A 57,671-nucleotide genomic window follows, 5' to 3' on the forward strand; every position below is an offset into this window, starting at 1 on the left:
AAATTACTTGTTCCAGTATCAGACGTTCTTTATATAAGGGCTCTCCTGAGACCGCAGTCTGAAATTGATAAAGGAAACTCAATTGTTCAAATCCATAATCTCTAAGCTCTGCATTCTGCTTACATTCCAGGAGACTAGCCCTAGTACTTGACGTAAATGCTTCCAGTCTTTTTAATCTTAGAATTAATAAATCCAAATAATCTAAAGGATAACCTGTTCTCTCGGCTATATTAGGCAATGATTCCCCACTAATCCAAAGACGAAAGATTCGTCTCCATGGTTCCTTCGGATCGGTTATTTGTGGCCGCTTGATGATTTTTTGCGCAGGCAATAGTAAGTCTTTCGCCAAATCCTCTACCACTGCAGAAGGATTGGCGAACTGATTTTTTAGTTTCCATTGAATAATCTCGGCATAGGTCGAATTTGTAAGCAAGTCTGCATTGCAACAAAAACAATGAACAAGATCTGGAATGATAGTTTCATTAATATATTTAAGTGCAAGTGGACTTCTTGGCCCACCCCACTCCTCAAGTAGTACGGCAGTTAGGCTTTCTGCCAAGCTGGACAAATCATTTTGGGTCCAACCCCAATTTCTTAGCTCTGTCACGATTCATCACCTTCATTTTGACTATGTTTATTATTTTGGTTTTCCCTCGCCTTTAACCCCATTTTCCATCCTATTTCCAGCGCTTTGATGTTTTGCTCAGTGGTACCTTTTGGAGCTCGATGCTTAACTGACTGTAAAACATTATCCATTGATAGGTAACCACTTATTGAAGCCACAACTCCTAGGGCCAGTACATTAGCGCTTTGTTCAGAGCCAAAATGAGCTCGGACAGCCTTAGTTATAGGTAACGAATAAAAGTTTTTACTTCTCGGCTTGACCTCTGTTACTTGAGTATCATCGACAATCAGAATAGCCTCTTCGTCTAGATGTAAGCCATATTTTTTGTAGGCTTCCTGACTAAGGGTTAGGACGAAGTCCGGTCTCTCAACTTTAGGGTAATAAATGTCCTCATCCCCGATAATAACTTCAGCCCGGCTAGCACCTCCCCGCGCTTCAGGACCATAGCTTTGACTCTGAGCAACATTTTGTCCAGCATAAATTCCCGCCTCAGCTAACATTATTGCAGCTAAAATCAGTCCCTGTCCGCCTGTTCCGGTCAACAAAAACTTTTGCATTGCCATCAGCGACTGACCTCCTTTAGCTTCTGTCGTAATTTGTCATATTCTTTTGTATACTCAGGTGCCTCACTGCGGAAAATTTCACCAATCTCAAAGTCATCCTCATGTCCAATTCGTTGCCCGGCTTTGTAAGCATGCTCTTTTTGCCACAGCAGCATATCCGCCGGGGTTTTGAACTTATTTCGCCTACCATAGGATACAGGACACTGGGAAATTGCCTCTACCAGAGAAAACCCCGGATTATTGTAGGCATCTATTACGAGTTTAGTAAGGAGTTGATTATGAAAGGCAGTGGCTCTAGCCCCATATGTAGCTCCAGCTGCTTTAGCCAACTCTAGTACCTGGAAAGGTCTCTCAAGGTTACCGAAGGGAGAAGTCGTTCCTCGTTTGTCATGGGGGGTTAGTGGCGAAGTCTGCCCACCGGTCATACCATATATACTATTATTAATCACTATTGCTGTCAGATCAATATTGCGTCTAGAGGCATGAATCAAATGATTTCCACCAATAGCGGTCGAATCACCATCTCCCATGATAACAAAAACATCCAATTCAGGGCGAGCCGCTTTAATTCCAGTGGCAAAGGGCAGTGCTCTACCGTGTGTCGTATGGATTGTATTAAAGTCTAAATAACCCGGCATTCGAGAAGAACAGCCAATTCCAGAGACAAAGATCACCTTGTTTTGATCAAGCTGCAGCGTTTTAATAGCTCGCACAATTGCAGCTGTGATTGTCCCTATTCCACACCCAGGGCACCAAATATGAGGTAAGGTATCAGTTCTAAAATACTGTGCAATATCATTAAACATTACATACCCCCCCAATCTTATCAAGAACTTCTTTGGGAGTTATTAATTCTCCATCTATGCGATTTAACCGTTCCACAGCTTTATTGCCAAAGATTCTTTCGATTTCGCCAGCTAACTGTCCGGTATTCATTTCTACCACGAGAAATTTGCGACCAACATACTTCTCTAATTGCTTTTGCGGAAAAGGCCAAATCGTTATTGGGCGAAAGAGCCCCACTTTCAAACCACGTCCACGAGCTATATGAAGGGCCTCCATAGCTGAACGAGCACTACATCCATAAGCTATTAAAATCAAGTCCGCATCTTCTAGTTGCACTTCCTCAACCATTTGAATCCGATCTAAGTATGGATTTAGTTTTTGCGTTAAGCGTTGCATAAAAGATTTGGTCACTTCCGGATTTCCGGTTGGCAAGCCTTTCTGATTATGTGTCAATCCAGTTACATGGTAACGATAACCATCACCGAAGTTAGCCATTGCCGGGATCATGCTGTCATCGTTTTCATACGGCAGATACTCTCCCGGTGGTACATCAGGCTTTTTACGATTTACGATTGTCAACTGATCAGGTAAAACTACCTTTTCTCGCAAATGACCGATTACTTCGTCCATCAGCAAAATTACTGGGATCCGATATTCCTCTGCCAAATTAAAGGCAATTACTGTTAACACATAACACTCTTGTACAGTGGAAGGGGTTATGGCAATTATCGGATGATCTCCATGAGTACCCCATCGAGCCTGCATAACATCAGCTTGGGCGGGTGAAGTTGGTAATCCCGTACTTGGTCCTCCTCTTTGTACATTGACCACGACACATGGAACTTCCGTAGCTACAGCATAACCTAAATTTTCCTGCATCAATGAAAAACCTGGTCCACTCGTCGCTGTGAGCGCTTTAAGTCCAGTCAAGGACGCTCCAATAATTGCTGCCATACTTCCAATTTCATCTTCCATTTGGATAAAGTTCCCACCAACTAAGGGCAACCTTTCAGCCATCTTTTCAGCTATTTCTGTAGAGGGTGTAATGGGATATCCGGCATAGAAAAGAACCCCCGCTGCCAGAGCTCCTTCCGCAACAGCCTCATTTCCTTGCATTAGCTTTGGATTACTCATCTTTAGTCACCTCAATATTGATAGCAAAGTCTGGACAGAGTTTTTCACAAATCGTACATGCTATGCATTGGTCTGGCCTGACAACCACAACCCTTCCTAGTTCATCACTTTCCAGAACTTTTTTCGGACAAAAGGCTATACATATTCCGCATTTCTTGCACCAATCCTCATTAACAATTACCCTAGTATCATGAATTGCTGTAACCAATGTCTTCCCATCTCCCTAATATCCAAAGTCATTTTGTGAAAGAAGGACAAGTACGTTGTTTTTCACTGCTTTAACTATGAAGAAACAACGCACTTGTCCCCAGGTCCCAGGGTTTAGGCGATTACTCTTAACTCATTTGTTCGCCAGATGTCTTAATTTTCCTTCCATCAATCCAAAATCTTTTGAAGATTCGCTAATTTACTAGAGATATTTCCTGTTTATTAACAACTCCTACACTTTATATTATGAATCAAATGCAAAAATAGGCTCAACAGCCCAAATAACTGTTAAACCTATTCCTAGTAGTTTCGACTCTCGTCGGGTCTTCTCTTCTTACCTGACTGAATCAAAGGTTCTTTTGCGGTAACTTAAATTCATTTGGCACTTTTCCAAAAATGATAAGATACTTTTTTCCTCACTTAATTTTTTTTCAGGGGTCATATTTCCTCTCCCTAATCTATCACATAATCCAAGTAGTGCAACTTCATCAATGGAAATCTCGGAAGCCATTCTTGGAATATCAGCAAATGGCAAACTCTTCGTAACAAAGAGTATCTGCATGTGCCATCTAACCATTTTGGAAACCTTATTGATAAATTCCTCATCCTTCGTGAACTCTTTAAGGAATTTTACTGCAAGCCCCTCTCCCAATTTGTCGTGGTCATATGACGTAATTCTCCCCTTCGTCATCTTCGTTGCTGATGCCTTTCCCAAATCATGAAGTAACGCTGACCACATAAGAACCTTTGGGTCTTGGCTGAGCTGTTTTCTTTCCCCAGCATTATCCAGGACTAACATTGTATGATTCCACACACTCCCTTCAGGATGATGTTTAGGCGACTGAGGTACTTTCTTTAAGTCGCTCAGTAACGTGAAGGGGTATTCTATAAATAATTCCGTGTTGCTTAATTCATTTATATAGGCTGATGGTTTAAGGTCATTCATTAAATGGTCATCAATTTCAGGAAATATTTTCATTTTAGTTACTCCAGTTTAACGATTCTTTTAATCTATGCTTTCCAACTTTATTAATTTAATGCTTATATTCAACATCCTTTTTAACTTGTCCACTAAACCCAAACCAGTTTGTCATTATATACTCTTGCTAATTTAAGCATATATTTTCTCTTCACATATACAATAACTAATAAGCACTATCACCTAAAATGGAGGTGACTAATATTACGAATAAATCTATGAGTATCCTAGCAACATTTAATTCATTTTCAATTGATTACACCGAAAAGTTGTCCTTTATCTCCACGTTGAAAGAACTAACATATAGGAAGAAAGTCCTCTTCACTTGCATAGGCTCCGACCGGGCAACCGGTGACTGTTTGGGGCCACTGGTTGGAACAAATCTAAAGCGACTGGGTTATACGGTATTAGGAACACTTGACGATCCTCTTCACGCCCAAAATTTAATTAAAGATCTAGAAAGAGCAATGGCAATAAATAACCCTGATATTGTCGTTGCCATCGATGCCTGTCTTGGTAAACATAATGAAATCGGTAAAATATCCTTATCCAACTCCCCTTTATCCCCAGGAGCAGCTTTAAACAAGAATTTACCAACTGTAGGTGATATCTCGATCCTCGGAATTGTCAATATGGGAGGCTTCCTCGAGCTTCAGGTTCTACAATGCACTCGTCTTCATACAGTAATGAAGCTAGCCACTGACATGACACATTTAATCTGGCGTGCGGTACCTGTTCCCCAGGAGAAACAAGTTCGAACAATCACTCGCAATCAATGCTCCTAAAAATTCGGGGTAGGATTAATGACCTTTTGAATAAAAAGTTCAACAAGCACCGGATCAAACTGGGTTCCCGCGTTTTTCTTCAACTCTTCGATGGCCACTTTATTCGATAAAGCATCTCTATAGCTTCTCGAACTTGTCATAGCATCATAGGCATCAGCAATGGCTATGATCCTTGGCTGAAGAGGCAGCTCCTCTCCTTTTAACCCCTTTGGATAACCTAATCCATCCCACCTTTCATGGTGGGCTAAGACGTATTCCGCAATTTCAGCCATCCCATTGGCTGTGCTTAAAATTCGATAACCGATTTCAGGATGACGTTTAACTTCTTCCCATTCGTCAAAGCTTAGTTTTTCCGGCTTGTTAAGGATATTTTCGTCAATTGCAATTTTGCCAATATCATGGAGCAAACCCACATTTTTTAACTCTTGAACTTCTCCATCTAATAGGCAAAGCGCTTCCCCCATCTTTTGACAAAGCTCTGAAACCCGGTAGGAATGCTGTTCTTCCCTAGTATTTTTTTCATGAAGAGTTCTAATAATTGTCTGAATGGTTTTTCCACGAATACTCGGCCCTTCAAACAGCTTTTTCTTGTACATATAATCTTCGGCTCTTTTTAATATCTCTAGAATATCTCTTTCTTCACTATTTTTAGTTTCATAACCAAAAGATATTGATATTTCGACAGTACCAACACGTTTCTTTTTGGCTAATTCATTTACCCGTTTAAGGATTTTCTCCGTTTCCACAGTATCCGTGTTTGGCAGCAGAAGGACAAACTCATCTCCACCCAATTTAGCAATGATATCTCCTTTTCTGCAGCCTTCAATTAGAACCTCTGCAACATGTTTAAGAAGTTCATCCCCGTAAGCATGACCAAAGGAATCATTAATTAATTTAAGTCCATTGACATCCCCCATTACAAGGGTCAATGGATAATTACCAGGAACATCAAGACGTTTTAGCTCTTCTTCAAAAAAGCGCCGGTTATATAAGCCGGTTAATTGGTCATGCAGACTTAAATAAACAATTTTCTCTTCTGCAAACTTTCTATCGGTAATATCTTGAATGATCCCAATTAACCGACATGCCTTATGATTCTCATCCAACTCAAATTTGCCCAGTTCATGCACCCAACGTTCTTCTCCATCGTTAATTCTGATAATTTTATAGACAAAATCAAAACCTTGATGAGCTCTAGCAGCCTGTAAAAAATAGTTTGAAAGCTTGGAACGCCATTCGGGATGAACAATCTTCATCCAACTTTCCTCCGTGTGGGGATAGGCCTCGTCAATCCCAAAAACCTCATGAAGCTCAGGCGAACAAAGCCAATCTCTTTTTTTGATATCTGCAACGTAACTTCCTAAATGTGCTACTCTTTGCGATTCGTGTAATAAAGAATTCTGCTGTTCCAGAACACTATTAAGCATGTCTAACTGACAAGTACGCATTTTCACCGTATCTTCAAGCCCATTATTTAAATTCCGAATCTCTTCCTCAATAATCTCTCGCTTGACAATCTCCTCCTCGAGCAAGGCATTGCTCTCTTCCAACTCACTATTTAGCTCCTCCAACTGGGCAGTTCTTTGCTGAACACGATTTTCCAGCTCAGTATTCAAGGTTCTAATCTCGGCCTCCACTTGTTTCCGTGCTATAAGAGCCTCAGTCAATTCGCTTGTTTTTTGTTTAACCATTCTTTGTAGAGTCCTGTTCCAAAGGAATAACAACATGGCAACTACTAGGACTGTTCCTCCGATGGATATAATGATTTTGAATAGTGGATGTTCATACAGATTCAAATTCTTTGATCCAAACCACTGTTCATCAATCGCTTTATATTCACTCTCAGAAATCTTAGCAAATCCTTTATTAATTGTCCTCAACATTTCCTTGTTATCCTTTTTAACGGCTCTATAAAAATTACTAGTATATAGGGAAGAATGCGTGTAATTGAAATCATCCTGAATCCCCATTTTATACAAGTAATAAAGTGCAGGGGGTTTTCCCATCACAAACACTACAAGTTTGTGATCTTTTGCTGCCTGTACAACAGCTTCAGCAGTATCATATTCTTCAATATCGGTTATCCCGTTATCTCTCAAAACATTGATACAGTTATCCCCTTTTTTTGCTCCTACAGTAAAACCTTTTAAGGAGTTGACATTAGTAATTCCAGAAATACTATTCTGAAAGAATATCGGAACTACAATAGTAGCATATGCTTCTGCATAATCAAGAATTGTAGTTCTCTCCTCTCGATAGGAGATAGTGTCAATAACATCAAACTTCCCTTGAGCCATGCTTTCTAGAGCTTTGCTCCAAGTCATACCGGTTATGTTTACTTGAATCCCTGTCTTCAGTTCAAAAAGCTTCCATTGATCAAGAGTAATTCCTTGTAACTCTCCATGACCATCTCTAAATGCATAAGGGGGATAGTTGTCATCCATTACCACACTAATACTTTTTATATCGGAAGCGGCTACCGGCTGAATAAGAGATAGGAAAATCAGTACAAATACCAGCCCCATAATCAAAAAAATATTTAGTCGTGCATTTTTCATTAGTTTTACTCTTCCCTTATCGAAGTAACGCAACGTAACGAGTACCGCACAAATATTCCAACGCGATTATAACGTAATTATATATATTACGACACGAAACGATTTATTTCTCTATTATTCTTTATGTATTTACGAAATCCTTTTTTGATTGAATTTTTTTAGTGCTAATTTTTCAGAACTCCTTAACACACTAACTTTTGGAAAAGTATTTTAACTGCTTGAAAGGGTTGACTTGATAAAGGAGTTAGGGATATCATTCTATCAAATAACTAGGAAAAGATTTCTTTATAGGACAAACTCATTGATAAGGAGCTGAGGCTCATGTTTGATATTTTTAGTGAACTCGTTGAAAAAAGGATTCAAGAGGCAATGAGAAATGGAGAATTTGATAACCTCCCTTCTCAAGGCAAACCAATCGATCTTACTTACTGGGCCAGTCTTCCGGAAGAAATACGTGCTGGTTATATGTTATTAAAAAACGGGGGGTTCTTACCTGAAGAAGCACAACTATTAAAGGACATAGATGAGTTGAGTGAGCAACTTAACCAGCGTGTCAGTCAAGAAACAACAAAAACTATAGCTAAAAGACTCGAAGAGGCCCGCTTAAAATATAACTTATTAGTGGAACTAAGAAAACGAAGTAAACTGTACTAACCTTTCTAGAGATAATCCATAAAAAAACAGCAGAAACCTTTCGGAATTTACTGAAAGGTTTCTGCTGTTTTTTTATCCCCAACCTCATTCCAGGTATGTACTAGATTGGAAGTATATGGTAAAATTATCCTATACATATAAAGAAGGGGTTGTATCATATGGCTAAACATTCTAAAATCGCTAATAACACTGTTAATAACACAAAATCAGCAAGGGTAATATGTGTTGCCTCCCAAAAAGGCGGGGTTGGCAAAACAGCAACTGTGACAAACATGGCCGTAGGGTTAGTTAGTCTCGGATATAAGACAGCAATTATAGACATGGATGCTCAAGGTCATATCGCGCTTTCTTTTGGAATTAAAAAGATTAACTTGAAAAAAACGATTTATGAGGTCTTAATTGGTGAAGCTAAAATGAAAGATATTAAACATACCGCTTTTGGCGTAGATCTCTATCTTTCAAACAATTCTCTATCTGATCTGGGACCCAAAGTAATTGGTCAGCAAAATTCCAAACAATTTCCCAATCCCAAATTCCTTTTAAAAAATGCCATTGGTCAAATTAAAAACAATTATGATTACATCTTAATTGATACTTCTCCCAGCAATGATATGCCCACCATAAATTCCTTATTAGCTTCCACGGACATAATCATACCGGTTCTGCCCGAGGGGCTGTCAATTGATGGGATTCACGAAACAATCAATTTAGTCAAGACCATTCAGGAACAAGGAGCTAAGGTCAATATATTAGGAGTTTTACCTACTATGGTTCAAGACCATACCAACCTCCATCATGTGATGCTCCAAGATTTACGAAAACGTTTTGCCGAAACTCCAGACATTAAAGTTTTTGAGACAGTTATCAAGCGAGCAATACGGCATGGCTTAGCGCAAACTCACGGCCAACCGGATATTAATAAAGCACCAGAATATCTCTCTTTCGTAAAAGAGGCATTTGCTATAGCTTAAATAATAGTTTGCTATCTTAACCATGATAGGACAGGCACTGTTGTTTTTTCTGTGAAACTACAACAAGAGCCTGTCCTATCATTTTATTAAGCTTGAGAATTGCTTTCCCTAAGGCCACCTTGGCATTTTTCGCTATCTTACACATCGAAGCATCCGTGTAACCCATAGAACTGAATTCTGCTAAAGCAGATTCTAGAATTCTCTGCTTGACCTCATCCTTCAAATATTGCATTATAGAACCTCCGTTCATTATTGATTATAGCATATTTAAAATAAATCAGAATCACTAATATATGTAAATGGGGGCGTGTTGAAACTTTAGTTTCTCACGCCCCTTAATAAGTTTCGAATAGGGAAGGCTAAACTGGCTGACCGTCTATCCCAAGACGACAGCCAGTTTTCTCATGTTATGGGCAATACAATGTAATCCCCACTCCAGCTTGACCTTTTCCAATCCTTTAAGGATAAATCGTCGCACACCAAAATTGCCTTTGATATCTCCAAAGACACTTTCCACCTCTATAGGTCTTAAACTGCGCATTTTTAGCCCGTATTCGCTCGTCAGATTAGCCCGTGCCTCTGCTTTTAGTTCATTGCCTTTAGGGTTAATGTAGATCTGCTTCTTGAAATCCGGATTATTACTTTGTTTGATACAACGTTTGAGGTATGGACAATCTTGACAATCATCACTTTGATAGACTCGAATGGTACTTCGGTAACCCCTCTTGCTTTTCTGAGTTTTTATGTACTTGAATCTTAGAACTCTCCTAAACCCGCACGTGTATTCATCCTTCTGTTTATCATATAGCCAATTTTGAACCAGGGTCGGATCAGGTTTCCCCTTGGCTGTTGCTTCCTTATGAAAAGTATTATATTTGACATAGTTCCCAAGGTTCTCTTGAGCTAGATATTCGTAATTCTCTTCACTGCCATACCCCGCATCGGCAACGATGTTGGCCGGAAGCTTACCCCCTAGGTTTTTCTTCAACTCTTCCAGGTGTTCTTTCAGGCAACTGGTATCGCCCGCCGATTGATGGATGGAGTATCCTACGACAAATTGATTTTCTGTTCCTATTTGGACATTGTAACCTGGCTTCAGTTGCCCGTTTTTCATGGCATCCTCTTTCATACGCATGAAGGTTGCGTCTGTATCCGTTTTTGAGTAACTATTGCGCTCTGCCAGCAGTTCCTCTTGTTTTTCGTATTTCTTCATACGAGGTAAGTAATCTTTCAGCAAGACTCTTTTAACTTTAATAAATTTCTTTTCCTTTGGGTTTTGGGTTAATCGTTCGTCGATCTTTTTAACCGCTTCTTCTATAGCCTGGGAGTCAATCGGTTTTTCTTCTCCTAGTTCTTCTAGGTTCCGGTCCCCATACTCTTCATTTTCTTTCTGATTGGCCAAATCCACAAATTCAAAGAGTTCTCGGCACTTTTCCCGCAACTTTTCTTTGTAGCGCTTGGTCGATTTTCCCCAGACCCAGCTGTACTTATTAGCATTAGCTTCTATTTTTGTCCCGTCTAAGAAGTAATTTTCCAGCTTGATATAGCCTTGTTTATGTAAAAGTTCAACAACCTCACTAAAAATCTCAACCAACACATCTTTCATACGTTCGCCCCGGAAGCTGTTGATGGTTTTAAAATCCGGACTATTTCCTCCGCACAACCACATATACATGATGTTTTCGCGGGCTGCCTTTTCTATGCGGCGGCTAGAAAACGTTTTATCGGCATAGGCATAAACGATCAGTTTGGTCATCATGACGGGATGATAACTCGAACGTCCACCTCCAGGATATTTAGCTAAAAGAGGTTCTAGATTCATTTGATCGAGAGCAGAGTTTACCACTCTGACCATATGATTGGGAGGAATAAGACATTCCAAATCTATTGGTAAGCTCAGTTGATTCTGATTGTACTCTTTGAAAACAACTTGGTTATGTACTTTCTTACCCGGTTTTGACAAGGGAAAACACCTGCCTCATTCGTACTTTCCTTGTCTTAATTATACCATTTTTCTTTCAAATACGCGGAAAAACCGCCGAAATCTAATGATTTCTAGCGGTTTCTCTCGGCTGTGTTTTCACACAGCCCCATTAATAAAATCATCTAGTAATTAAGGTTCTTGATCCTAGAACATGTGCACGCTAGCAGAACTATTTAAGCACTGACGCCACAGTAGGGATCATCTCTGGTACTACGTAAGCTTGCAGACCGATCATTATCGAAACTATAACAAGGAATATGAGAGAATGTTTAACTGTGAAACGGAAGAGATCCGATTCCTTCCCGACTAGGGACGTGGCTGCAGCCGCAACGGCAATAGATTGTGGCGAGATCATTTTTCCAACAACACCACCTGAGCTATTTGCCGCAACGGTTAGTACAGGATTAACCCCAATTTGTTCAGCTGTAACTTGTTGAAGCTTTCCGAACAAGGCGTTGGCCGAAGTATCGGAGCCTGTCAGGAATACACCCACCCATCCTAGAACCGGAGAAAGGAATGGGAATGCTTTTCCGGTTGAAGCAAACATAAGTCCAAGGGTAAAGGAAAGTCCTGAGTAATTTGCTAAATAAGCAAAACCAAGCACAGATCCCATAGTAATAATTGGATATACGAGCTGCTTGAGGGTTTTACCAAAAACTGAAACCGCTTTTGCAGGAGATACACCTAAAATAAACATGGAAATGATGGCTGTTATGAGAATTGCCGTACCGCCGGCTGCAAAGAAGTCCCACTTATAGGATGCAGCATAAACAGTGGACTTCGTCACAATTGGGGAAACTTTATAAACCAAACCATCAAGACCAGGCCAATGGGGTATATTAACAAACCATTGTAAGTCCTTAGTAACCCAATTCTTAAAACTTGGAGTTCCCCAAACTGCCACCATAACCGTTAAGATTACGAAGGGGGACCAAGCTTTGATAACTTCACCTGTGCTGTAATGGGTTGTATTAACCACAGCCTTTTTCTCACTTGGAAAACGCCAAACCGTTTTAGGTTTCCAGAACTTCAAGAACACAGTTGTCGCTAATAAAGAAGTCAATGAAGAAATAATATCCGGTAAATAAGCTCCCAAGTAGTTTGCAGACCACCATTGGGCAACGGCAAAGGATACGCCTGTTACTAAAATAGCAGGAAGAACTTCTTTGGCTGCTTTCCAGCCTGCCATAAGTATAATCAGATAAAGGGGAATCAATACGGATAAAAATGGCAGTTGTCGTCCTACAGCTTGAGAAATAACGAAGTCACCTAAACCCGTTACACTTCCGGCAGCAATAATCGGACTTCCAATTGCACCAAAAGCAACTGGTGCAGTATTGGCAATCAGGCATAATCCGGCTGCATATAAAGGCTCAAAACCTAAACCAATTAAAATAGCGCCAGAAATTGCAACCGGAGCACCAAAACCGGCAGCCCCTTCTAAGAAAGCGCCAAAGGAAAATGCTACCAATAAGGCCTGGATACGACGATCATCTGAAATTGTAGCGATAGAACTTTTAATAATATCAAAATGTCCGGATTCAACCGTTAAGTTATACAAAAATACGGCTGCAATAACAATCCAAGCAATTGGGAATAACCCATTAACAATTCCTAAGAAACTTGCTGAAAGAGCAGTTCCTACTGGCATTTTATAGACAAGTACCACATCAACTAGGGTTATTGCTAAGGTTAATACGCCTGCAATATAGCCCTTCATCCGTTTGACAGCGAGTGCCCAAAATAAGAAAAAAATCGGAATTGAAACTACAAGTGCAGTAAGCCCTATGCTATTGTTCAACGCTGCATAATTTTGACTCCAAGGCATTTACATTCATCTCTTTTCTTTACTAAATAAAATATTCTAAAAATTCAGAAAACCTTTTTACACCTTCCTTTCTTGAGAATTCGCAAAACCATATTTTATATTTGCAATTCAGATTGTACAAAATAAATACATTCTTCAGCATTAATCGAACAAAAAAAACAGGATTCTTTGACTGAACAGCCAAAAATCCTGTTTAAAAGGATTCCTATAATTTTAAATGTTGCCGTAGTGATTTTACATAAGTCCTACTCACAGGAATTTCCGAGCCGTCTTTCATCGTCAAATTGCATGTGTTATTAAACCAAGGAATTACGGCCTCAACCTTATTCAAATTTGCCACATAACTTTTATGAACTCTTAAAAAGGACTCACCCAAAATACTTTCTAATTCATTTAAAGTATAGCTTGTCAAGTAACTCCGCTTCTCAAGAAATACTCGAACAGACCGTTCTTCTATCGTTGCGTAAAGAACGTCTTGGAACGGAATTAGGTATATCTTCTCATTCTCTTCAACCTTGAGTTTCGACATACCATTATTAGGATGGAGAATCGAGTAGATTCTATCTAGTTTATCCATAAATTCATTAGGGATTGTTCCTTCTTCAGCTTCTTTAACATTGGTTTGTTTCTCAAGACGAGTTTTTAGTCGTTGAACAGTGTCAGCTAGCCGTTCCTCTTTAAATGGCTTTAGTATATAATCTGCTGCGTTTAAATCAAAGGCTTGAACTGCATAATTGTTGTACGCTGTTGCAAAAACGAAAGCAGGTCTTAGCGAATATTCAACATTTCTGGAAATATTTATAGCTGTATCTATACCAGATCCATCCGGCATTTCTATATCCAAAAAAACAACATCCGGCTTCAATTCACTTACTTTTTTCAGTACTTCCTCATTTGTGGAGACTTCTCCGATTATATCTATTTCCGGAATTTTACCTAACAAATAGATTAACTCATCTCTTGCCGGTTGTTCATCATCTGCTACGATGACTCTCATTTATCCCACTCCTAAGCTATTTCAAAATGAGGCTTTTCTGGAATTCTTAAAGTTACCACAGTTCCTCGTCCAAAAACACTTGAAATCATAAAATCTGCTTGTCCATGGTAAGCATATTTTAATCTTTGCTCAACATTTTTAAGTCCTATACCCAACCCTTTACTTTGAACCGTTTCCCCGGAGTGTAAAAGTTTCAGTTTTTCGTCTGGTATTCCTACTCCGTTGTCCGTGATTTTAAGAAGCAAAAATCCTTTTTCTTGTTCAGCCGATACTATAATCTGCCCCCCTGAGTTCAGTGGATATATTCCATGTTTAATGGCATTTTCTATTAGCGGTTGAAGCGTCAACCCTGGAAGCTGCCAGTTTAGCACCTCTTCAGAAATTTCTTCAATAACATTTAAGCGATCTGAAAAACGCGCTTGCTCAATGGCTAAATAGGCACGTATGTGATCACATTCTTCTCGCAATGAAACAAAACGATCGCCACTTTGCAAATTTTTTCTAAAAAAGTCCCCTAGTTCTAATAATAGATCTCTTGCTCTTCTGGGATTTGTTCGGCAAAAAGAAACAATCGTATTAATAGCATTAAAAAGAAAATGCGGATTGATTTGAGCCTGCAGAGCCTTTAGTTCTGCCTTACTAACTAAACTAGCCCTAGTTTCCAAAGCAGCCAGTTCTAATTGAGTCGAAAATAGTTGTCCTAACCCTGCAGCGAATTCACGGTCAACTTTCGTTAAACTCCGTTTCCCCTGCCTATATATTTTAAGTGTCCCTACTACAGTTTTCTCAAAGCGTAAAGGTACAATTAAGGCGGATCCTAAACAACAGGAATTATCTGAGCAGCCAATTTCTTCTTTGTTCACTGCTAACTTTATCTCCCCGGTGCTAATTGCCTCGATGGTCGCCTTTGTTTGGAGCTCTAATCCAGCTGTGTGATGATCTGACCCTTTACCTACATGAGCTAAAACTCTCTGATCGCTTGTAATGGCTACTGCAGCAAAATCGGCACGTTTGAAAATTATTTCGCACACTTTTTCCGCGGTCTCTTCATTCAAGCCCAGGCGTAAGATAGGCAATGTTAGATTAGCAATATATAAAGCCTTTTGTGCCTGCAGAGCACCAATTCGCTCTTCTTCCAGAATCGAGTTTTGAGCGATTCCATAAAAAATTGCAATTCCTATTCCATTCATAATTATCATGGGGGGGCCCATAGTTTTAACAACGTCCCAACCATCTGGGGCTGGTAAGGTTGCCAAGATCATTAACATCTCTAATATCTCTGATCCAAAACCGATTAAGACAGTCTGTCTCCAACTTAAAAGTTTGCTTGAAGAATTTTTTGCCATAAGTCCAGCTATTAAGCCATTAATAATGGTCGCGATAGCACAGCTTAACGACGTAGCCCCGCCTAAAAAATATCGATGGGTTCCTGCAATAATACCTGAACCTAAGCCAATAACCGGACCACCCAAAAGTCCTCCGGCAACTACTCCCACAACTCTGGAATTTGCTAAAGCACCTTTCGTTGGCAGACTCATATAGGTTCCTACTATCCCAATAATTCCGAATATTAGAATAAGAATGATTCTTTCTCGTGTATTGATCATCCCGCGCATAGTTTTCTTAAATAAAGGAGTAAGACTTAATAGATAAGCAATAGTTACTAAAAAGCTCGTGTCTAGTGCCATCTGCTTAAATAGAGTAATATTCATGTCTAGAGCTCCTCAATTTAATAATTCTACTAACCAATAGAAGTAAACAGTAATTTACTTTAATCTTATAGAAAAATAATTATATTTCAAGCTTATAACCTAAGTAAAATAAGGAAATTTTAATGTTGTTAATTTCTTATTGTTTTCTTTTTTTAGTATTTTGTGTAAACGTTATATTTTTCTCGTTATTTGACTTTTCTTATTTGTATTTATTATTTAACTTTGCATTAATTAGGTTTATAAATTTTGTCCCAGGATGTTAATGTGAAAAAAATAACAAAAAAACAAGCGGCGATCTACAAAAGCGTAGATCACCGCAACTTAGACATTAGAACTTAACAATTAGTTGATAGCGTCATTCATTGGCTATGTCTTAACTAACAACTTTTTAGGTCAGAGATATACAATGGGCTGGGCAGCCTTCAACAGCTTCTTTGCAAGATTCTTCGAACTCAGCGGGGACAGGGTTAGTATATGCAACTGCTAAACCATCATCCTCCATTTTAAAAACCTCGGGGCAGAATGCAGGGCAAGATTCGCATCCTATGCATTCATCTTTGTTAACTTCAGCAATCATAATACTTACCTCCTTAAAATAATCCTTCAAAACCATCCATTTCCAATAAGAGTTTATCACAAGAAGCATTCGATAGAAAGTGTATTATTTAACAGGCAGCCTAGTGTATGAGCCCTCACAGAAGCGGATCTCCTGAATGCACAATCAATCTTAGTATTGCTCTATATATCTTACCAGTCTATTAAGTGGTTGATTGACTTAAGCGCTTAATCTTTGTACGCAACAGTACTAATGCAATGGTTATCCCTGTTAAAACCAAACCAAAAACACTGACAATACTATAGGCTAAAAATGCGGCTGAAATATTATACATCTCTAGGCCCGCTTGGGTCTTATAGACAACCGCGAAAAAAAGCGAACGAATACCCGGAATATAAGCCACTTGATAAATAATATGTCCTGCAAGGACTAAAGGAGTTAAGGCGAAAATGAGTTTGACGCGCAAGGATGCCGACTTTGTTTTAAACGGTTTAGCTATTATCCATGCAACAATTCCACCAATGAATCCCGATCCCCAATAAAATAATGTAAACCAAGCCTTCCAGGCATCGGAAAATTCCTTTGTTTGAAACGCTCCAAAGTAGTTTAGCGGTACTAAAATCCCCAGCATTACCCCGATAAAGACTACAAATCCTTGGTTAACGCGAACTAAATGCCATACTTCGCGGCCTACAAATCTCAAATTCACTTGAACAGAACCATTTGGACAATTCCTCACACAATTAAAGCATAATTTGCAATCTAAATTATTATCTAAATAAGGTAGGTGTTGGGACATTGGGCACCCGGAAACACTTTTAGTCCCTACATAACACTCAAATGTTGTACACTTATTCAAGCAAACTGAAGTATCCGCTCGAACCTCTAACATTGCACCTACCGAAGCAGTTCCGATGAACCCTCCCAAAGGACAAAAGTGTCTGCACCATGTATGGCGTGGAAAAAGAATTGCTGTAAAGATCGCACAAGCTTGGATTGATATTAATAAAATTGCTGTATAACCAGGATTAAAACGCATGTCAGTAATAACTTCAACCCAAAAGATTGTGAGAAACAAAATGCTGAATATGAGGTAATCATACTTTATGATCACCTGAGGTATCGGGTGGTTCTTATGAATTCTTCTCTGCACAAAATCCATAATAGTCGAAAAGGGACAAACCGTACACCATAATCTACCTAAAAAGGGAGAAATCAGAGCCAAGGCCGGCCACCATAACCCCCAGACCAAAGCAAAGACTTTTGTGGAGACCGCAACTTCAGGCCTAAATAGCAATAGTAAGACCAACGCTATAAACATAGTTGCCACTGATCTCCTTAGCCAACCAATAAGACTCCCTTTCATAAGCAATCCCTTTAATGTTGGCCATCCTAAAAGATTAATCGTATGCCCATTTTGTTCAGCAGTTGGCCCGAAAAAAATTTGCTCTAACCCAATAACATCTTGTTCGGCAATATGAAAAGCTCTTTCAATAACTTGAATTAATTCAGAGACATTACCTTGCTGGTAATGGTGGGACAACAGCAGTTGAGTCGCTTCCTGACTGAGAATAGGAACATTTCTCTGATTTTTATTAGCAAGTTTCTCTAGAAACCCTTGGGCTAATATTGGAATATCACGTTTGCGTTTCCGTAGAGGAGTGATTTCGTAGGTGTGGACAAAGCACTTTCTTAACTCAGAAATTATAACTCTGTCTAAATCATCGGGTTCCGAGTTCAGACTGCCAATAACAATGCATTTGTTTTTATGGAAGTTGATGGCTTGAGCGAGTTTAAGCTGGGTATGGGGTGAAAGGAGATTTATTTCCCTTATGAATAAGGTTCCACCTTCTGCAATATCAAAAAGGTTTGAATTATAAATGGAAGAAGGATTCTCCTGACTGTCAGACTCAAGGATTAAATCTCTCCACTGTTGATCAAAGCGTCGTCCATCCACTACTACGAATGGGGCCTCTGTCAAAGCCTGGCGCTGATGAATGTACCAAGCCATCATCTGGCGACCGGTTCCTCGTTCACCTGTCAGGAGTATATGTCCTTTGGCTTGGGAGAATTCATCTAACTTTCTTTCTATCTCTGCCGTTGTACGGGGACTTCCCCAAAGTCCATAAAATTTATCTTTATATTGGGTGAGCTGCAAAGCAGAGCGCAGTACTTCTTTATACTTTGCTTCAGACAAGATAAGGTTTGCCTCATTTAAGTTTTGAGTTAATTTGCCTATAAACCTTTGATACAACCATGGCCAGCGCAAAAGCATACGGGCAAAACCCTCTGCATCCAACGTTAGAACTGAACATTCTTCTTGACAAAGAATTGTTGTGGCCGCAGGCTTTCCATCAAGCAACGAAAATTCTCCAAAGCTACCTCCTGGCTCAATGGATCTGACTCTCCTCACACGTTGTCCTTCTTTTCTGATCATAACATCGACTTTTCCCTTAATCAGAATGTAAAAAGCATGTTCTGCTTGACCCTGTTTTATAATCTCAGCGCCAGTTCCATAATTTTCCCATTGAAAGTCAAAAGCGAGTTCTGCTAACTCAGTTGATGATAAATCTGAAAGCAGCTCAATTTTTGATAGACTATAAGCTTTATCATCAATCATAGGCCCTCCATTATTATTCTTTCTTCTCTTAACCCAAACTCTATCAAGGATGGTTATTAGCTGTTAAATTATCTGATAACCTTATTTTTTTAATCACCCTAAGAATACTTAGAATATTTAAGATATTCTTTTAAAAACTATAGCTTAAGAGATAATTCCTGGCAAGTCACACTTTTTCCCAATCATACACAAAAACCCCTACCATTGATAGGTAAGGATTTCTGTTTTCTCACATTCTTTATGATTAATGAAATAAAATAAATTAGTATTTAATAAATTTCGACCCTAAAGCACCACAAATCGGACATTTTTCAGGAACAACCTTCTCAATGTTCCCGCAAATTGGACAAAGATAATAATATACTTCTTCTTCCTGATCCAAATTGTCTTTTGCTTCTTGATAAAGTCTAGCGTGAACCTCTTCCGCTTTTAGAGCATATGTAAAAGTTCTTATTGCAGCTTGATTACCCTCTTCTTGGGCCACTTTCAAAAACTCCGGATACATGCTTTGGTATTCATGATTTTCACCAGCCACTGCATCATTTAGATTTTCAGCCGTTTCCTTAATTTTTTCTGCAACCTCGAAATGCTTTTGAGCATGTATCGCTTCAGCATCTGAAGCAGCCTTAAAAAGCTTCGCCGCGTTCTTTTTACCTTCTGCTTCTGCTTTCTTTGCGTAGGCAAGATACTTGCGATTAGCCTGTGATTCTCCAGCAAAAGCCTCCATCAAATTGTCTAAAGTTTTACCGTTCATAAAGTTTCCCTCCTAAATTGGTTTTAATTAAGTCAGTATGCGCAATTTTTAGGGCTTCTTAATAATTAAGGATACCCACTGACTGCTTTAAGTTTAATACCTATAATATACCATAACTACTAACTAATACATAATTGGTGCATTTAGTCTTAATTGTATGTTAAAAGTTGCCATGTTATAGTTATTCTAGTTACTAAGTGCTTATCTTTGATAATAAATGTGGGGTGTTCGGATGAAAAACGTAGGCCTTGTACTTGAAGGCGGAGGCATGAGAGGGCTATACACCTGCGGTGTATTAGAGTACTTTATGGAAAACAATTTATATTTTCCTTATGTAATAGGTGTATCAGCAGGAGCTTGTAATGCTGCCTCATATATTTCTCGGCAACAGAAAAGGAATGAAAAGGTTATCATTGGCTTCGTTAAGGACTGGAGGTACATGAGTCTAAGAAATCTATTTCTAAGTAAATCTTACTTTGGTATGGATTTTATTTTTGATGAGATTCCCAATAAGCATGTTCCGTTTGACTTTAAAGCCTTTTATGAATATCCAGGTGATTTTTTAGTGGGGGCAACTGATTGTCAAACTGGTAAGCCAATATATCTTAATAAAGATGATTTAGGCGATCAATTCCAGGCTTTAAGAGCGTCTGCTTCTCTGCCAATGATATCCCCTATCATCAACTATAAGGGACTTGAACTCTTAGATGGTGGAATTTCCGATTCCATTCCTCTCCAAAAATCCATTGCAGACGGCAACCTCAAGAATATAGTTGTTTTAACCAGAAATAAAGGTTATAAAAAGCAGCCCGGAAGATTTAATGCTCTGCTCAAACTAAAATATAGAAATTACCCTCAATTAATCGAAACCATGTTAAACCGGTATAAGAATTACAATGAAACCTTAAATTATATTGATCACCTTGAAAACATAGGACAAGTTATTGTCATAAGGCCATCAAAAGTATTAGAAGTTGACCGCTTAGAAAAAGATCCTCAAAAACTTCAAAGACTACTTCAACAAGGGTATGAAGATACTAAACGCTCTTATGAACGTATTATTGAATTTGTCCGGCAATAGACTCCCCGACAGAAGTAGGTATTAATTAAAAAAACACCCTCGGAAATACTCGGACTTCGCAAGGGTGTCTAATATAATTGGTAAAAGATTCTCTCGATTATTTTTCCGTTCTTGCTCTTTGGTCTTTTTTGGTCTGGCCTAAACGTTCAATCTTAGGCTCATAATCCTGTTTTTTCAGTTCTTGAAAATGTTCATCCATCTCAGGGAATTTATCTGCTAAAGCCTCTCTTCTTGATTCATTCTTATGTGTCATGTTTTGTTACCTCCTTTTAATTCAACTTAAAATACCTTTACAGTATTTCCTTAATTACAGGAATGATGTTGGATTATTTTTGAAATCTTGATGCATAATTTAAAGCTCAACAAGCCATAATACGATCATAAGGGTACGTAATGGTTGAGCCAAGATTCATATATGTTTTTCACCGGGTGTATATGGGTCGGCCAAAGATTATATTCAGGTGGTAAAACGCTTGTATATAGTCGGAGGGAAGATCTTTTGGGGTAGGAAAAGGGCTTTATGTCAGTCTTTTTTGATTGTTTTAAGGTTCTCACTTATTCTAGCGGGTCGAGCTAAGATTTTACCGGGTTTTGAGTTTCTTACTCAGTCATATGTCACATGACATATGCATGTGTAAGGATTCGGTTATATTCAGCCGAGAGGTTGTCTATAGCTGAGTAGATATCTTGTAAGGTCGAACGAATCATGAGTATGGGTGGTAACCTGCTTGATTATGGTCGGAAGATCCTAGTTAGGTAATCAGCGATCTATACTGGTGTCAGGTAGATCATTACGTGCTCTTATATATTTGACATTTACAGCCGCTACCAAGTAGTTTTTATCTTTTTTTCAGCTTTTGCTAAAAATCAAGTGATCATCTTTTAGATTATAATTATTTAAAAACAGGTTCTTTCTTATCAGAGTAAGAAAGAACCTGTTTTCATGCAGCTTTGATCAGCATTATCGTGTAGGGAGAATTTCCAGCCAGTAATTATCCGGATCATTAATGAAGTATATACCCATTTCTCGGTTCTCATAACAGATACAACCCATTTTCTTATGATGCTCATACGCTGCTTCAAAATCGTCGACTCTAAAAGCAATGTGAAATTCATTTTCTCCTAAGTTATAGGCTTCAGTTCGATCTCTCAGCCAAGTCAATTCCAGGCTATGCTGTGTAGCACCATCTCCTAAATAAACTAGGATAAACTCTCCCTCAGCCTGGACATGCCTCATAACCTCAATTAAGCCTAGCGCTTCCTTATAAAAATCAAGACTCTTTTCAAGGTTCAAAACATTAATGTTGTTATGCTCAAATCTAAATTTCATTATTATTTTCCCTCCCTCATTTTAACAACTATTGGATTATCATATTTAGAAAATACTACTGCTAGTTAATAATAGAGTTTATAATTATTGTATAATTAGATCGGGGTGATAACAATGACTAATTCAATGAGAATCAAATATTTGTATCACAGTGGTTTTTTAGTAGAAACAAATACAAATCTACTCATATTTGATTATTACCAAGGTTCGGTCGATAGTCTATTAAAAGAAAGTCCTAATAAGAATATTTTCATCTTTTCCTCACATAGTCATCCTGACCATTACAATCCTATAATACTAGAATGGCATAAATGCAGACCCAACATTCAATATATCTTCAGCAATGACATCAATGTCCCATCACAACAAAATATAAATATAAATTTCATAGCACCCTACCAAGCTCTTAAAATAGGCAACTTAAGTATCAAGGCTTATAATTCAACGGACCTAGGTGTTGCCTTCCTTGTCCAAGATGAGGAAATACGATACTTTCATGCCGGAGATTTAAACTGGTGGTATTGGATTGATACCCCTGAGGAAATGATGAAAGCTGAAAAGAACTTTAAAGAAGAAATCCAAAAAATCAAGGGGGAAGCGATTGATGTGGCTTTTTTTCCAGTTGATCCAAGACTTGAACTAAACTATAGTGCAGGAGCTGAGTACTTCATTCAAGAACTCACCCCCCGAATTTTTATCCCAATGCACTTTGCCGACAGCCCTGACATTGTCACAAAGTTTGAAACCAAGATGAAGGATAGTCCCAGTAGGATTATAAAGTTCTCTCAAAAAGGTCAAGAGTTAATACTCTAGTCACTATTTATATGGGAGGCATTTCCGAATAGAATAACCGCCGGCTAAGCTGGCGGTTATTACTAAGGATTTTATGTTATTTCTAGTCAAATAGAATTAAAGCCATAACCTCTAAATCAACTGTCCCAGTATTTTCAATTGAATGTTTTTCTCCGTTTTTCGTAATAATTACATCACCAGGTTTAACCGACTTCTGCTCTCCGTTGTCATCGACCATACCTTCACCACTTAGAACAACATAAGTTTCAAAATCGCCTACGTGCTCATGAAGACCGATGGAGGTTCCAGGTTTCAACACATTTTTAGCAAATAGCCGACCTTTACCTTTAAACTCATCTTTTTCCGTTTCAAGAAAGTGTGTCATTTGAATCTCGCCTTTGCCCCCGCGGAAGTTAGATACTGAATCTGTTCTTAACTCTTCTAAATGTTTAATCATATCAGTACTCCTTCATAGTTAAATTAATTAAGATTATAGCATAAATTGTGAACGTAGGTTAAATATCTTGATTCTCTCAAAAGATAAACTTATGCCTGTTTGTCTTTCACTAAATGTCCATGGTATACTTTTTCCAAGTTTGGGATTTATATTAATTAAAAGGAGTGTGCTATGAATAAGAATTCATTAGGGAAATATGCTCAACTTATTGTTAAAACCGGTTTAAACCTCCAAGAAAATCAAACTCTTGTTATTTCTGCTCCTATTGAATGTGCACTCTTTACACGAATAGTCGCAGAAAAAGCTTACCAAGAAGGCGCACGAGATGTTGTCATCCAATGGCGAGATGAATTATTTTCAAAGATCCGCTATCTCCATGCTCCAGAAGAGATTTTTGAGGAATTTCCAGAGTGGCAAAAGGAATTTTACCTTTCTTATGTACACCAAGGAGCCGCTTTCTTAAGTATAGCCGCTTCAGACCCTGAGTTGATGAAGGACGTCAACCCCAAAAGAATAACCAAGGCTCAAAAAGCAAGCAACATTGCCCTCAAGGATTATCGAGATCGGCTTATGAGCAACCAAAACACCTGGTGCGTTGTTTCAATACCAACAGCAGCTTGGGCCGCGAAGGTCTTTCCACACCTTTCTGCAGAAGAGTCGATAGAAAAACTATGGGAGGTTATTTTTCAAACGGTACGAGTCGATACTGAGAACCCAATTCTCTCTTGGCAAGAACATACTACTAACCTTAAAGCAAGAATGGACTTTTTGAATTCTCTGACCTTAAGATCACTCCGTTACACAAATTCTTTAGGAACTAATCTAACAATCGAGCTCCCTGAAGACCATATCTGGCTCGGCGGTTCTGAGTATACCCCGGAAGGTATAGAGTTTATAGCTAACATGCCTACAGAAGAGGTATTTACCTTACCTAAAAAAACAGGTGTGAATGGCAAAGTCGTCAGTTCATTGCCTCTAAACTATAATGGAAATCTCATAGAGAACTTTTCAATGACATTTAAGAATGGCAAAATTGTAGATTTTAGTGCGGAAAAAGGTTATGAAACACTAAAGTCAATTATTGAGACAGATGAGGGCTCTCATTTTCTCGGCGAGGTTGCTTTAGTCCCCTTTGATTCTCCTATTTCAAATTCAAAAATCTTGTTCTATAATACCCTTTTCGATGAAAATGCTTCCTGCCATTTGGCTTTAGGAAAAGCTTATCCTGTTTGTATGAAAAACAGCGAAAAACTAACTCCGGAAGACTTTACAACACTAGAAATCAACGAATCCCTAGTGCACGTAGACTTTATGATTGGAACCAGGGATCTGGAAATCTTAGGAACGACTTACGACGGTAAAGAAGTTTCCATCTTCAAAAACGGTAATTTTGCCCAGTAAGTTAATGTCTATGCTAAAAAATCCCTTAACGACTCACGTTCTTGCCCAAGGAGATATTATTCACTGGGACGGAAGTTATCCCCACTTTTGCCAAAACACTACAGATGTCCCTGCGAAAGTTATGTTGCTCTGACTCCTCCGGCCATGCTCCCGCTTTCCAAAACAGAATAAGAATATACTAACTAGTCATTTCAATTGAAACAAATGGTAATGTTCTTAAAACATTAAACGGGGATAATTAAAGAAGCTAACCTTTTAGTTAGCTTCTTTTTGTGCCTGCAACTCAGAAGATGCTAGAAACTTTACTACCCATTTATCGATATTTTTCCTAAACGTTGAATCTGTCTGATTCGTCTTTCCAATCTGCGAGGAAATAATAGATCTTCATTATTAAAAACCAGTACCTTCCAGCCATCCGAATTAAATTTATTAAGATCTTTTGGATGCTCTGGATCATCCAGGCAAATCAAGATATCTTCAACTTGGGCCAGAAATGTCTTGCCCATTATTCTTTTATTCCAATACACAGTCCCTTTTGGGAAGATGTTGCTTAGAACATGTCTAAGAGTATCTGCCTGCTTAGGAACTATAGAAGTGCTAGATAATTGAGAAATCTTGGAGTGGATGGATGTGAATAATGCAGGGACTTTTATATTTTCATCAGGTTGTAGGCCATTTACAACATCTAAAGGCCTATCAGGCTTACTACAAGGCTCTAGGAAATAATCCTTAGACGGAGACATAGGGTCACTCAGTCCAAAGCGTTCTATCCTGTTTATTGCTTCTAATTTTGTATCTATCTTAACAAGAGCCTCCGAAAACTTCTGGGCATCCGCTTTTGCTCGGGCTTCGACTTGGGCAAGTTTCTCATTGAGCTCTGCAGCTTCCGCTCTCGCTTGGGCTTCAACCTGCACAAGCGCCTCACTAAGTGACGCAGCTGCTGCTTTTGCTTGGGCCTCACCTTGGGCATGAATCTCTATTTGTGCTCGTGCCTCTGCTAGCGCCTGGGCATCCGCCTCCGCTTGTTTTTCGGCCTTGGCCAGCACCTCTGCTAACTTCTCTGCATCCGCTTTCGCTTGAGCTTCGACTTGGATAAATTTCTCTGTGAGTGCTGCTACTTCTGCTCTCGCTTGAGTTTTAACTTGTAGAAGAGTCTCATTGAGTGCCTCAGCTTCCACTCTTGCTTCAGCTTCAACCTGCTCAAGTTTCTCACTAAGTGACGCTGCTGCTGCTTTTGCTTGGGTTTCCCCTTGGGCATGAGTCTCTATTTGTGCTCGTGCCTCCGCTAGCGCCTGGGCATCTGCCTCGGCTTGTTTTTCGGCCTTGGCAAGCACCTCTGCGAACTTCTGTTCATCCTCTTTCGCTTGAGCTTCGACTTGGATAAATTTCTCTGTGAGTGCTGCTGCTTCTGCTTTCGCTTGAGTTTTAACTTGGAGAAGAGTCTCATTGAGTGCCTCAACTTCCGCTCTTGCTTCAGCTTCAACCTGCTCAAGTTTCTCACTAAGTGACGCAGCCGCTTCTTTTGCTTGTTCTTCCCCTTGGGCATAAGTCTCTATTTGTGCTCGTGCCTCCGCTAGCGCCTGAGCATCTACCTCGGCTTGTTTTTCGGCCTTGGCAAGCACCTCTGCGAACTTCTGTTCATCCTCTTTCGCTTGAGCTTCGACTTGGATAAATTTCTCTGTGAGTGCTGCTGCTTCCGCTTTCGCTTGAGTTTTAACTTGGTGAAGAGTCTCATTGAGTGCCTCAGCTTCCGCTTTTGCTTCAACTTCAACTTGCTCAAGTTTCTCACTAAGTGACGCAGCCGCTGCTTTTGCTTGTTCTTCACCTCGGGCATAAGTCTCTATTTGTGCTCGTGCCTCCGCTAGCGCCTGGGCATCTGCCTCCGCTTGTTTTTCGGCCTTGGCCAGCACCTCTGCGAACTTCTCTGCATCCGCTTTCGCTTGAGCTTTAATCTGCACAAGAGTCTCATTGAATGCCTCAGCTTCCGCTCTTGCTTCAGCTTCAACCTGCTCAAGTTTCTCACTAAGTGACGCTGCTGCTGCTTTTGCTTGTTCTTCACCTCGGGCATAAGTCTCTATTTGTGCTCGTGCCTCCGCTAGCGCCTGGGCATCTGCCTCGGCTTGTTTTTCGGCCTTGGCCAGCACCTCTGCGAACTTCTGTTCATCCTCTTTCGCTTGAGCTTCGACTTGGATAAATTTCTCTGTGAGTGCTGCTGCTTCCGCTTTCGCTTGAGTTTTAACTTGGTGAAGAGTCTCATTGAGTGCCTCAGCTTCCGCTTTTGCTTCAACTTCAACTTGCTCAAGTTTCTCACTAAGTGACGCAGCCGCTTCTTTTGCTTGTTCTTCCCCTTGGGCATAAGTCTCTATTTGTGCTCGTGCCTCCGCTAGCGCCTGGGCATCTGCCTCCGCTTGTTTTTCGGCCTTGGCAAGCACCTCTGCGAACTTCTCTGCATCCGCTTTCGCTTGAGCTTCAACTTGGATAAGTCTCTCTGTAAGTGCTGCTACTTCCGCTTTCGCTTGAGTTTTAACTTGGAGAAGAGTCTCATTGAGTGCCTCAGCTTCCGCTCTTGCTTCAGCTTCAACCTGCTCAAGTTTCTCACTAAGTGACGCAGCTGCTGCTTTTGCTTGGGCTTCACCTTGGGCATGAGTCTCTATTTGTGCTCGTACCTCTGCTAGCGCCTGGGCATCCGCCTCCGCTTGTTTTTCGGCCTTGGCAAGCACCTCTGCGAACTTCTGTTCATCCTCTTTCGCTTGAGCTTCGACTTGGATAAGTCTCTCTGTAAGTGCTGCTACTTCCGCTTTCGCTTGAGTTTTAACTTGGAGAAGAGTCTCATTGAGTGCCTCAGCTTCCGCTCTTGCTTCAGCTTCAACCTGCTCAAGTTTCTCACTAAGTGACGCAGCTGTTGCTTTTGCTTGGGCTTCCCCTTGGGCATATGCCTCTATTTGTGCTCGTGCCTCTGCCTGGATCTGGGCATCTGCTTCCGCTTGCTTTTCCAATTTTCTTGCCATAATGTCAGTGTGGGTTATAGAAACAGTGGAATGATCCAAGCGATGAGATTGAATTTGAATATCTTTTGCATGAACTGTTTTGTTAATACTTTCTATTAACTCTTGGTTATGAGTTTCAGTGGCTTTCATTATCCCCTCACGTAACATTCTTTCCATGATGTTGTGAAATTCAGGAAAGTTATTAATAACACGTACATCAGGAAGTTGTTGTTGTAGCAGTTGCTTGACACCATCCTCTATCAATTCGGATGGGAGGGTTGGAGTATTCTTTAATAATAATATAAGCTTTATAACGATCTGACATCCTCTTTGAAATTCTTCTTCTGAATCCACCCCTTTTAATATACAGACGGTAAAGATCCTCTCAATGATTTGATTAATCCACTTTCTAATTCGGGGATCATTATGAAAGTAAGTCTCCAAAATCATCCACCTCCAGTTAATACCTTGTAAATAACCTATGCTTGTCAATTCAGAATAAGTACTGTGAAATTTAACCTTCAGGACAAATCTATTAAACTCTCACAATCACAAATTGGCAATCAATCACTGTAGGTAAAAAAAGCAAGTCATCCTAGCTGACTTGCTTCCTTAAGGAGCTTTTTTTCTTGTGTCAAAAACCGTTCACATGGAGCAAAATCAAATGGTGCATCGATGCACCATTTGGCCTATTTCTACTCGTTGACCTGAATATTACTCTAGGTCTTTAGTAAATTCCTGTACAGCATTCGGGATTATTTGAAAGTACTAACACTAGTACTATATAGCATTTCCTAGACTTGGGTGATTCCAGTTTCATAAATGTTACGAATCATGACCTCAATTTCCGGGTCTTGGATTGATAAATCCTTAATTTCATAGTTCTCCGAGATCCGGCTAATCAATTGAGCTGCACTCATTGCATCACGGTTAAACTGCAGCCATTGACGATTCCCTTCTTGCTTAATCACTTCAGCCCCACTGACAGAAAAACCGGCTGTCTCCTCTTCAAGCTCAATGATTAATACCCGGTTCTTACCAAACCGCTCTTTGATCTTCGCTAACTCCCCATCATACATCACCTGTCCACCATCAATTAGAATCATTCGCTGACAGAGCTTTTCGATGTCGGACATGTCATGGGTCGTGAGAATGACAGTAACCCCACTCTCTTGGTTAATCTCCCGAATAAAGTTTCGCATTCGTTCCTTGGCCACCACATCTAAGCCAATCGTTGGTTCGTCAAGGAAGAGTATCCGTGGATTATGGAGTAAAGAAGCAGCAATATCTGCCCTCATTCGTTGCCCGAGGGATAGTTGTCGGACGGGAGTTTGAAGGAACTCATTGAGAGCTAAGATGTCAGAAAATCGAGCCATATTTTTCCGGTATTGTTCATGGGGAATTTGAAATACTTGTCGTAGGAGTTCAAAGGATTCAATCGTCGGCAAATCCCACCAAAGTTGTGTTCGCTGTCCAAAGACCACCCCTATTTGCCGAGCATTTTTTTGGCGTTCTTTAAAAGGTATTATCCCATTGACCCGGATATCACCCGAAGTCGGCACAAGAATACCCGTCAGCATCTTAATAGTCGTAGACTTGCCTGCTCCATTAGGGCCGATATACCCTACAATCTCCCCGGAATTTACGGCAAAGGAGATATCCTGTACAGCCAATTTCGTAGTATATTCTCTATGAAAAAGACTTCGCAGCGCTCCCCCTATTCCCTCTTGACGTTTTGCAATTTGAAATTCCTTCGAGAGATGATTAACCTCTATTAGACTCATGTAATTATGTCCTCCCCAAGTCTAAATCAACTCTTATGATCCAGCACTTTTATAACGATTTAAACCCAACATCCAAAGTTGAAAACAAAGCCAGAAGAAAATTACTCCTACCAAGATACTGAAGAAACCCCAATAGGGCGGATAAATCCCATTCTTTTTCCCCAATAAAAGCAAAGCAGGAAGATAGTTAACAAACGCAAAGGGCAGGATAAAAGTCACTAATATCTGCACCATCCGTGGATAGATGGAGAGCGGATAGTTCATAAGGCTTTTAGCCGGCCACATCACGACCCAGTAAAAACGCTCCGAACGAGTAGTCCAAAAGGCCATCGCTGAGATCGCAATCAAAAGTCCTCCTTGGATAAGAGTTCCTCCAATTACAGCTCCGAGGAAAACTAACCACTGCCAAAGGTTCCAGTGCAGCTCCAGACGTTGGTAAGCCATTGCTACAGCAACAATACTAAAGAGAAACTGCCCGAAAGCACCTATATCAAATTTCATAGCCATAAAATGAAAAAACGGATGAATAGGTCTAACCAAAAATCGGTCAAATGTTCCTTGAACAATGAATTGATCCAATGTCCGGAAATGAAAGAAGAAAACCACACAAACTCCCCAAGATAATACCGAAAGGGCAAAAAGAAAGAGGAGTTCCCAGAAACTCCAGCCTTCGATAGCTCCAAAGGAGTAGAGCAATACCCACATGGTAACAGCAGTTCCGGCATAGGTCATGGCCCAACCTAAAATATTCATGACAAAGGCATAACGATATTGCAGCTGGGTTCGAATGCTAACCCCAATCATATAAAAATATATTTTTATTCCTCTTAGCCAAGACTGCAGCATAGTCTACCCTCCCTGAATGACAATTTTCATGGACGCCTTGGCCCAGACGTAACGAAGAATTGCGTAACACACTACCAGCCAGAGGACCTGAGTAAAGAGCCCTATCAACAGGGCTTTTCCGCTTAGTTGTCCGACAAAAATAGAATTCGGTACAAAGTAAATTCCTTGAAAGGGTAAGTAAAGAGCCACTTGCTCCAGCCAATCCGGAAAAAACCACAGAGGAACCACTGATCCTGAGAATAAAGAAATGGAAAAGTAGAAAATATCCTCTACCCCTCCCGTCTCAACCAACCAAAAGGTAAACAACCCGAAGGTCAGTTCTATACAGTAACGGATGAAATAGCCCAGCACAGCTGAAATAATGAACAGCATTCCTTGCGCAAGGGTTGTGGGGACTGCAGGTCTAAAGACAAAAAAGATAACTGTGTATAGAGGTAAGACTGCCGTTAAGAAGTGAAAAAAAACGCTTCCAAAATCCGTAAACAGCATACGCATAGGATAATCATAGGGCCTAAGCATCTCCATAGCAATATCCCCGGTTCGTACCCGCTCCTGAATCTCCCACAGAGGCGTTCCTGCACCATGAATTCCCTGAAGGGCCTGGCTTACTAAGATATAGCTTAACATCGAATGGAAGGTTACACTTTCTACTGACCCTTTTCCCTGATAAAGTGCATACCAAACAAACCCCCACATAAAGAGCATCATTACATTACCCAGAATTCTTGTCCAAGCATCAAATCGATAAGCTGCTGCCCTTTGAAAAGATTTACGAGTAAAGACTCCATACATCCTTAATGTTCCGATCATTTTCTACCTCACAACAAATTTACCTTTAGAAAATTTGTGGTTCTTAACCATTGGTCATTAATGACTCATCAACCCTATTAGCACTAAATCCATAACCGGTCGGTTGTTCTTCGTAACTAAGGGACTGAACTTAAGCACAAATATTTATTAAAATCAGATTATGTTACATACATAGGAAGTGGTATAATTTCAAAAGTAATAATAATTACATTGCTAATAATTTTAGAGGAGATTTTTGATTAATGGAGAAAACAACACAGCGCAAAATGGTCACAACTGCGATGCTTGTATCGATTTTACTGGTTGCTATCGATACGACTATCGTTACTACCGCTATGCCGCACATTGTTGAACAGCTGGGCGGCTTGAACCTACTTAGTTGGGTTTTTGCTATTTATCTACTTACATCATCGGTAACTACTCCGATTTATGGAAAGCTTGCCGATTTATTCGGCAGAAAGTCAATTTTTATCTTCGGGATCGTACTTTTTGTCATCGGATCCATGGTTTCCGGTATGGCACAGACAATGTATCAACTAATTATATTTCGTGGATTTCAAGGTCTCGGCGCCGGCGCCGTGATGCCGCTAACGTTTACAATTATTGCCGATCTTTATCCGGGAGAAGCCCGCGCAAAAATGCAAGGCGTCTTTAGCTCAGTTTGGGGCGTTGCCGGATTGCTGGGACCTTTAGTAGGCGGCCTCTTTGTTGATCACATCTCATGGCGTTGGATTTTTTATATTAACGTCCCGATTGGGATGGTTGCCATTTTCTTGGTGCTTAGTTTTCTTCATGAAACACCCCTTGAAAAATCGAAAAAAATTATTGATTATTGGGGAGCAGCACTGTTTACCCTTTCTATGAGCTCACTTCTCTTCGCCTTAATCAGTGGGGGACAAGTATATGCCTGGTATTCTGTAGAGATTATCTTATTATTTACTGCTGCAATTACTTTTCTGACAGCCTTTCTTTATGTGGAGACTAAGGCACAGGAACCAATGCTTCCACTATCACTCTTTAAGATACCAGTCATAGCTGTGTCCAATGCTGTGGGCTTTGTAGCCAGTGGTGTATTGATAGGCGTCAACGTGTATTTGCCAATCTGGATACAGACACTACTTGGCCATAGCGCGACTAGTTCCGGACTAACCCTAATGCCCATGTCATTCGCTTGGCCACTGGCATCAACCTTAGCCGGGCAGTTTATGTACAGAATCGGCTCAAAAGCTACAGCTGTATTCGGTGCAGTACTAATTATGGCAGGTTCAGCCTGGCTGCTACTTGTCCACACGGGTTCCCCTTACTGGTATTTCGTTGGGGTCATGGTTGTCATAGGCTTTGGGATGGGGTTCTCTTTTACTCCTTTAACCGTTCTAGTCCAGTCAGCTGTCGGTTGGAATTTACGCGGTGCGGCTACTGCCTCCAACACTTTTTCGCGTTCGCTAGGACAAACGGTGGGCATTGCTGTGTTTGGTACTGTCTTCAATAATACTATGAACCAAAGCGGTATGGCCCAAGGCCTGCACGTGGTCTTTATATTGGTGTTCGCTATTTCAATGGTAACTTTGCTAATCAGTATTTTACTCCCATCACACCGTAGTATAATGGCTCAGCAAAATGCCGATTAAGACTAAGTAATAAGTACGTATAGCAATTCAAGATACTCATACTTATATCCTGTTAGGAAATCTTGCTGTATTCAATTCCTATGAAATTCTCTGACCATTGCCACGACTTGCTTTTAGCGAAGCCTGATGTCTGTGCCCAATCATCTAATTATTGGATCGATAATCGATGTTCAATCGGTGGCCCCATATCCAAAGACGCCTTGACCCATTCTATTACTACCAAGCGTCCCTCTTTTTTAAGAATCCTTTTCAATTCACAGAAGAATTTATCCGGCTCATCGACCTCATGCAATACAAGTGATATCAAAACACCGTCAACCAATTGTTCAGCTATGGGAAACTTATTTTCATCTGACTGAAGAACTGTGACATTAGATTTTTTCAGCTGAATAAGACTATTATTTAGATCTTCCAGCATTTCAGCCCGTATATCAAGAGCGTACACCTGCTTTACTTCGTCGGCAAGGGGTATTGTAAAAAAACCTGTACCACACCCGATATCTGCCCAAATATCATTAGCACTAAGTCCAATATCTTTTAAAACTTGAACTGGCGGCAAAATTCGTTCTCGCTCCTTGCCAGTTAGTTTCTTTCGATCTTCAGGATTAAATTTGTGACTTGACACAGTGTTCACCTCATTGAATATTTATTAAATCAATTATAATCCAAGTTTATTATGCTCTAATTGCATTTAACTAATAAGGTTATTTAAACTCATGGACTGCTCAACGCGCGGCAACGATCGCCATCCAACTTAGAGGAAGGGACTACCCATTCGGAAACTAAACACTACTTCAAAAAGCACTAGCCCCTAATATCTTAAGATTAGAGGCTAGAATCTAATTGCATTTGTTGTTAAATTGTTAGCAATTATGCGTAAACTAATCCTGGTTGAACAAAATAAGGCTGATGCATGAAATAGTATCTTTGCCGTTATTATAGGACATCCCACAACTCTTCTCTAAGGCCATGACATCTATCCCGTAGGCCTCGACGGAGGAAATAGCTTCTTCAGGAGAACGACACTCCTGACTGTCAAGAAAAGCACAGCGGCTACAAAAAGTACACGGCCCAACATTCAGCGGAAGGAATTCGGTAAAAACCTCTGTTTTCTTAATATTGTCTATAACCTGTCTTAATATCTTTGTATGCTTTTCGATGCCTTCTTGCATGCCTTCGTAATCAAAAGAATCTTCGAGTTGATACACCGTCTGGAATAATAGCCCAAGTTTGAACTTTAATGCTTTCAGCTTTAACTCTTCAATGGAACCCACCGCTGGGGGACACATCCGGTTCTTATTATAACTTCCACATAAGTTTTGCTCGCATTGTTTTCTAAAGTCTTCATTAAATTGAACATCTTCCACTGCTACAATAGCTGATTGATTCACACCCAGAGACTTAAGCAAAGACATCAGATTATCTATGCCTGAGCTCATACATTCAACTCCTTTGAACTAAAGCATCGGTTTAAACATCAATTCCTTACTGGCTGGCAACTAAGACCTCCGAAGACGTACTTCGGAGGTCTTTCGTTTTTTTAGAACATATCCTTACTTATTTTGTCAATCGCTTCGCTTGCAGAGTCATATACACCAGGGAAGGAACTAAAATTCAAACCTTGAGTTAAATTAGGAATGAAGTATAACTTCCCACAGTTTTTGCAGGCCCTCTCCACTTCTTTGGCCACGATTTCTGGTGTCCACCCCGGAAAATCAACAACGCCGCTGTCGATATCTCCCATAAAACTGATTTGGCCCCCATATTTTTTGATTAATTCCGGGGTGTTGTTAGTTGTCATAACTCCCTGCCAGATATCAATTCCCATTTCGATCATATAGGGAACCAAGTTGGCTGCATAGGAATCGCTGTGATGGACGATCAACTCGACACCATTGGCTTTGTAAAAGGCATAGATTTTCTTATAAGCGGGCAAATAGAACTCTTCAAACATGGCCGGTGAAATGAAGGAAGATTTTTGGCTGCCCCAGTCGTCATGATGGAAAAGCGCATCCGGATGGAGACGATCGATCAGGATTTTCGCATAATTCAGCTCAGCTTCCGTAAGATAATCGATAAGCTCATGCATTGCTTCAGGTTCTTCGTAGAGAGCCATTAAGGCATCTTCCATACTCATCAGGTGATGACACATTTCAAAAACACCCGGGGCAACGAAAGCAGTTACAAATTGTTCATTGCGATCAATTGAATTGGCATGGGCTACAGCTGCTGCCCATGCTTCATCAGAATTATCAATGACCGGAGCTTTAACGTATTTTCTCCACTCAGTGATATCCTTCAAGACCTTGTGTTCATCATCATGCACCGGAAACTGACCGAGCTGACCTTCCGGCCATCTGAAAGTAATCCCCCAACTATTCTTGAACTCTGAGCCTGGTGGACACATCAGTTGTACCGGGACTTCCAGGATAATATCCATAAATTCGTACTGATTTACAAATCGATCCGGATTTCCACCTTTGATGGTCTCCAATAAATTCTGCCTTTTCGTTAACATCCTTTTCGGCCTCCTTTAAATTAGTTCAAGCATAACCTAAGCCAATATGTCAATTCAAGCACTTACCAGTTCTTTGGCTTTTACAGCAGCACTCCCTGCATCCGGAGCGAAACCATCTGCTCCGATTGCATCCGCCATCTCCTGGCTGACAGGGGCACCGCCAACGATAACCTTGAATCCTGCTAACCCACTAGATTTCAGGGATTGAACGGTCTCCTTCATTGCCGGCAGTGTTGTTGTAAGCAGCCCCGATAATGCTACAATAGTAACACCTTCATTCTCTTTAACGGCATTCAAAAACTTTTCTGCGGAAACGTCTACACCCAGATCCAGGACTTTAAATCCAGCACTTTCGATCATCATGGAAACTAGGTTTTTACCGATATCGTGAAGATCACCTTGAACTGTACCTATAACACAAGTTCCTAAAGAAGATGTGCTCGTCCCTGTGAGAAGAGGTTTGAGTACATCAACTCCCTTGGACATAGCTTTAGCAGCCATTAGCATTTCAGGGACAAATACTTCTCCCGCCGAAAATTTGTCACCTACCACACTCATAGAGTCAATCATAGCCTGGAGAATATCTCCTGCTGCGTTTCCTTCATCAATTGCTTCCTGTACTAAAGCCGGAACAAGTTTAGCCTTTCCAGCCTCTACCTTAGCCTTTACTTCAGCGATCTTTGTCATTTTCAATTCCTCCTTGAAATTATGCTAATTTTTGGGGACCAAATTTATCTTCCCTGTATGCTCCGATATATTCCATGCAGTATTCGTCCTGTCCTAAGAGTGCTTCCGTGGCATAGATCATACCCATCATATCTCTGTTTAACGGGTTAATAATCCCACTGTCCATTCCTGAGTTGATGGCCAGAACGAGGAATGCCTGGTTTACAAGCTTTCTTACAGGGAGATTATAAGAAATGTTGCTTGCTCCTCCTGTGACATGAATGTTCGGATACTGTTTTTTAATTTCTTTGATAACTTCAACAACCGTATTGATTCCGTCTTCCGAGGTACAAAGCATTTGAACTAAAGGATCAATATGCAAGCGGGAGGGATCAATGTTATATTCTTTAGCTTTTTTCATAATTCCTGCAAAAACTTCCAGACGTTTTTCTGAATCTTGGGGAATACCCGTGTCATCGCATAAGAGAGCAACACATTCCCATTTTGAATCAGCTATTAACGGAAATACAACCTCAATTTTATCCCCTTCCATGGAGACTGAGTTTATAAGACCTGGCTTTCTGCAGAATTTCATAGCCTCTGCACAGATACGTACATTAGGACTGTCAATGGCAATGGGAGTATCTGTAACCTCCTGTACCAAGTCAATCAGCCACTTTATGGTTTCAAGTTCAATGCTGTTCTCCACCGAGGCACACACATCTATGAAGGCGGATCCTGCATCTGACTGAGCTTTAGCCAGATTTCGAATAAAGTCTGCATCCTTTGCAGCAATTGCCTTTGCTACAGAAGGAATTGCTCCGTTGATCTTTTCACCAATAATTATCAAAGTTCAGTCACCCCCATTTTTAAATAATCGTCTGCGTTAATTAATTACGTTCATCCAATATTTCATGCTAAAATATTAGTAACCTTAATCCCCTTTCTTTTCCGGATAGTTGTATAGTTGTATATATGAATTAATATTCGCTCTTTTCGAACTATTACCTTTGGGCAATATGACAAAATTTAAGGTGTGGACTGTATATTTTGCACTTGATCTAGGACAAGGAGGTCTTTATGGAACAAAATTCCCTTCTTTCTCAACTTTCCTTGAGCTTAATCAAAACCCTTAGTAACGATTCCGGCCTACAAGCCCTGGTTGATCTAGGGTATAAAACTCTGGGCAACCCTTTTACTATCACCGACTTCAGTGTAAAACTACTAGCTACAACCGGCAATACAACGGTAACTGATGACCCTGTCTGGAACGAGCTTAAGATGAACAATAACTTTATTTTCCAGACCTACTCATACTATGTAAAAAGTAGTTTGTTTAGCGAAATTGCGAGCAATGAAGTTCCTTTTTACTGGTCAGATCCCTACTGCAAATACCCCAGGCTGATCGGAAAGATACGTATCAACAACAGGGATTTTGCTAATATGGTGGTATGCGCCCATAACAGAGATTTTGAAGAAAGGGATAAGGAAGTCGTTGCCTTGCTTTGCGATGCATTTTCAATTGAATTGCAAAAAGCTAAATATAATGATGTCTCACAGGGACTGACTCATCAGAGCTTTTTGCAGGATTTACTGGATAGTAAGTTCGAAGACGAAGGAATAATTCTTGAACGGATAAAAGTTTTAGGCTTAAAGTTCAAAAGCAAGCTGTTCATTATAAGCGTTGATATACAAAATCTTGATAAATCAAGGTCAACCCTGCCTTATATAAGGGATGAAGTTGAACATAAATTATCTTATGCTAAAGCGGTAGTCTATAGGCAAAACATAATAATACTGGCCAGTTTTGACAATGAAAGGCATTTTAAAGAAATAGAACTAAAACCTTTAAAAGAATTTATTAAGACTAATAATCTGCTGGCAGGCATCAGTCGGCCATTTTCAAAATTTACGGAGGTTAAAGCTCACCACTTTGAGTCACTCGAAGCGATAAAATTAGGAAATACCGTAAATAGTGAACAACAATTCTACCAATATGAAGATTATATTATTTTTGATTTTATAACCAACTATTCCCATGGGGAAAAGGCGAAGAGGTTGATTCACCGTTCTTTGTTAAGATTGATTAAATATGATAGGGAAAACGGAACAGATTATGTGTTAACCTTTTATACTTATCTCTGTAATTTCAAAAACATCAAAGACTCAGCCAATAGTTTAAAAATCCATCGCAACACTATGTTTCATAGGGTTGCAAAAATCCAAGATCTTTTGGATGTAGATTTGAATGATGGTGATGTATTATTTCAACTTTATCTTTCCTATAAAATTTTAGAATTTTTTAAAATTGATTTGCCTTAGGTCTATTTCTGTGATTCTTGGCACGCTATTCATTACCATAATGCTTTGTGGCGATTGGAAGTCCTTTGGCTTGTAAACGCATTTCTATAACCTCTTTAATAATAGAGTAGATAAGGACAAAGAGCGGCACACCAATGATCAGACCGATAAACCCGAAGAATTTGCCACCTAAAAGAATCGCAAAGAGAATCCAGAATGAAGAGATTCCCAGAGAATCTCCAAGAATTTTAGGTCCAATGACATTGCCATCCAGTTGTTGCAGGATAAAAATAATAATCATGAACCAAAAAGCCATAGTCGGCGACTCGAAGAAGATGATGATTACCGAGGGAATAGCCCCGATAAATGGACCAAAAAAAGGAATGATATTAGTTACTGTGATAATAAATGAAACCAGCAACGTATAGGGCATATCCACGATGGTCAGGACGATAAAGGCTATCAATCCGATAATCAAAGAGTCAACGATTTTTCCACCCAGGAAACGACTGAAGATTTTTTGTGTGCGTTTCGAAAGCTCAATAATTTTATCTGCAGTTTTAACATTGAAAACACCATAATTGACTTTTTTAGCCACACTGATAAACCGTTCTTTTTCTGCCAGCATATAAATTGAGATGATGATACCGAGAAATACGTTCCAAAGGGAGAGGGCCGTGCTTCGAAGGAAATAAAGCACCATGGGAACTAGATCCCGGGCGTTCTCACTAATAAAAATCGCCAGCTCATCCAAGCGCTTATTGATAAAAACGACGACATCCGGCGGAAGAAGAATATCGTCAGAAATAGTTTCGATATATTCTGCCGCAGATCGCACATAGTCTGGGATGTTGCGAACAAGCCCTATGACACTAGCCATAAGCTGCGGAAAAATAAAGGCTAGGAAGAGATAGACAAAAAATCCTGAAATCAGATAAGCTAGGAGAAGAGAAAGCATATGGAACTGAGATTTTTTGATTCTTTTCATTGCCGGAATTTTCCCTAAAAGCTTTATGATGAAATTTAAAAGGAAATTCACCAGATAAGCAATTATGAACCCATAAATAAAGGGATAGAGCGCGGAATAATAACCTGCCAATATTCGATTGAAGTATTCCAGTCCTGACATTGTAAGAAAGAACAGTATACTTGACGCAATGACAATGAAGCTATACATAGCAATCGTAGTGTATTGCCGATTCCAGTCGATTTTCATTGTAACCTCCACACCCATCTCTTTTAGAAGCTATTTTTGCTTTCTTATAATAAGCTTATCTTAATGTACCTCATCAATATATCATTGACAATGACTACCTTGGTATAACCTTTTCCACTTAGAATCAAGTGGGTTTCAATTGGTTAATTAAACACAAAAAAATGCAATCTGCGTATAATAACAGCATGCGTATTTATAAATCAACTCTAAGGAGGCTCCTATGCATTTCCATTACCTTACAGAACTTATACAGTTGTCCCATGAAATCGAACAACTTGGCATACCGAATTCACGTAGTGCTAGTGATGAGGCTGGATTCATTGATACAAAAGCTAAAGTATTAGAAATACTAAGAGTATTATATGGTGAAAAATCCAGAGAATTTCGTGTTGTTAAACTAACCTATTCACCGGCTACTGTTGTCAAAGTTGTAAACTATATTATTAGCAGGTCTGACAGAATCTCGCCTCAAACTAAGGCTGTTAACATGTAATATCTAAAACGCCCTTGGGATTTCAAACCTTCCCAAGGGTGTTTTAGTGTCTTCTTATTCTTTTTCGCTTGTTTAATCACTCTTTTTATCCCAAAACTAATAATCTTTCAAGACATCGGACCATAGTGTTGGGTCTTCTATGCCTAATTTCCAAATGGCTACACCACCCAGTTGATTTTTCTTAGCAATATTTAGTTTTGCGGATAGGCTGCGAGTATTCTCTAAATAGATTTCAGAGCGTATCCCAGCCTTTGTAAATGTAAAATGCGGAACCTGTTGAGTTTCATCATAATGGATCTGAACGTTATTTTTCTTAGCCAACTCAATGGCTTTTGCATAGGTCAAATAGGTCGGATTTGTCGGACTGTCCGATACCCAGTTGCTGGCATACACTGCTAAACCCATAACTATTTTTTCTTCAGGTATCTTCCCTTTTGCAAAATTAATTACTCTATTTACCCAACCCAGAGATGCTATTGGCCCTTGAGTTGTACCCACCCCATGCTCTTCATAGGTCATCAAGACTACTTGATCTGCAGCCTTACCAATTTCAGCATAGTCAAATGCACCAGACCACAAATCTTTCAAATCATCTTGGTATTTTGCAGCTATGGAAACATTGAGGATTTTATTTTTGGCTTTTAACGCAATCTTCAATTCTTTCATGAAAGCGGAGTAATTGTTGCGGTCTTCAGCAGGGATTTTTTCAATGTCAATGGCGATGCCATCCCAATTTTCTTCGGTTGTTAGTGTCACAAGATTATTTATAAAATCTGTACGAACTGTATTATTTGCTAATACCCGATGAGCCAATGGTGAGTCAAACCCTTTTTCATCCAGATTGTGGACTAGGGCATAAGCTTTTGCTCCACCCTTCTGGGCAGTTTCCTTCAGGCTTAAATCAACATTGCCGGCACGCTTAAGTTTTCCCGATCCATCAAAGGAGTACCAAAAAAATGCGACTTCATCGAGGTCTTTAATATTTCTTGTCAGCGATTCCTTTGATTCTTTTCCTGCATCCGTGTAAAACCCTAAGACTACACGCTTGCCAGGGCTTAGAACATTTTCCTGAGAAGCTTCTGCTTCCGGAAGCTCGGTCTGGTGACCTGTCTGAGGCGGAGACAGCAACTGTGGGGAATTCTTAATACCTGAACAACCGCTGAGCACCATTGCTGAGATTGTAATAGATGCAATAATAGTAGCCAGATTTCGCTTCATATTTAGACTCCTTCGTCATCTTCAATTATCTGACTATTATATTGCCCTTCTAAATCAGCTGTATGTAATATAAATTAATATCGATGGATTATTATCCTAAGAAGTCTATTATAACCATGATCAATCGGCCTCTACTTCCAAAGCTAAGTAACTTACACATTCATCAGTGCAATCAAGCGGATCCATTTACAAGCATCTACTACCTTATACTTTCCATTCGTAAGAGCTTAACTATAAAATTCTTTTTTCACCCTGAATCTCTTGAATCCCCTGAATATCCTGGGAAACCTCGATAGTTCCGGCGTAATTGCCCTGGTCATCACGCAGGGCGAAATACTGGATATAAACGTACTTATCTCCTAAATGCAGCCAGAACTTAGCATTATCGTTTTTACCGCTTCGGAAATCTTCCAAAATTTCTTCCACGATATGAACACTATCTGGCGGGTGGCAGTTTTGAACTTGACGCCCAATGATCGCCTTACTGCGTTGGAAAATACGTTCTTTGCCAAATGTAAAATACTTTACTCTGTCTTGTTCATCCACAAAGGTAATGTCCACGGGTAAGTTATTCAGAAGAAGGTTTAATTGTTTCTGAGTAAGTACCCCTGTCTCAAAGGATATCTCTGCCTCAGAACCGCCGAGCGCTCCGCCCCCTATGTAGGGTTGTTTCAATGAGCCTGCTCCCTCTGGGGATTCAACTGGTTTCCAGCCAACATCTGGATTAACCAGATACCCTATCTCCGCACTTTGCTCCGCGATCTCTGCCCATTCAACATCCGTTAACGTGTCTAGGCACATGGGGAACATAATATTTTCTTCTTTGTAAATCATATCTGTGATCATTTTTAAAGCCGGACGAGCAGTTCTTTCGATAATCTGCTTTACCTCTTGATTGTTTGGCTGGTGATCCTGCAAAAACTTACTGACTTCTTTTAGAAGGGCACGAATATCATCATGAATTGCCCACATTACTTTTGGAGGAGCGTTTACACCATGTTTCTCAAGGTAAGCGAACAAGATATTTTCTTTGCGGCTATAGTGTTTCTCGATTTCGCATAATCGTTCATGAAGTTGCTGCCATTCAACTAAATCATGTTTTGCAGGTGTCTTTTCACTTGGGCTTAAAAGTTCAAAAAGCTTACTAAGTTCGGCGACTATCTTTTCGATCTCTCTATTTTCCTTTTTAAAGGTATGAACGGGATGCCCGCCTTTTACCTCTTCCACAACTTGGTTATTTAAACCTTCCTCGAAGACCGCTGCATGGACATCACACAAAGATTTGATCTCCGTCTCGTGTAATCCCTCTTGGATTAATTCTTGTTCCAATTGGGCTATTTCTGTAGCCCCTACATCCCTCAGCAAATCTTTAAATCTTTCTCGTAATTCTGCTGGATCTTCTTGACGATGAATATCTCGAATAATTTCTTTAAGCTGCTCCCTGCGTTCCTTACGATCTTTTGACGGATCATCTTCACTAACCACGCAGAAGCCCTTGGCTTCTAACTTGCGTTTTGCCTCTTCTAATGATATACCGTGACGTTTCAGACCTTCTGCAACGGGTAATTTTCGCCCGACAGTTTTTCTAAGAATTGAGTTCGTCGCTCCCTCTAAGCCCATTTCATGAAGAATCGGGATCAACTCGGGATAATCCTCGGTTAGATCATATAAGGACCGAGTTAAGTCTAGGACTGGTTGAGTCATAGTTGTTCACCCTTTCAGATCTATTAAGTTGTTAAAGCTGAATGCAGTCTTTTCTATAGCATTATTTGCAAATATCTCAAAATTACTCAATCCCCTCTTTAACCACCCTCTATCGAAAGGAACCAAAACTATGTGAGTACTCTTGTTATCCGTCACTCACGACAGGATATGCAGCAGCGGAAAGCTGGCAAGGAGCAATATCTCAAAGAGCAGCAGCCTCCTCTCTGATTGTTGGGTTCTAAAACTAAAATATTCTCGCGTTATGGAATCTAAAATATTGATTTGATTGGCTAGAACAACATAGCGTTTATTAACTTCGAAGTACTCACTGAGCCTGTCAAATATCTGCCTTGCTTCTATAGTTTTATTAAATTCCGAAGGTCGATCTAGAAGCCTTACGCTTTCTATGCTCCTGTACTTAAACCGGATACTCTTGGTAAGGGTTGAAATCACCTTTTTAGTATTTGCCCTTAGATAACCTTTATTTAGATGACTTATGAAATGACCCGCGGCATCCAGCACCTCCGAAAGCTCGGTTTCAATGTTGTAAAGCTCGACGGACTTTGCTAGGACACCCGCCACTATATCATCCACGAGGGACTGATAATGAAAGTTTAGCTCACTTTCTGGCCACAGGTTTATGAAATTATCTCTGGAGCCAGGGATCTCATGGGTTTCATTAAACTTATGTAACAATTCATAATCAATATCAACATACAAGGTTCTCAAATACTCAAGAACAATCGAGATCTCATCTTGATTACAATTTAGAAAGGTCATACAGCCGTATCTATATATGTAGACTGATTTGTTGGCTGAAGCATATTTTAAGATTTTTTCTACTTCTGCCTCATCAAGTTTAATATATTCCTTCCAGCTCACATCCTTCTCTAGATTAATAAAGGATGCTATCCGCAGGAGCGGTAGCCTTACTGCTACTTTATAAGTATTGAATACTATTCTTTCCATATTACACCCGTCTGCTTTACCTTATTAAATCAAATAGCATAAGTACAACTTCAATAACAATCAACAGCACAATTACCCACTCCACGAACAATCCGCGTATGGAATGGCTTATCGTTCCAAACCCGTCAATGATGCTTTTCAATATCTCAGTCTTACTTTTGATCACTTCGTACCGGTCGTTCAGCTCAAAAAACTCTGCCATCTTTTCGTAGAACTCTGCAGCATCACTGTTAATCCAGGTAATGTCTGGCTTATCAAGAATCATAATATAGGCAATAGTATTGTATTCATGTCTGACAATCCTTGAAGTTGTCTTAGCCAGCTCTTTGTGCCCAATATTAAGTTTTCCCTTTTCCAGGTTATCTATCTTACTTTCCAGATCATCCAGAATTTTACCCAACTGTTCTTCAATCTTTTCCAGGGCAACAGATTTAGCAATCACGATTGAAATCAACTCCGGGTAAAACAACTCCATATTGGGAATCTGAACAAAGCGATCGGTAAACTCAATCTCTTCACCCGCAACCGGATGAAGTACATAGACGTCTTGAAACCTATCATAACGCCCTATATCTACATCCGGTTTTATTGTTTTTAGATAGCCCATCAATATCTCGATATGCTGTTGAGTCGAGTTAATAAAAACAATACTCCCAAAAGAAAAAACTAAGATCTTTTCATCTTTACCTGGTTCCTCTCCCAGGATACCTTTTAGCACCTGGTCTTGGAGCAGAAGAGGCTCCTCCCAGGTATATTTTTTTCGAATATTACATTCCACGGCAATTTTGTTTAGATCGATTTCATTGGTTACTGCAAAGGCTTTAAAGTTCAAGTCATTCATAGAATTCCCTTAGCTTTCTGTTTGATATTAGGAGACAATTAGTTGATATTTGTAGTATATACAGTAAGAGCTTTTTTTTACTCGGAACATTTAGGCCCTATGTAGAATCTCCTTTTTGCTACCAATGAAGCACCAATTATGGTAGTATTATACGTACTCGAAAACACACCAACTAACTAAGGGTATCTAATTAATAGCAGAATCAATGGTTGCGACCACTAGAACAGAGGTAATATGATGAAAAGCGTTTTAAACAAGGAACTCCAGGGAAGCGGGAGAATTTCTCCTCTTCTTTCAAGAGGACAATTTACGGCCAATTTGGCGATGCTTGCGGTAATAATAGTTTGGGGAATTTCCTATGTTAGTATTAAAGTAGCGGTTGTTGAAATCCCCCCCATAACAATGGCACTTATCCGTTTTGCGATGGCTTCCTTGATGCTCTGGATTATCATTCGGAGGGTTGAACCCCAGGCGAAGCTACATAAATCCGATCTGCCTAAAATGGTTTTAGGCGGAATTTTTGGCATCACCCTTTATTTCATCTTTGAGAACATCGGAGTCAAATTTTCTACAGCAACAAATGCTTCACTGATTGTCTCTGTTGTTCCAGTTATTACAATTGTATTAGATGTACTGTTTTTTAAAGGCAGATTATCGTTTCTGAAACTACTGGGAGTTATAATAGCTGTCGGGGGCTCTTACCTGGCTGTTACAGGCAATGGCAGCGTTGAACTGAATTCCAGCCATTTTCTTGGCAATCTATTAATGATTAGTGCAATGCTATCCTGGGCATTTTTCACTTTGGTTAATAAGTCCCTGCAAGGAAAATATTCCGGTTTATTTTTGACGACTTACCAAACTATCTTTGGAACCTTATTTTTTATTCCTTTGTCACTTTTAGAGTATAAAGAATGGAAACCCTTTTCTCTTACCGCTTTAAGTAATCTTTTGTTTCTGGCAGTTTTCTGCTCCGTTGTCGGCTATTTATTATACATATATGCCCTAAAACGTTTGGACGTGGCTCTAACCACAATCTATTTAAATCTGATCCCTGTTGTTGGAGTGCTCAGCGGTTACCTCTTTTTGAAGGAAAGCGTTCTGCCCATCCAGCTTATCGGTGGCTTAATAACTCTTTTTGCCATAGTCATTATCAATTTTGAATTGCTAACCATGAGAAGACTTCCTTCTCAGTAGCGCATTCTCTTCTAATTCATTTGGTTTAATCTCCTTCGTGCAGAAAGCGATAGTGCCAAAAAATCAAAATCTATTCAGCTAATTAGGACATGTTAAAGCTAGGCTAGGTTCAGAGGTTACTTCTGAGCCAGCCTAGCTTAATTAATTTATCTCTGCCCTTCTCTCGGAAAAAGGGTTTAACCCCTTTGCAGGTTCTTGGTTTTCTGTCTAGCTTGAAGATTACTCGACTTTGGAAATATGACTTACAATAGCCTCCTTGTTCATTCCCACATAAGCACAACTTGGGTCATTTCCACATTTTCTGCAAACCAAATCATAAGCAGAGTTTAGTGTGTGACATTTTGGACAGGAATAATGCTCACTCATTTCTCTAGCCCATTGTTCATACCCCACATCTCTGATTCTTTGGTGTGATTGCCATAAATCAAGTCTATGGGGTTTGAGAGCTTGGAAGGTTTTAATTTCTTTACAGGGAAATTCTTCACATTCACCACAAAACTCGATGGCTCTCTAATTCCTCCGACATCAAAGCTCACCTCTACCAACTGACAGTTCTTGCTTTTTATTATTATACATGAGGGTATCAATGTGATTAAAAAAATCATCAGATTTCATTTTAGAATTGTAATCATAGATATCATATCCCATTGAAAAGCTTAGCTTATAAGGCTTTATGCTGCTCTCATTGAACTCTTCAATATTACTACTTATTCTGTTAACTGCCTGCTTTAGCAACTCCCTATTATTGATGTCCATGATAACAACAAATTCGTCTCCGCCAAACCTTGCAACAAAATCGTTTAGACGCAGACTTTTTCTTAGTATCCCAACTGTATCTTTTAATGCTTCATCTCCGGTTTCATGACCAAACTTGTCATTGATTGATTTGAAATCATTTAAATCAATCAAGATAGCGGAGAATGATTTTCCGTCGGAACTATTTCTAATTTTCCCATTGATATATCCATCCAGCTGTCTTCGATTATAAACTCCAGTGAGATAATCAGTATTTAATCCTCGATCTTGGATGTTAAAATATATAATTAGAAGAGACAACATCATGCCTGTCCAATTATATGTTACTCCATAACAGAGCATCTGAATCGAAGTTCCAATGGTTTGAGGAATAAAAAACAACAGAAGTGAATAATAATGACGTTTTTCAATCAAGCTCCGATTTATAAGGACATAAAAAAAAGAATAGACTAACAACAAATAACAATAAACAACATGAACCCAAAAATACTCTCCTCGATGATAGATATTTCCTGTATCAACAATGAAAAACCAGCCTGTGAAAAGACTCATTACCGATATCATAGCGTTGATAACTATAAAAGCCACCAACACACGGGTTGCCTTAAATATTCGCTTTTCATCCCTAAATATATGAAAATTGGAATATATCACCCACAGCGAGGGGGCTACCGGCACTAAAATATAGAGCAATAGATTAAATCCAGTATTGGATATTAGGTTCAGAGTACCCGGTAGTCCATTGAAAACCCAAGCCAAGATGTCGACAATAATTAAAACCATATTGGCCTGTATCATGTAAATGAATAGCCTATAGTGCATAAATACCTTTTCTGAACGATTGTATACATTGATATATATCAATACTAAAATGATAAATGAAATAATGCTGGAATCCAATGTTTTTAATGTTACCATTAAACACCTCACACTCTCACTCTCAGGTGTAAAAAATCGGCTTAATTGGGTATTATTAAAAAGTCCTTATCTGCTATATTATATGTGAAGTACTATAGACCTTCAAGCCATAAGTCCACACAGGGTTAAAGCTAAATAATTTTAAACACCTTCTTTTACGTATCTTTCGTGGTTACGATTCGTTCAATGTCAAAATCTGAAATTATTAACCATAACTTTTTTAAGTTCGCTCACCATTAAATAAATAAATACCGAATGCAACGGAACCGGAATGCTACTTCCAACTGAAGTAAAAGAACTCTTGGAATATATCCTTTCTTAATGAATTAGCAGAATAATATCCGATTATGATTAGAGAATCGATGAGTCTCGAAGTTTTCATTTCCCTTTAAATATAGATGCTATATTCATCGCCGTTTGATATCGGAAACAGCAAAAGTTTATAGCATGTAAGTAACTTCTATTTAATTAGAATATTACAAAAATCCGATTGTTAGCCAAATACAATAAAGCAGAGCTAAACAACGAATAAGGGGGTGCTCCATGGAGGAAACGATTATAAATGCTGTTGTAAAGGCGCAAGCAAAAGCTATACTGGCCACTATTATTCGTACTGAGGGCTCTACACCACGTGATTTAGGTACGCAAATGTTGGTTATGGACACCAGCCAAACAATTGGTACTATTGGAGGAGGAACTGCGGAAAAGCTTATCACCAACAGAGCCTTAGCACTCTTAACATCCAACGAAGAAATTTACGCTGAAATTTTTCACCAAGCCATAAATCCGGAGTCCCACACTGATAAGTTTTCAGTTTGTGGGGCTACTATCGATGTTTTATTAGAGCCCATCCAAGATAAGAATTTCTGGCAATTCCTTCAGGATCTTCTGAAAAGGGGAAAAGATTCAGTGTTGGTGACTTCTCTGGTTCCGCCTTATTCCAGGAGTATCTTTGATACAAATGGCAATCTTCTCTTGGGGCAACCTCAAAACGAGTTTGTGCTCTCAGCAATAAAAAGGCAAGAAATCATCTCCGGCAAATCAGCTGAAGTGATTGGAAACAGTGAAGAGTATCGCTGGTTCGTGGATCCAGTCAAAAAAACAGAGCGCTTATTAATCTTAGGGGCTGGCCACATGGCCAGAGAAGTTGCTTTTTATGCCAAGGCACTGGATTTCCAAGTGTCGGTTATTGACGATCGTCCGACATTTGCCCTGCCGGAGTTGTTCTCCTGTGCCCATTCAGTTATCTGCAGTGATTTTGCTGACGGGATCAAGAAGTATGAACCGAACAGGGATACGTATGTTGTCATTGCTACGAGAAGTCATCCTACGGATGGGGAATGCCTCAAGGAGGTTCTCAACTTTCCGACTAAATATGTTGGTATGCTGGGCAGTACAAAAAAGATCGCCGCCATTGTAAACTTCTTGCGAGAGAGAGGGTATTCTTCTCAAGCTCTGGCAAGTTTAAAGGCGCCGATCGGTTTAGATATAAATGCTCAAACCCCATCCGAAATTGCCATAAGTATTCTGGCAGAGATCATTTCTGTTAAACGATCTCTCTCTTCCCCACAATAAGGATCTGAACCTTTTCTCTCAAAAAAATCTAAAGGGTGCTATCCCCTGTATTTTTTAGCTAATCCTTTTAGGAAATTTCTGGCGTATTTATCCCCACACTCTTTGTAATTCTTATGACCTTCCTTTCGTAAGAGTGCGCCTAATTCTCCTTTGGTTACGATGACTCCGGTTTCTTTTAAGATGTCGATCATGTCTTCACTGGTAAGTGATAGGGCAATTTTCAATTTCTTAAGCAACATGTTATTAGGATTGTCATTATTTTTCAGCCCCGGCCGTGACCTTTGATCTGGTTTAGGCTCTTGCTTTCCTCTTTTATAGATAATAAAACCATTCAAGAATGACTCTAGCGTACTGTTTCTGCATTTTATGTTTTCTTCCTCATCTTCTATGTCGTTAGGTTCGTCAACTTCGTTATAGTAACGATAAACATCTTTTGATTTTATGAGCAGCTTTCTCACTGTTTCTTCATCCAGTTCCACTCCACCAAGCTTAAATATCTCTACCATTTCCTTGTCCCTAAAATTTAGAGCATATCTTAATCTAATTAAGATATCATTATTGTCCATTGCTAAAATCCTCCTAAGTTTTTTCCAACCTTCATTATAGCATGAGACAAAAACAACACCTATCCCATGAAGGTACCCACTTTAGTGGAACGGGTGCTTGGAAAAGAGCACCTACTTTTTAAGCAAAGCGGAGAAGCTCTTACCAACTTCAGGCTTCTCAGTAAGATTAAAGCCTATACTACGGGTTAAATTTAGACAATCATTAAAATCTTTTTCCTTAACATGTCCTTTAGGTTCAGCAATTAGAAGCTTGCCGCCCGGTTTTAACGCTTTATGTATTTCCAGCAAAAGCCTATCTTTATCGGGAACCTCATGAACCATAGCAAAAGCTAAGGCAAAATCTATTGTACCAGTAAGATCATCAATGTTCAGTGATTTACTTAAACAAAGCCTTGTTTCTATATTGTTTGTCAAACTTGCCTTCATAGCTCTTCTGTTCAGAGCCGTTAACATTTTTTCTTGAAGATCAATTGCTAGAACACGCCCTTTATCGCCAACTAGTTTTGCCATAGGCAAACTGAAGTAACCCATTCCACATCCTATGTCTAGAACCGACATCCCTTTATTGACATGACTCTTTAGTACTTTTTCAGGGCTATGAATAATACTCCTTACAGGATTAAGTAAAAAATAACCTAACCACCATGGGCAAACACTGTTACTCATACATAAGATCTCCTCTCATATTTAAGCTTCTAATCTCGGAAAAGTCCCTATTAATTACTAACCAACCGTCCGGTTAATAAGCCACTTCAATATTCCTCTTGAAGCAAGGGGTGTTGAAGAAATTAAAGCCAAGCCCGAAAAGTCATTGTCAGCTTTAAAGCTTAGGAGCTAAATGAGTCTGACGAAAGGACTCTAAACCCTCACATGTCAAGAGAACTATTTTTTTCTTCCCTCACACCAAGCAATGGATAAGTTACGGGACTGGAGTTCATCAAAAGCCAATTCACTCCTTCAGGATAATTGCATATTATGTATTCTCATATTAGTTCCTATTCCAGCCGAGATGGCATTTCACTTAATTTCGAACCGTTGATGAAGGAGAGTAGATATGAGAAGAATCAAGGAGTTTATTTACACCTTTGCTTTTAAGAGAGCTTTAGGTTATGCCGAGAAAAATAGACTAAAAGATATGAATATGATTCTAAATTTATTTAGTAGAATTGCTCGTGATGAAGATTTTAAAACGGCCATAAGATATTTACAAACCTATGCAGTGGATTCTGCCAGTAGTTTTAATAAGCTATTTGACGCTGTATTTACCCAGCTTACTCCTAATGTTCGCAATAAGTTCCTGACAAACTTTTTTATCAAAGCAACTTTGCTTGGACGAGAAAAGGCACTGAAAACTGCTAAATTACATGATTGTAATATTCCTTGGACAATTTTGATGGATCCAACCTCGTCATGTAATCTAAAATGCATAGGATGTTGGGCCAGTGAATATGATCAGCATCATTCATTATCCTTTGATGAACTAGACAATATCATTGAGCAAGGGAAAAAGCTAGGCATCTTTATGTATCTCTACTCTGGCGGAGAACCCTTAATCAGAAAAAATGATTTGATTGCCTTAGCGGAAAAACATCAAGACTGTGCTTTTTTAGCCTTTACTAATGGTACCTTGGTAGATGAGGATTTTGCTCAGGAATTAGTCCGAGTTGGTAATTTTGTACTGGCTTTCAGTATTGAAGGGATCGGAGAAGCCACGGATCAGCGCCGAGGGATTGGAACCTATGACAAAGTTATTAAGTCCATGGATTTATTGAAAGAGGCAGGTGCAGGGTTTGGTTATTCCTCCTGCTACCATCGCCAAAACACGGATACGGTAGCTTCTGATGAATTTGTAGACCTGATGATTGAAAAAGGCTGTCTTTTTGCATGGTACTTCACCTATGTTCCCGTGGGAAAAAATGCTGCTCTGGATTTAATTGCCCTGCCGGAGCAACGAGAGTATATGTATCATAGGATTCGAGAAATCAGAAATACTAAACCTATATTTGCCTTGGATTTTTGGAATGACGGAGAATATGTTGAAGGGTGTATTGCAGGCGGACGTAACTATTTTCATATTAATGCCCATGGAGATATCGAACCTTGCGCTTTCATTCATTATTCTGATACCAACATCCGTGTCAACAGTATATTAGAGGCCTTAAAATCCCCCCTATTTGCCCAATATCGTAAAAATCAGCCCTTTAATCAGAACCATTTGCGCCCTTGTCCTCTTATGGACAATCCGGATAAATTAAGAATGATGGTCAATAAATCCGGAGCTCATTCCACTCAAGTTCTGGACTTGGAAAGTGTAGAGGAATTGACGAAAAAACTTCAGGATGTTTCATCCGCTTGGGGAGAAGTTGCCGATAAGATTTGGGAGCAAGCTCAGACTTCTAAGAAAGCAGAGGACTGATCCAGTTAACCCTACTATTAGGCCAACCCTCAAATTCGAATTTAAAACCATTGACGATTTCGTCTTAAATTCCACTAAATAAGCCTCCTCCTGCAGCTGTTTAAAGTCTACAGAAGGAGGCCTATTCTTTTAAAGTTGGTGTTCTACCTAAGCAAAGAATCAATTTTCTCTTTTATCTTTTCAGCTTCCTGAACAAAGCTTTCGCTTAGATCAAAGAGGTTTTTGCCACGAAAGTCAGCTTCTACAACAACTGGATCATAGGGAAAATGCCCTAAAATCGGCAGAAAGTTAATCTCTTGTTCAAGCTCAGCCAATTGCCCTTGATGCACTTTGTTAACGACGGCGTAAACATTTTGAACTCCTAGGTCATTGGCAAGTTTTACTACTGCCTGAGCCGTCTCAATACTGCGTCGTCCTGGTTCCACCACAACAATAAAGGCATCCACACCCCTGGCTGTCCCCCGTCCAAAATGCTCAAGTCCTGCTTCCATATCTAAAATCGCAATTTCATTTCTTTCCAGGACAATATGATCCAAGAGACTCTTTAAGAGAGTATTTTCCGGGCAGGCACAGCCGGTTCCTCCTTGGGTAATTGACCCCATCCGCAAAAGTTTAATTCCCCGATATTTTGCAACATAGGTATCCGGAATGTCCTCCACCTGGGGATTAAGGCTGTAAATCGCTCCAATCGTTCCCGGTTCTGCTCCGGTACGTTCTTTGATAAGTTTTCGCTCTTCAGAAATAGGGGTTAGCTTTGCCAACATTTCTGGAGGAAAGCCTAAAGCCGTTCCCAAATTGGCATCCGGGTCAGCATCTACCGCCAGAACTCTCTGCCCATCTCGAGCGTATAGATAGCATAGTAGTGACGACAACGTCGTTTTACCCACTCCACCTTTACCGGAAATGGCAATCTTAAGGCTTTTTTCTCGCATATACTCACCCCGTTATGAATAGTAGGCTCCCACTACTAAATGTGAGAAGGGAGAGCCCCGTTAGTCTGTTTTGTCAATTGTTAATGAGTTCATCAACTCTGAAACTCCCTCTTTATGGAGTGGGTGTTCCTTATTCTGCGGCACTTTCTGTGGTTTCCGGACAGACAAGTCCTAAAGCCTTACGTTTCTGAATAATACGAGCAATCATTGTTTGGGCGGCCTGAATGGGATCTGCTTCGTAAATTAGTTTTCCCCCGAAAAGCTCATCGGTAGTCACAGGGAACTCGCCTTTATTTGCGGTGAGAGCTTGCTCCACCAGCGGTGAACCGGTGATAGGGGCATTAACCCCGATGTGAACATCCACTCCCTGAGCAATAAAGAAGGTACCAATGGATAAGGCTTTAGGACTATGATTTTCAGGACTGGAGCCTGCCACGGGTAATTCTCTCACAGCCACGCCCAATCTATCAGCAAGGGCAACCAGCAAATCATCAATCCTGGAATTATCCACACAACTTCCCATGTGCAGAGCAGGAGGCAAGGCCGGTAAACCGTTTGCTTGCCCAATAGCTGTCAGCACATTGGCTAGTTTTGCTCCGCAATACTCTAAGCCAGCAGGTGACAATAAGCCATTTTTCCCTAAGGAGTGAGCTGAACATCCGGTAGCAACGATTAATACATTATTCTTCATTAGTTCTTTGGCCACTTCCGTATTAGCCCAGTCTTGTTTCACTTTAGGATTTGTGCATCCTACAATAGCAACCACACCTAAGATGTCGCCTTTGGCAATGGCTTCGATCAGTGGGAGTAGGGGGTCTTCCCTATTTAACGCAGCCAAAAGCTCAACAATCTGCTCAACAGAAAAACCTGCATAGGCTTCTACTGTACCCCCTGGAATCTGAACTTTAGCTTGGTCTCTCTCCGGATAGTGGGCCAGAGCACGGCGGACAATCTCCTCTCCCATTTTATCCGCCTCCTCCGGGGTCCAATCTATATGGCTTGCTCCTTCGATCTTAATATTTGGCAAGGTGGAAATTAGTTCTGTGTGATAGCAATCTGCTACTTGAGCCAGACCAGGCATGATACATTGAGCATCTACCACCATGGCTTCTAGAGCACCGGTAATAATCGCTAATTCCTGACTGGCATAGTTTGTGGCTACGGAAACTCCTTGACGCATTAAAAGTTCATTGGCACTGCAACAAATCCCTACAATGTTAATTCCTTTAGCCCCTAAGGCTTTGGCCTCATTATTTAATTTTCGGCTCCACTCCAGAACTTTTTCAGAGACCATGGGAATATGACCGTGAACGGCAATATTGACATAATCTTCTTTTATAACGCCCATTCTGTATTGGGTTTTCACAAGCCGTGGAGTACCAAACAAAATATCTTGGAGATCCGTAGAAAGATGCAGTCCATCATAGCCTTCAACTAATCCCATTTTCATAATCCCCAGCAAAAGACTAACGGGATCGCTCTCACAGCCCATAGCTGTTTTATTGATGGCATTGGCTATTTCCAGGTGAGCGTTGGAGGGCAGGATATTCAGTTTTTTCCAGGTTTCAATAGATTTGTCTTGGGCTCGAAGACGCAGCCAGTTTGAAACGCCGGATTGTTGCTGGAAATCTTGTAAAGCAATTAAAGCAACCTCTTGAGCTAATTTATCTATCTCTACCCCATCGACTGTTAATCCTAGCTTCTTAGCAATACTAATAAGTTTTTCTTTACCCTTAATTTCATAAGGAGCTTTCCCTTCGGCGGTTTCCAAAAGAGTATGGAGAATCTCTCGGGCATGTTCTACGTGGGGAGTGGTGCCTTCTACAATCAGGGACAGTAAATTACGCGCTACAATCTGGTCTGCTGTAGCCCCGCAAACTCCTCGTTTCACACCTTTATTCCCATTAAAGGTCACACGACAGGGCCCTTGCAGACAACGGCGGCAGCAAACACCTGTTAGGCCAAATTTACAATGAGGTTCTTGCTCCTTCGCCCTTTGAAAAGCTGTTTCAATATTTTCCTGTTCTGCTTTCCCTAATAATTCCTGTACCCCAGTATCGATTGTAAGATCAGTAATTAATACTTGTCTTGACATCTTATCCTCTCCTTGTCGAAAAAGTTTCTCTTCTCTGACAATATCTTAGGTCATCACAAATAAAAAAACCATCAAATATCTGACGGTTTTCATACTCTTTCGACAATATTAATTTAATCTGTTCTTCCTCCCAATTCTTGTAACTTAAGCATATCCAGTAAGAACACGGTCTTGCGGTTTCGTCTGATAACTCCATCCCTTTCCCAGCGGTTCAAGAGCATGGAAGCAGTCTGCCGCGAACTCCCAACGGCCAAGGCAAGGTCCTCTACCGATAAACCCAGATTAATAAACGTACCCTCATGTCCAACAACTCCCTTTTCCTTGGCCGCATCCAGTAAAAAGCGAGCAAGTCGTTTATCGATATCAAGGAAGGCCAGATTTTCAATAATCCGAAGTGTATTCCCTAAGCTATCTCCTAAAGCCTTAACCATACTGATGAGTATGGTAGGGTTATTAAGCATAAAAAGATGAAAAGCCTGAGCATTTATTGCCAAAATCTTGGTAGCTTCTCTCGCTTCAGCGAAGGTCTTTGAATGACTGCTATAAATATCACCTTGTTCCAAAAAAGAGATGGTGAACTCTTTTCCATCCGGATAGGCCAGGTAAATACGGACTTTACCTTCCAGCACGATCATGATGAAATTATCTTTGCTGTCTGGTTCAAAAATGCGTTTATTCTTCTTAAAATCTCTTTCCTGAGCATTGCCTTGAAGAATTTCTAATTGGTCATCGCTTAAAGCTCTTAAAAGCGGAATTTCCCTCAGTTCATTTAAATCCATGATTGACAGAACTCCTAGCATGTTTAATTACCCAAGTAGTACATGCAATCAGTATATCACACAGGATATAGGCTTCACCAACCCAAGTCCTGATGTACATTCCCAGCATTGAACAGACATAGTAAATATCCGCTAGTTGATGTGCACATCAGCCAGCGGAAAACAGACTTGTTCATTTTTCTTATCAATAAATTGATATCATAAAGAACAAAACTACATTTTAAAGAACTTCTTCCCTAATGTTTTCCATCAATCCTGCAGGCTGCGGCTTGATCATAGGTATCCTCAGAAAGGATATCCGGATACTGCTTCTGATGTCTTCTTAGCCAAATATTGGCATAGGAACAGGTCGCTGTAGCTTTAAATTCTTCTTTCCTAAAATACTCAGCCACTACTTCCATCATCTGCCCAGCAACCCCCTGACCTCTTAAAACTGGATTCACATAGGTATGATCTATATTCACCTCACCATTTTCTTTAACAATATAAGTGGTCTCACAGAGCAATTCCCCATTTTCATCAGTGCTATAAATCCGTCCCTTTTCATAGTTCCAATTCATGTCGTTCCTCCTATTTTTACAACTTAGTTGATGGTTTTCATCTCTTTAAATACTATCTTAACCAAAGAAAGCAATAAAATAAAGCCCCTTCGAGTAGGGTCCTATCTAGTAATGCTAATTTATAATGAACTCGAAATAAAGTATACTTTAAGGTGAAAAAGCTTGAGCAATTAAATTGACTATCAATGCTAGTCAAATACAGCCGAATAATCAAATATAACAAAACACCGATAATCGAAAGATTGGCTTAGGTGAACGAATGAACAGAAAAGAATTCTCCGATAAAGTTTATGAGATTGTCAAGGATATCCCCTCCGGCCAGGTTGCCACCTACGGAATGATTGCCCTGTTATCGGGTTACCCACTGCGCTCGAGATTAGTTGGGCAGGCCCTGCATCATGTTCCTGATTTCCTTAGCATCCCCTGCCATCGAGTTGTAAACCACCAAGGTCGTTTAGCTCCCGGATGGACAGATCAACAACAACTCCTGTCCAATGAGGGTATCCACTTAAAGGAAAACGGGTGCGTGGATTTGAAAAAGTATTTGTGGGACATTGAACTTTACAAACTAAAGTGCTAATTAGCTTACCATTAAAGAGCAAAGCAATCATCCTATAAATCTAGAAATGTTCCACCCCAAAGTACCTTTCGAACCAGTTCCAGATAATCACCGTCATAAGAAAAATCCTTTTTGGCGATTAAAATGGCCATTCCATGTACCAAACCCCAACAGGACAAGGCCATGGCATTTGGGTCAACACTTTCACCTTCCCCACTTTGAATCTCCGCTTGGCAGCGTTCAATGGCTTGATAAAAAGTATTGAAAGGTTGCTCCCCATTCAGCAAGGTTTCGTGATTCATCTTTTTAAGATTATTTGCAAAGTCGCTTAGGAAAAACAGCCGTAAGTATTCCGGATTTTCCACAAAGAACTTAACATAGGCATAACCCATTTCTTTAAGCTGGCTCTTATTGTCCTTCGGATGTTTATTTACAGCTTCCTCTAGACGCTGGTTGAATTTAAGATGGGCTTCGATAGCAATTGCCAGGATAAGATCGTCTTTACTATCAAAATGCCTATAGGGTGCCGTGTGGCTTACACTGCAGGCTTTTGCCACTTTGCGCAA

The 57,671-nt window shown here is 39.9% G+C and carries 53 protein-coding genes (2 of these 53 cut by a window edge); 13 read left to right on the top strand and 40 right to left on the bottom strand.

The window, feature by feature from the left end:
• The 6 genes from DESMER_RS15205 to DESMER_RS15230 form a co-directional block, all read right to left on the bottom strand.
• A protein-coding gene (locus tag DESMER_RS15205) for a HEAT repeat domain-containing protein (protein ID WP_014903951.1) crosses the window boundary here: on the bottom strand, positions 1 to 607 show its 5' portion. Its footprint begins 800 nt before the window's first position; 607 of the gene's 1,407 nt are visible here — the first part of the coding sequence; it begins with the start codon at positions 605 to 607; the stop codon falls past the left edge of the window.
• A complete protein-coding gene (locus tag DESMER_RS15210) occupies positions 604 to 1,188 on the bottom strand; it encodes a 2-oxoacid:acceptor oxidoreductase family protein (RefSeq protein WP_014903952.1) in 585 nt (194 codons plus the stop codon). Before DESMER_RS15210 ends, DESMER_RS15205 begins: the two co-directional genes overlap by 4 nt.
• Complete coding sequence (locus tag DESMER_RS15215; RefSeq protein WP_014903953.1) at positions 1,188 to 1,994, bottom strand: 2-oxoacid:ferredoxin oxidoreductase subunit beta; 807 nt, start codon at positions 1,992 to 1,994, stop codon at positions 1,188 to 1,190. The genes DESMER_RS15210 and DESMER_RS15215 overlap by 1 nt, the downstream gene beginning before the upstream one ends.
• The gene (locus DESMER_RS15220; protein ID WP_014903954.1) at positions 1,987 to 3,108 is read right to left on the bottom strand and encodes a 2-oxoacid:acceptor oxidoreductase subunit alpha; all 1,122 of its coding nucleotides are present in this window, start codon (positions 3,106 to 3,108) and stop codon (positions 1,987 to 1,989) included. The genes DESMER_RS15215 and DESMER_RS15220 overlap by 8 nt, the downstream gene beginning before the upstream one ends.
• Positions 3,101 to 3,316, bottom strand: a complete 216-nt coding sequence (locus tag DESMER_RS15225) for a 4Fe-4S dicluster domain-containing protein (protein ID WP_014903955.1) — start codon at positions 3,314 to 3,316, stop codon at positions 3,101 to 3,103. The genes DESMER_RS15220 and DESMER_RS15225 overlap by 8 nt, the downstream gene beginning before the upstream one ends.
• A 333-nt stretch (positions 3,317 to 3,649) precedes the next feature.
• The gene (locus DESMER_RS15230) at positions 3,650 to 4,294 is read right to left on the bottom strand and encodes an HD domain-containing protein (protein ID WP_014903956.1); all 645 of its coding nucleotides are present in this window, start codon (positions 4,292 to 4,294) and stop codon (positions 3,650 to 3,652) included.
• A 218-nt stretch (positions 4,295 to 4,512) separates the two neighbouring features.
• On the opposite strand from DESMER_RS15230, the gene yyaC reads away from it, so the two are divergent.
• Positions 4,513 to 5,079 carry a spore protease YyaC gene (gene yyaC / locus DESMER_RS15235; RefSeq protein WP_042333842.1) on the top strand — a complete coding sequence of 189 codons (567 nt, stop codon included), beginning with the start codon at positions 4,513 to 4,515 and terminating at the stop codon, positions 5,077 to 5,079.
• Here yyaC and DESMER_RS15240 read toward each other — a convergent pair.
• Positions 5,076 to 7,637, bottom strand: coding sequence for an HD domain-containing phosphohydrolase (locus DESMER_RS15240; protein ID WP_014903958.1), 2,562 nt, complete (start codon positions 7,635 to 7,637; stop codon positions 5,076 to 5,078). The two genes, yyaC and DESMER_RS15240, sit on opposite strands and share 4 nt — an antisense overlap.
• A 321-nt stretch (positions 7,638 to 7,958) precedes the next feature.
• Here DESMER_RS15240 and DESMER_RS15245 point away from each other — a divergent pair, with 321 nt between their 5' ends.
• A complete protein-coding gene (locus DESMER_RS15245; RefSeq protein ID WP_014903959.1) occupies positions 7,959 to 8,291 on the top strand; it encodes a DnaJ family domain-containing protein in 333 nt (110 codons plus the stop codon).
• Positions 8,292 to 8,449: 158 nt separating this feature from the next.
• Positions 8,450 to 9,262: a ParA family protein gene (locus DESMER_RS15250; RefSeq protein WP_014903960.1), complete on the top strand. Its 813-nt coding sequence runs from the start codon at positions 8,450 to 8,452 to the stop codon at positions 9,260 to 9,262.
• Positions 9,263 to 9,278: 16 nt separating this feature from the next.
• Here DESMER_RS15250 and DESMER_RS15255 read toward each other — a convergent pair whose 3' ends face one another.
• From DESMER_RS15255 to DESMER_RS15290, 8 genes are all read right to left on the bottom strand, one after another.
• Positions 9,279 to 9,494, bottom strand: a complete 216-nt coding sequence (locus tag DESMER_RS15255; RefSeq protein ID WP_014903961.1) for a TetR/AcrR family transcriptional regulator — start codon at positions 9,492 to 9,494, stop codon at positions 9,279 to 9,281.
• A 144-nt stretch (positions 9,495 to 9,638) separates the two neighbouring features.
• Positions 9,639 to 11,225: an IS1182 family transposase gene (locus tag DESMER_RS15260; RefSeq protein WP_014901678.1), complete on the bottom strand. Its 1,587-nt coding sequence runs from the start codon at positions 11,223 to 11,225 to the stop codon at positions 9,639 to 9,641.
• A 190-nt stretch (positions 11,226 to 11,415) separates the two neighbouring features.
• Positions 11,416 to 13,074 (bottom strand): L-lactate permease, encoded by a 1,659-nt coding sequence (locus DESMER_RS15265; protein ID WP_014903962.1) that lies wholly within the window; start codon positions 13,072 to 13,074, stop codon positions 11,416 to 11,418.
• A 205-nt stretch (positions 13,075 to 13,279) separates the two neighbouring features.
• A complete protein-coding gene (locus DESMER_RS15270; RefSeq protein ID WP_014903963.1) occupies positions 13,280 to 14,071 on the bottom strand; it encodes a LytR/AlgR family response regulator transcription factor in 792 nt (263 codons plus the stop codon).
• An 11-nt stretch (positions 14,072 to 14,082) separates the two neighbouring features.
• Positions 14,083 to 15,783 carry a LytS/YhcK type 5TM receptor domain-containing protein gene (locus DESMER_RS15275; RefSeq protein ID WP_014903964.1) on the bottom strand — a complete coding sequence of 567 codons (1,701 nt, stop codon included), beginning with the start codon at positions 15,781 to 15,783 and terminating at the stop codon, positions 14,083 to 14,085.
• 388 nt (positions 15,784 to 16,171) lie between these two features.
• Complete coding sequence (locus tag DESMER_RS15280) at positions 16,172 to 16,360, bottom strand: ferredoxin (protein WP_014903965.1); 189 nt, start codon at positions 16,358 to 16,360, stop codon at positions 16,172 to 16,174.
• Between the two features lie 181 nt (positions 16,361 to 16,541).
• Positions 16,542 to 18,959, bottom strand: coding sequence for a cyclic nucleotide-binding domain-containing protein (locus tag DESMER_RS15285; protein WP_014903966.1), 2,418 nt, complete (start codon positions 18,957 to 18,959; stop codon positions 16,542 to 16,544).
• A 262-nt stretch (positions 18,960 to 19,221) separates the two neighbouring features.
• The gene (locus DESMER_RS15290) at positions 19,222 to 19,713 is read right to left on the bottom strand and encodes a rubrerythrin family protein (RefSeq protein WP_014903967.1); all 492 of its coding nucleotides are present in this window, start codon (positions 19,711 to 19,713) and stop codon (positions 19,222 to 19,224) included.
• A gap of 232 nt (positions 19,714 to 19,945) precedes the next feature.
• On the opposite strand from DESMER_RS15290, the gene DESMER_RS15295 reads away from it, so the two are divergent.
• Entirely contained in the window at positions 19,946 to 20,794 is an 849-nt protein-coding gene (locus DESMER_RS15295) for a patatin-like phospholipase family protein (protein WP_014903968.1), read from the top strand.
• A gap of 97 nt (positions 20,795 to 20,891) precedes the next feature.
• Here DESMER_RS15295 and DESMER_RS24025 read toward each other — a convergent pair whose 3' ends face one another.
• Both DESMER_RS24025 and DESMER_RS15300 read right to left on the bottom strand, forming a co-directional pair.
• Positions 20,892 to 21,047 carry a hypothetical protein gene (locus DESMER_RS24025; protein WP_014903969.1) on the bottom strand — a complete coding sequence of 52 codons (156 nt, stop codon included), beginning with the start codon at positions 21,045 to 21,047 and terminating at the stop codon, positions 20,892 to 20,894.
• A gap of 708 nt (positions 21,048 to 21,755) precedes the next feature.
• Positions 21,756 to 22,124, bottom strand: coding sequence for a VOC family protein (locus DESMER_RS15300; protein WP_014903970.1), 369 nt, complete (start codon positions 22,122 to 22,124; stop codon positions 21,756 to 21,758).
• 114 nt (positions 22,125 to 22,238) lie between these two features.
• On the opposite strand from DESMER_RS15300, the gene DESMER_RS15305 reads away from it, so the two are divergent.
• Positions 22,239 to 22,937, top strand: coding sequence for an MBL fold metallo-hydrolase (locus DESMER_RS15305; RefSeq protein WP_014903971.1), 699 nt, complete (start codon positions 22,239 to 22,241; stop codon positions 22,935 to 22,937).
• Positions 22,938 to 23,019: 82 nt separating this feature from the next.
• Here DESMER_RS15305 and DESMER_RS15310 read toward each other — a convergent pair whose 3' ends face one another.
• Positions 23,020 to 23,373: a cupin domain-containing protein gene (locus DESMER_RS15310; RefSeq protein ID WP_014903972.1), complete on the bottom strand. Its 354-nt coding sequence runs from the start codon at positions 23,371 to 23,373 to the stop codon at positions 23,020 to 23,022.
• 171 nt (positions 23,374 to 23,544) lie between these two features.
• On the opposite strand from DESMER_RS15310, the gene DESMER_RS15315 reads away from it, so the two are divergent.
• Positions 23,545 to 24,774, top strand: coding sequence for an aminopeptidase (locus tag DESMER_RS15315; RefSeq protein ID WP_014903973.1), 1,230 nt, complete (start codon positions 23,545 to 23,547; stop codon positions 24,772 to 24,774).
• A 305-nt stretch (positions 24,775 to 25,079) separates the two neighbouring features.
• Here DESMER_RS15315 and DESMER_RS22625 read toward each other — a convergent pair whose 3' ends face one another.
• The 4 genes from DESMER_RS22625 to DESMER_RS15335 all read right to left on the bottom strand — a co-directional run bounded on the left by DESMER_RS22625 (position 25,080) and on the right by DESMER_RS15335 (position 31,201).
• Complete coding sequence (locus tag DESMER_RS22625) at positions 25,080 to 28,205, bottom strand: hypothetical protein (RefSeq protein WP_014903974.1); 3,126 nt, start codon at positions 28,203 to 28,205, stop codon at positions 25,080 to 25,082.
• A 350-nt stretch (positions 28,206 to 28,555) separates the two neighbouring features.
• A complete protein-coding gene (locus tag DESMER_RS15325; protein ID WP_014903975.1) occupies positions 28,556 to 29,545 on the bottom strand; it encodes an ABC transporter ATP-binding protein in 990 nt (329 codons plus the stop codon).
• A 33-nt stretch (positions 29,546 to 29,578) separates the two neighbouring features.
• The gene (locus tag DESMER_RS15330; protein ID WP_014903976.1) at positions 29,579 to 30,391 is read right to left on the bottom strand and encodes an ABC transporter permease; all 813 of its coding nucleotides are present in this window, start codon (positions 30,389 to 30,391) and stop codon (positions 29,579 to 29,581) included.
• Between the two features lie 3 nt (positions 30,392 to 30,394).
• Positions 30,395 to 31,201, bottom strand: coding sequence for an ABC transporter permease (locus DESMER_RS15335; protein ID WP_014903977.1), 807 nt, complete (start codon positions 31,199 to 31,201; stop codon positions 30,395 to 30,397).
• 242 nt (positions 31,202 to 31,443) lie between these two features.
• On the opposite strand from DESMER_RS15335, the gene DESMER_RS15340 reads away from it, so the two are divergent.
• The gene (locus DESMER_RS15340; protein ID WP_014903978.1) at positions 31,444 to 32,829 is read left to right on the top strand and encodes an MDR family MFS transporter; all 1,386 of its coding nucleotides are present in this window, start codon (positions 31,444 to 31,446) and stop codon (positions 32,827 to 32,829) included.
• Positions 32,830 to 32,977: 148 nt separating this feature from the next.
• On the opposite strand, the gene DESMER_RS15345 is transcribed toward DESMER_RS15340, so the two are convergent.
• The 5 genes from DESMER_RS15345 to DESMER_RS15365 all read right to left on the bottom strand — a co-directional run bounded on the left by DESMER_RS15345 (position 32,978) and on the right by DESMER_RS15365 (position 36,863).
• Positions 32,978 to 33,454, bottom strand: a complete 477-nt coding sequence (locus tag DESMER_RS15345; protein WP_014903979.1) for a class I SAM-dependent methyltransferase — start codon at positions 33,452 to 33,454, stop codon at positions 32,978 to 32,980.
• Positions 33,455 to 33,710: 256 nt separating this feature from the next.
• Entirely contained in the window at positions 33,711 to 34,268 is a 558-nt protein-coding gene (locus DESMER_RS15350; protein ID WP_014903980.1) for a DUF2284 domain-containing protein, read from the bottom strand.
• A gap of 101 nt (positions 34,269 to 34,369) precedes the next feature.
• Entirely contained in the window at positions 34,370 to 35,347 is a 978-nt protein-coding gene (locus DESMER_RS15355) for a uroporphyrinogen decarboxylase family protein (RefSeq protein ID WP_014903981.1), read from the bottom strand.
• A gap of 54 nt (positions 35,348 to 35,401) precedes the next feature.
• Positions 35,402 to 36,034: a corrinoid protein gene (locus tag DESMER_RS15360; RefSeq protein WP_014903982.1), complete on the bottom strand. Its 633-nt coding sequence runs from the start codon at positions 36,032 to 36,034 to the stop codon at positions 35,402 to 35,404.
• A gap of 19 nt (positions 36,035 to 36,053) precedes the next feature.
• The gene (locus DESMER_RS15365; protein WP_014903983.1) at positions 36,054 to 36,863 is read right to left on the bottom strand and encodes a methyltetrahydrofolate cobalamin methyltransferase; all 810 of its coding nucleotides are present in this window, start codon (positions 36,861 to 36,863) and stop codon (positions 36,054 to 36,056) included.
• 230 nt (positions 36,864 to 37,093) lie between these two features.
• Between DESMER_RS15365 and DESMER_RS15370 the strand changes: the two genes are divergently transcribed.
• On the top strand, positions 37,094 to 38,335 hold the full coding sequence (locus DESMER_RS15370; RefSeq protein ID WP_014903984.1) for a PucR family transcriptional regulator: 1,242 nt from the start codon (positions 37,094 to 37,096) through the stop codon (positions 38,333 to 38,335).
• 25 nt (positions 38,336 to 38,360) lie between these two features.
• Here the strand turns inward: DESMER_RS15370 and DESMER_RS15375 are convergent, their stop codons facing one another.
• Positions 38,361 to 39,530: an AI-2E family transporter gene (locus tag DESMER_RS15375; protein WP_014903985.1), complete on the bottom strand. Its 1,170-nt coding sequence runs from the start codon at positions 39,528 to 39,530 to the stop codon at positions 38,361 to 38,363.
• 220 nt (positions 39,531 to 39,750) lie between these two features.
• On the opposite strand from DESMER_RS15375, the gene DESMER_RS15380 reads away from it, so the two are divergent.
• Complete coding sequence (locus tag DESMER_RS15380) at positions 39,751 to 40,023, top strand: hypothetical protein (RefSeq protein WP_014903986.1); 273 nt, start codon at positions 39,751 to 39,753, stop codon at positions 40,021 to 40,023.
• A 96-nt stretch (positions 40,024 to 40,119) separates the two neighbouring features.
• Here DESMER_RS15380 and DESMER_RS15385 read toward each other — a convergent pair whose 3' ends face one another.
• From DESMER_RS15385 to DESMER_RS15400, 4 genes are all read right to left on the bottom strand, one after another.
• Positions 40,120 to 41,241, bottom strand: a complete 1,122-nt coding sequence (locus DESMER_RS15385) for a glycosyl hydrolase family 18 protein (protein ID WP_014903987.1) — start codon at positions 41,239 to 41,241, stop codon at positions 40,120 to 40,122.
• A 231-nt stretch (positions 41,242 to 41,472) separates the two neighbouring features.
• Entirely contained in the window at positions 41,473 to 42,945 is a 1,473-nt protein-coding gene (locus DESMER_RS15390) for a DUF438 domain-containing protein (RefSeq protein ID WP_014903988.1), read from the bottom strand.
• 156 nt (positions 42,946 to 43,101) lie between these two features.
• The gene (locus DESMER_RS15395) at positions 43,102 to 43,914 is read right to left on the bottom strand and encodes an RMD1 family protein (RefSeq protein WP_014903989.1); all 813 of its coding nucleotides are present in this window, start codon (positions 43,912 to 43,914) and stop codon (positions 43,102 to 43,104) included.
• 16 nt (positions 43,915 to 43,930) lie between these two features.
• On the bottom strand, positions 43,931 to 44,755 hold the full coding sequence (locus DESMER_RS15400) for an RMD1 family protein (protein WP_014903990.1): 825 nt from the start codon (positions 44,753 to 44,755) through the stop codon (positions 43,931 to 43,933).
• A gap of 234 nt (positions 44,756 to 44,989) precedes the next feature.
• Between DESMER_RS15400 and DESMER_RS15405 the strand changes: the two genes are divergently transcribed.
• Entirely contained in the window at positions 44,990 to 45,949 is a 960-nt protein-coding gene (locus DESMER_RS15405) for a DMT family transporter (protein WP_242830991.1), read from the top strand.
• 525 nt (positions 45,950 to 46,474) lie between these two features.
• Here DESMER_RS15405 and DESMER_RS15410 read toward each other — a convergent pair.
• On the bottom strand, positions 46,475 to 47,623 hold the full coding sequence (locus tag DESMER_RS15410; RefSeq protein WP_014903992.1) for a GGDEF domain-containing protein: 1,149 nt from the start codon (positions 47,621 to 47,623) through the stop codon (positions 46,475 to 46,477).
• Positions 47,624 to 48,166: 543 nt separating this feature from the next.
• Between DESMER_RS15410 and DESMER_RS15415 the strand changes: the two genes are divergently transcribed.
• Positions 48,167 to 49,198 (top strand): XdhC family protein, encoded by a 1,032-nt coding sequence (locus DESMER_RS15415; protein ID WP_014903993.1) that lies wholly within the window; start codon positions 48,167 to 48,169, stop codon positions 49,196 to 49,198.
• Between the two features lie 38 nt (positions 49,199 to 49,236).
• On the opposite strand, the gene DESMER_RS15420 is transcribed toward DESMER_RS15415, so the two are convergent.
• Positions 49,237 to 49,764 carry a YehS family protein gene (locus DESMER_RS15420; protein ID WP_014903994.1) on the bottom strand — a complete coding sequence of 176 codons (528 nt, stop codon included), beginning with the start codon at positions 49,762 to 49,764 and terminating at the stop codon, positions 49,237 to 49,239.
• 111 nt (positions 49,765 to 49,875) lie between these two features.
• On the bottom strand, positions 49,876 to 50,430 hold the full coding sequence (locus DESMER_RS15425) for a class I SAM-dependent methyltransferase (protein WP_014903995.1): 555 nt from the start codon (positions 50,428 to 50,430) through the stop codon (positions 49,876 to 49,878).
• A gap of 388 nt (positions 50,431 to 50,818) precedes the next feature.
• On the opposite strand from DESMER_RS15425, the gene DESMER_RS15430 reads away from it, so the two are divergent.
• Positions 50,819 to 52,180, top strand: coding sequence for a radical SAM/SPASM domain-containing protein (locus DESMER_RS15430; protein WP_014903996.1), 1,362 nt, complete (start codon positions 50,819 to 50,821; stop codon positions 52,178 to 52,180).
• A gap of 143 nt (positions 52,181 to 52,323) precedes the next feature.
• Here DESMER_RS15430 and DESMER_RS15435 read toward each other — a convergent pair whose 3' ends face one another.
• The 4 genes from DESMER_RS15435 to DESMER_RS15450 form a co-directional block, all read right to left on the bottom strand.
• Positions 52,324 to 53,112: an ATP-binding protein gene (locus DESMER_RS15435; protein ID WP_014903997.1), complete on the bottom strand. Its 789-nt coding sequence runs from the start codon at positions 53,110 to 53,112 to the stop codon at positions 52,324 to 52,326.
• 130 nt (positions 53,113 to 53,242) lie between these two features.
• Entirely contained in the window at positions 53,243 to 55,207 is a 1,965-nt protein-coding gene (gene cooS, locus DESMER_RS15440) for an anaerobic carbon-monoxide dehydrogenase catalytic subunit (RefSeq protein WP_014903998.1), read from the bottom strand.
• Between the two features lie 113 nt (positions 55,208 to 55,320).
• Entirely contained in the window at positions 55,321 to 55,986 is a 666-nt protein-coding gene (locus tag DESMER_RS15445) for a Crp/Fnr family transcriptional regulator (RefSeq protein ID WP_014903999.1), read from the bottom strand.
• 236 nt (positions 55,987 to 56,222) lie between these two features.
• Positions 56,223 to 56,546 carry a GNAT family N-acetyltransferase gene (locus DESMER_RS15450; RefSeq protein ID WP_014904000.1) on the bottom strand — a complete coding sequence of 108 codons (324 nt, stop codon included), beginning with the start codon at positions 56,544 to 56,546 and terminating at the stop codon, positions 56,223 to 56,225.
• Between the two features lie 259 nt (positions 56,547 to 56,805).
• On the opposite strand from DESMER_RS15450, the gene DESMER_RS15455 reads away from it, so the two are divergent.
• Positions 56,806 to 57,126, top strand: coding sequence for an MGMT family protein (locus DESMER_RS15455; protein WP_014904001.1), 321 nt, complete (start codon positions 56,806 to 56,808; stop codon positions 57,124 to 57,126).
• 32 nt (positions 57,127 to 57,158) lie between these two features.
• Here DESMER_RS15455 and DESMER_RS15460 read toward each other — a convergent pair whose 3' ends face one another.
• Positions 57,159 to 57,671: the 3' portion of a TetR/AcrR family transcriptional regulator gene (locus DESMER_RS15460; RefSeq protein WP_014904002.1), read on the bottom strand. 96 nt of this gene lie beyond the right edge of the window; 513 of the gene's 609 nt are visible here — the last part of the coding sequence; its start codon lies beyond the right edge, outside the window; the stop codon is at positions 57,159 to 57,161.

This window comes from Desulfosporosinus meridiei DSM 13257, assembly GCF_000231385.2.
Classification (GTDB): domain Bacteria; phylum Bacillota; class Desulfitobacteriia; order Desulfitobacteriales; family Desulfitobacteriaceae; genus Desulfosporosinus; species Desulfosporosinus meridiei.

Coding starts and splice junctions, on each gene's coding strand:
- DESMER_RS15210 (WP_014903952.1), bottom strand. CDS start 1,188: ATGGCAATGCAAAAGTTTTTGTTGACCGGAACAGGCGGACAGGGACTG.
- DESMER_RS15215 (WP_014903953.1), bottom strand. CDS start 1,994: ATGTTTAATGATATTGCACAGTATTTTAGAACTGATACCTTACCTCAT.
- DESMER_RS15220 (WP_014903954.1), bottom strand. CDS start 3,108: ATGAGTAATCCAAAGCTAATGCAAGGAAATGAGGCTGTTGCGGAAGGA.
- DESMER_RS15230 (WP_014903956.1), bottom strand. CDS start 4,294: ATGAAAATATTTCCTGAAATTGATGACCATTTAATGAATGACCTTAAA.
- yyaC (WP_042333842.1), top strand. CDS start 4,513: ATGAGTATCCTAGCAACATTTAATTCATTTTCAATTGATTACACCGAA.
- DESMER_RS15240 (WP_014903958.1), bottom strand. CDS start 7,637: ATGAAAAATGCACGACTAAATATTTTTTTGATTATGGGGCTGGTATTT.
- DESMER_RS15245 (WP_014903959.1), top strand. CDS start 7,959: ATGTTTGATATTTTTAGTGAACTCGTTGAAAAAAGGATTCAAGAGGCA.
- DESMER_RS15250 (WP_014903960.1), top strand. CDS start 8,450: ATGGCTAAACATTCTAAAATCGCTAATAACACTGTTAATAACACAAAA.
- DESMER_RS15255 (WP_014903961.1), bottom strand. CDS start 9,494: ATGCAATATTTGAAGGATGAGGTCAAGCAGAGAATTCTAGAATCTGCT.
- DESMER_RS15265 (WP_014903962.1), bottom strand. CDS start 13,074: ATGCCTTGGAGTCAAAATTATGCAGCGTTGAACAATAGCATAGGGCTT.
- DESMER_RS15270 (WP_014903963.1), bottom strand. CDS start 14,071: ATGAGAGTCATCGTAGCAGATGATGAACAACCGGCAAGAGATGAGTTA.
- DESMER_RS15275 (WP_014903964.1), bottom strand. CDS start 15,783: ATGAATATTACTCTATTTAAGCAGATGGCACTAGACACGAGCTTTTTA.
- DESMER_RS15280 (WP_014903965.1), bottom strand. CDS start 16,360: ATGATTGCTGAAGTTAACAAAGATGAATGCATAGGATGCGAATCTTGC.
- DESMER_RS15285 (WP_014903966.1), bottom strand. CDS start 18,959: ATGATTGATGATAAAGCTTATAGTCTATCAAAAATTGAGCTGCTTTCA.
- DESMER_RS15290 (WP_014903967.1), bottom strand. CDS start 19,713: ATGAACGGTAAAACTTTAGACAATTTGATGGAGGCTTTTGCTGGAGAA.
- DESMER_RS15295 (WP_014903968.1), top strand. CDS start 19,946: ATGAAAAACGTAGGCCTTGTACTTGAAGGCGGAGGCATGAGAGGGCTA.
- DESMER_RS24025 (WP_014903969.1), bottom strand. CDS start 21,047: ATGACACATAAGAATGAATCAAGAAGAGAGGCTTTAGCAGATAAATTC.
- DESMER_RS15300 (WP_014903970.1), bottom strand. CDS start 22,124: ATGAAATTTAGATTTGAGCATAACAACATTAATGTTTTGAACCTTGAA.
- DESMER_RS15305 (WP_014903971.1), top strand. CDS start 22,239: ATGACTAATTCAATGAGAATCAAATATTTGTATCACAGTGGTTTTTTA.
- DESMER_RS15310 (WP_014903972.1), bottom strand. CDS start 23,373: ATGATTAAACATTTAGAAGAGTTAAGAACAGATTCAGTATCTAACTTC.
- DESMER_RS15315 (WP_014903973.1), top strand. CDS start 23,545: ATGAATAAGAATTCATTAGGGAAATATGCTCAACTTATTGTTAAAACC.
- DESMER_RS15325 (WP_014903975.1), bottom strand. CDS start 29,545: ATGAGTCTAATAGAGGTTAATCATCTCTCGAAGGAATTTCAAATTGCA.
- DESMER_RS15330 (WP_014903976.1), bottom strand. CDS start 30,391: ATGCTGCAGTCTTGGCTAAGAGGAATAAAAATATATTTTTATATGATT.
- DESMER_RS15335 (WP_014903977.1), bottom strand. CDS start 31,201: ATGATCGGAACATTAAGGATGTATGGAGTCTTTACTCGTAAATCTTTT.
- DESMER_RS15340 (WP_014903978.1), top strand. CDS start 31,444: ATGGAGAAAACAACACAGCGCAAAATGGTCACAACTGCGATGCTTGTA.
- DESMER_RS15350 (WP_014903980.1), bottom strand. CDS start 34,268: ATGAGCTCAGGCATAGATAATCTGATGTCTTTGCTTAAGTCTCTGGGT.
- DESMER_RS15355 (WP_014903981.1), bottom strand. CDS start 35,347: ATGTTAACGAAAAGGCAGAATTTATTGGAGACCATCAAAGGTGGAAAT.
- DESMER_RS15360 (WP_014903982.1), bottom strand. CDS start 36,034: ATGACAAAGATCGCTGAAGTAAAGGCTAAGGTAGAGGCTGGAAAGGCT.
- DESMER_RS15370 (WP_014903984.1), top strand. CDS start 37,094: ATGGAACAAAATTCCCTTCTTTCTCAACTTTCCTTGAGCTTAATCAAA.
- DESMER_RS15375 (WP_014903985.1), bottom strand. CDS start 39,530: ATGAAAATCGACTGGAATCGGCAATACACTACGATTGCTATGTATAGC.
- DESMER_RS15380 (WP_014903986.1), top strand. CDS start 39,751: ATGCATTTCCATTACCTTACAGAACTTATACAGTTGTCCCATGAAATC.
- DESMER_RS15385 (WP_014903987.1), bottom strand. CDS start 41,241: ATGAAGCGAAATCTGGCTACTATTATTGCATCTATTACAATCTCAGCA.
- DESMER_RS15390 (WP_014903988.1), bottom strand. CDS start 42,945: ATGACTCAACCAGTCCTAGACTTAACTCGGTCCTTATATGATCTAACC.
- DESMER_RS15395 (WP_014903989.1), bottom strand. CDS start 43,914: ATGGAAAGAATAGTATTCAATACTTATAAAGTAGCAGTAAGGCTACCG.
- DESMER_RS15400 (WP_014903990.1), bottom strand. CDS start 44,755: ATGAATGACTTGAACTTTAAAGCCTTTGCAGTAACCAATGAAATCGAT.
- DESMER_RS15405 (WP_242830991.1), top strand. CDS start 44,990: ATGATGAAAAGCGTTTTAAACAAGGAACTCCAGGGAAGCGGGAGAATT.
- DESMER_RS15410 (WP_014903992.1), bottom strand. CDS start 47,623: ATGGTAACATTAAAAACATTGGATTCCAGCATTATTTCATTTATCATT.
- DESMER_RS15415 (WP_014903993.1), top strand. CDS start 48,167: ATGGAGGAAACGATTATAAATGCTGTTGTAAAGGCGCAAGCAAAAGCT.
- DESMER_RS15420 (WP_014903994.1), bottom strand. CDS start 49,764: ATGGACAATAATGATATCTTAATTAGATTAAGATATGCTCTAAATTTT.
- DESMER_RS15425 (WP_014903995.1), bottom strand. CDS start 50,430: ATGAGTAACAGTGTTTGCCCATGGTGGTTAGGTTATTTTTTACTTAAT.
- DESMER_RS15430 (WP_014903996.1), top strand. CDS start 50,819: ATGAGAAGAATCAAGGAGTTTATTTACACCTTTGCTTTTAAGAGAGCT.
- DESMER_RS15435 (WP_014903997.1), bottom strand. CDS start 53,112: ATGCGAGAAAAAAGCCTTAAGATTGCCATTTCCGGTAAAGGTGGAGTG.
- cooS (WP_014903998.1), bottom strand. CDS start 55,207: ATGTCAAGACAAGTATTAATTACTGATCTTACAATCGATACTGGGGTA.
- DESMER_RS15445 (WP_014903999.1), bottom strand. CDS start 55,986: ATGGATTTAAATGAACTGAGGGAAATTCCGCTTTTAAGAGCTTTAAGC.
- DESMER_RS15450 (WP_014904000.1), bottom strand. CDS start 56,546: ATGAATTGGAACTATGAAAAGGGACGGATTTATAGCACTGATGAAAAT.
- DESMER_RS15455 (WP_014904001.1), top strand. CDS start 56,806: ATGAACAGAAAAGAATTCTCCGATAAAGTTTATGAGATTGTCAAGGAT.